General features: G+C 72.6%; 49 protein-coding genes and 2 pseudogenes (1 of these 51 running past the window's edge). 12 read left to right on the top strand and 39 right to left on the bottom strand.

Annotated features, from left to right (window positions below; all coding sequences use genetic code 11):
• Both ABT381_RS03665 and ABT381_RS03660 read left to right on the top strand, forming a co-directional pair.
• Positions 1–393 carry the 3' portion of a MerR family transcriptional regulator gene (locus tag ABT381_RS03665; protein WP_351587202.1) on the top strand. The gene continues 18 nt to the left of window position 1, outside the view, so 393 of the gene's 411 nt are visible here — the last part of the coding sequence; the start codon falls outside the window, past its left edge; the stop codon is at positions 391–393.
• Positions 394–416: 23 nt separating this feature from the next.
• Positions 417–1,727, top strand: coding sequence for a sensor histidine kinase (locus ABT381_RS03660; protein ID WP_351587200.1), 1,311 nt, complete (start codon positions 417–419; stop codon positions 1,725–1,727).
• A gap of 24 nt (positions 1,728–1,751) precedes the next feature.
• On the opposite strand, the gene ABT381_RS03655 is transcribed toward ABT381_RS03660, so the two are convergent.
• A complete protein-coding gene (locus ABT381_RS03655; RefSeq protein ID WP_351587198.1) occupies positions 1,752–2,273 on the bottom strand; it encodes a phenolic acid decarboxylase in 522 nt (173 codons plus the stop codon).
• A gap of 104 nt (positions 2,274–2,377) precedes the next feature.
• Here ABT381_RS03655 and ABT381_RS03650 point away from each other — a divergent pair, with 104 nt between their 5' ends.
• A complete protein-coding gene (locus ABT381_RS03650; protein ID WP_351587197.1) occupies positions 2,378–2,809 on the top strand; it encodes a MarR family winged helix-turn-helix transcriptional regulator in 432 nt (143 codons plus the stop codon).
• A gap of 81 nt (positions 2,810–2,890) precedes the next feature.
• Here the strand turns inward: ABT381_RS03650 and ABT381_RS03645 are convergent, their stop codons facing one another.
• The 18 genes from ABT381_RS03645 to ABT381_RS03560 form a co-directional block, all read right to left on the bottom strand.
• Positions 2,891–3,604: a GH12 family glycosyl hydrolase domain-containing protein gene (locus tag ABT381_RS03645; protein WP_351587196.1), complete on the bottom strand. Its 714-nt coding sequence runs from the start codon at positions 3,602–3,604 to the stop codon at positions 2,891–2,893.
• An 83-nt stretch (positions 3,605–3,687) separates the two neighbouring features.
• Positions 3,688–6,036: an alpha-xylosidase gene (yicI, locus tag ABT381_RS03640; protein WP_351587194.1), complete on the bottom strand. Its 2,349-nt coding sequence runs from the start codon at positions 6,034–6,036 to the stop codon at positions 3,688–3,690.
• Positions 6,037–6,071: 35 nt separating this feature from the next.
• Positions 6,072–6,902 carry a carbohydrate ABC transporter permease gene (locus tag ABT381_RS03635; RefSeq protein ID WP_467753743.1) on the bottom strand — a complete coding sequence of 277 codons (831 nt, stop codon included), beginning with the start codon at positions 6,900–6,902 and terminating at the stop codon, positions 6,072–6,074.
• The gene (locus ABT381_RS03630) at positions 6,899–7,798 is read right to left on the bottom strand and encodes a carbohydrate ABC transporter permease (RefSeq protein WP_351587192.1); all 900 of its coding nucleotides are present in this window, start codon (positions 7,796–7,798) and stop codon (positions 6,899–6,901) included. The genes ABT381_RS03635 and ABT381_RS03630 overlap by 4 nt, the downstream gene beginning before the upstream one ends.
• A gap of 10 nt (positions 7,799–7,808) precedes the next feature.
• Positions 7,809–9,035 carry an ABC transporter substrate-binding protein gene (locus ABT381_RS03625; protein WP_351587190.1) on the bottom strand — a complete coding sequence of 409 codons (1,227 nt, stop codon included), beginning with the start codon at positions 9,033–9,035 and terminating at the stop codon, positions 7,809–7,811.
• Between the two features lie 90 nt (positions 9,036–9,125).
• Positions 9,126–12,080 (bottom strand): glycoside hydrolase family 3 protein, encoded by a 2,955-nt coding sequence (locus ABT381_RS03620; RefSeq protein WP_467753900.1) that lies wholly within the window; start codon positions 12,078–12,080, stop codon positions 9,126–9,128.
• 101 nt (positions 12,081–12,181) lie between these two features.
• Positions 12,182–13,195 (bottom strand): LacI family DNA-binding transcriptional regulator, encoded by a 1,014-nt coding sequence (locus tag ABT381_RS03615; RefSeq protein ID WP_351587188.1) that lies wholly within the window; start codon positions 13,193–13,195, stop codon positions 12,182–12,184.
• Between the two features lie 52 nt (positions 13,196–13,247).
• Positions 13,248–14,684, bottom strand: coding sequence for a purine-cytosine permease family protein (locus ABT381_RS03610; protein ID WP_351587186.1), 1,437 nt, complete (start codon positions 14,682–14,684; stop codon positions 13,248–13,250).
• Between the two features lie 42 nt (positions 14,685–14,726).
• Positions 14,727–15,764: an ROK family protein gene (locus tag ABT381_RS03605; protein WP_351587184.1), complete on the bottom strand. Its 1,038-nt coding sequence runs from the start codon at positions 15,762–15,764 to the stop codon at positions 14,727–14,729.
• Between the two features lie 63 nt (positions 15,765–15,827).
• Positions 15,828–16,859 carry an iron-containing redox enzyme family protein gene (locus ABT381_RS03600; RefSeq protein ID WP_351587182.1) on the bottom strand — a complete coding sequence of 344 codons (1,032 nt, stop codon included), beginning with the start codon at positions 16,857–16,859 and terminating at the stop codon, positions 15,828–15,830.
• 13 nt (positions 16,860–16,872) lie between these two features.
• A complete protein-coding gene (locus ABT381_RS03595) occupies positions 16,873–18,468 on the bottom strand; it encodes an FAD-dependent oxidoreductase (protein ID WP_351587180.1) in 1,596 nt (531 codons plus the stop codon).
• Positions 18,465–19,961, bottom strand: coding sequence for a GMC family oxidoreductase N-terminal domain-containing protein (locus ABT381_RS03590; RefSeq protein ID WP_351587178.1), 1,497 nt, complete (start codon positions 19,959–19,961; stop codon positions 18,465–18,467). Before ABT381_RS03590 ends, ABT381_RS03595 begins: the two co-directional genes overlap by 4 nt.
• Positions 19,958–20,407, bottom strand: coding sequence for a hypothetical protein (locus ABT381_RS03585; protein ID WP_351587176.1), 450 nt, complete (start codon positions 20,405–20,407; stop codon positions 19,958–19,960). Before ABT381_RS03585 ends, ABT381_RS03590 begins: the two co-directional genes overlap by 4 nt.
• Positions 20,404–21,825: an aspartate aminotransferase family protein gene (locus ABT381_RS03580; protein WP_351587174.1), complete on the bottom strand. Its 1,422-nt coding sequence runs from the start codon at positions 21,823–21,825 to the stop codon at positions 20,404–20,406. The genes ABT381_RS03585 and ABT381_RS03580 overlap by 4 nt, the downstream gene beginning before the upstream one ends.
• Positions 21,822–23,216, bottom strand: a complete 1,395-nt coding sequence (locus tag ABT381_RS03575) for an NAD(P)/FAD-dependent oxidoreductase (RefSeq protein WP_351587172.1) — start codon at positions 23,214–23,216, stop codon at positions 21,822–21,824. Before ABT381_RS03575 ends, ABT381_RS03580 begins: the two co-directional genes overlap by 4 nt.
• Positions 23,213–24,199 carry a glycosyltransferase family 2 protein gene (locus ABT381_RS03570; RefSeq protein WP_351587170.1) on the bottom strand — a complete coding sequence of 329 codons (987 nt, stop codon included), beginning with the start codon at positions 24,197–24,199 and terminating at the stop codon, positions 23,213–23,215. The genes ABT381_RS03575 and ABT381_RS03570 overlap by 4 nt, the downstream gene beginning before the upstream one ends.
• A 62-nt stretch (positions 24,200–24,261) precedes the next feature.
• Positions 24,262–25,497: a DegT/DnrJ/EryC1/StrS family aminotransferase gene (locus ABT381_RS03565; protein WP_351587168.1), complete on the bottom strand. Its 1,236-nt coding sequence runs from the start codon at positions 25,495–25,497 to the stop codon at positions 24,262–24,264.
• 52 nt (positions 25,498–25,549) lie between these two features.
• Positions 25,550–26,836: a GNAT family N-acetyltransferase gene (locus tag ABT381_RS03560; protein ID WP_351587166.1), complete on the bottom strand. Its 1,287-nt coding sequence runs from the start codon at positions 26,834–26,836 to the stop codon at positions 25,550–25,552.
• A 458-nt stretch (positions 26,837–27,294) separates the two neighbouring features.
• Between ABT381_RS03560 and ABT381_RS03555 the strand changes: the two genes are divergently transcribed.
• Entirely contained in the window at positions 27,295–27,606 is a 312-nt protein-coding gene (locus tag ABT381_RS03555) for a hypothetical protein (protein WP_351587164.1), read from the top strand.
• A 73-nt stretch (positions 27,607–27,679) separates the two neighbouring features.
• Here the strand turns inward: ABT381_RS03555 and ABT381_RS03550 are convergent, their stop codons facing one another.
• Complete coding sequence (locus tag ABT381_RS03550; protein ID WP_351587162.1) at positions 27,680–28,195, bottom strand: cupin domain-containing protein; 516 nt, start codon at positions 28,193–28,195, stop codon at positions 27,680–27,682.
• A gap of 117 nt (positions 28,196–28,312) precedes the next feature.
• Between ABT381_RS03550 and ABT381_RS03545 the strand changes: the two genes are divergently transcribed.
• From ABT381_RS03545 to ABT381_RS03530, 4 genes are all read left to right on the top strand, one after another.
• Positions 28,313–28,771: an SRPBCC family protein gene (locus ABT381_RS03545; protein ID WP_351587160.1), complete on the top strand. Its 459-nt coding sequence runs from the start codon at positions 28,313–28,315 to the stop codon at positions 28,769–28,771.
• A gap of 139 nt (positions 28,772–28,910) precedes the next feature.
• Complete coding sequence (locus ABT381_RS03540; protein ID WP_030261727.1) at positions 28,911–29,381, top strand: cation:proton antiporter regulatory subunit; 471 nt, start codon at positions 28,911–28,913, stop codon at positions 29,379–29,381.
• A gap of 2 nt (positions 29,382–29,383) precedes the next feature.
• On the top strand, positions 29,384–30,667 hold the full coding sequence (locus ABT381_RS03535) for a cation:proton antiporter (RefSeq protein ID WP_351587157.1): 1,284 nt from the start codon (positions 29,384–29,386) through the stop codon (positions 30,665–30,667).
• A gap of 54 nt (positions 30,668–30,721) precedes the next feature.
• The gene (locus ABT381_RS03530) at positions 30,722–31,282 is read left to right on the top strand and encodes a VanZ family protein (RefSeq protein WP_351587155.1); all 561 of its coding nucleotides are present in this window, start codon (positions 30,722–30,724) and stop codon (positions 31,280–31,282) included.
• 3 nt (positions 31,283–31,285) lie between these two features.
• On the opposite strand, the gene ABT381_RS03525 is transcribed toward ABT381_RS03530, so the two are convergent.
• The 11 genes and pseudogenes from ABT381_RS03525 to ABT381_RS03475 all read right to left on the bottom strand — a co-directional run bounded on the left by ABT381_RS03525 (position 31,286) and on the right by ABT381_RS03475 (position 42,302).
• Complete coding sequence (locus ABT381_RS03525) at positions 31,286–32,035, bottom strand: maleate cis-trans isomerase family protein (RefSeq protein WP_351587153.1); 750 nt, start codon at positions 32,033–32,035, stop codon at positions 31,286–31,288.
• Between the two features lie 17 nt (positions 32,036–32,052).
• Positions 32,053–32,541: a MarR family winged helix-turn-helix transcriptional regulator gene (locus tag ABT381_RS03520; protein ID WP_351587151.1), complete on the bottom strand. Its 489-nt coding sequence runs from the start codon at positions 32,539–32,541 to the stop codon at positions 32,053–32,055.
• A gap of 49 nt (positions 32,542–32,590) precedes the next feature.
• Positions 32,591–33,298: pseudogene (locus ABT381_RS03515) on the bottom strand (alpha/beta fold hydrolase); the annotation flags it as partial.
• Positions 33,299–33,463: 165 nt separating this feature from the next.
• Positions 33,464–34,111 (bottom strand): annotated as a pseudogene (locus tag ABT381_RS03510) (isochorismatase family protein); the annotation flags it as partial.
• The gene (locus ABT381_RS03505; protein WP_351587149.1) at positions 34,108–34,779 is read right to left on the bottom strand and encodes an SRPBCC family protein; all 672 of its coding nucleotides are present in this window, start codon (positions 34,777–34,779) and stop codon (positions 34,108–34,110) included. The pseudogene ABT381_RS03510 and the gene ABT381_RS03505, both read right to left, overlap by 4 nt.
• On the bottom strand, positions 34,779–35,291 hold the full coding sequence (locus ABT381_RS03500) for a (2Fe-2S)-binding protein (protein WP_351587147.1): 513 nt from the start codon (positions 35,289–35,291) through the stop codon (positions 34,779–34,781). The genes ABT381_RS03505 and ABT381_RS03500 overlap by 1 nt, the downstream gene beginning before the upstream one ends.
• Positions 35,288–37,663: a xanthine dehydrogenase family protein molybdopterin-binding subunit gene (locus ABT381_RS03495; RefSeq protein ID WP_351587145.1), complete on the bottom strand. Its 2,376-nt coding sequence runs from the start codon at positions 37,661–37,663 to the stop codon at positions 35,288–35,290. Before ABT381_RS03495 ends, ABT381_RS03500 begins: the two co-directional genes overlap by 4 nt.
• On the bottom strand, positions 37,660–38,508 hold the full coding sequence (locus ABT381_RS03490) for an FAD binding domain-containing protein (protein ID WP_351587143.1): 849 nt from the start codon (positions 38,506–38,508) through the stop codon (positions 37,660–37,662). Before ABT381_RS03490 ends, ABT381_RS03495 begins: the two co-directional genes overlap by 4 nt.
• A gap of 26 nt (positions 38,509–38,534) precedes the next feature.
• Positions 38,535–39,929 (bottom strand): MFS transporter, encoded by a 1,395-nt coding sequence (locus tag ABT381_RS03485; protein WP_351587141.1) that lies wholly within the window; start codon positions 39,927–39,929, stop codon positions 38,535–38,537.
• A 27-nt stretch (positions 39,930–39,956) separates the two neighbouring features.
• On the bottom strand, positions 39,957–41,225 hold the full coding sequence (locus ABT381_RS03480; RefSeq protein ID WP_351587139.1) for an FAD-dependent monooxygenase: 1,269 nt from the start codon (positions 41,223–41,225) through the stop codon (positions 39,957–39,959).
• A gap of 42 nt (positions 41,226–41,267) precedes the next feature.
• Entirely contained in the window at positions 41,268–42,302 is a 1,035-nt protein-coding gene (locus ABT381_RS03475) for a 2,5-dihydroxypyridine 5,6-dioxygenase NicX family protein (protein WP_351587137.1), read from the bottom strand.
• Positions 42,303–42,647: 345 nt separating this feature from the next.
• Here ABT381_RS03475 and ABT381_RS03470 point away from each other — a divergent pair, with 345 nt between their 5' ends.
• Positions 42,648–43,058: an ArsR/SmtB family transcription factor gene (locus tag ABT381_RS03470; protein ID WP_351587135.1), complete on the top strand. Its 411-nt coding sequence runs from the start codon at positions 42,648–42,650 to the stop codon at positions 43,056–43,058.
• On the opposite strand, the gene ABT381_RS03465 is transcribed toward ABT381_RS03470, so the two are convergent.
• Positions 43,009–43,848 (bottom strand): DUF4344 domain-containing metallopeptidase, encoded by an 840-nt coding sequence (locus ABT381_RS03465; protein WP_351587133.1) that lies wholly within the window; start codon positions 43,846–43,848, stop codon positions 43,009–43,011. The genes ABT381_RS03470 and ABT381_RS03465 overlap by 50 nt on opposite strands.
• A gap of 200 nt (positions 43,849–44,048) precedes the next feature.
• On the opposite strand from ABT381_RS03465, the gene ABT381_RS03460 reads away from it, so the two are divergent.
• Complete coding sequence (locus tag ABT381_RS03460) at positions 44,049–44,747, top strand: response regulator (protein WP_351587131.1); 699 nt, start codon at positions 44,049–44,051, stop codon at positions 44,745–44,747.
• Positions 44,744–46,006: a sensor histidine kinase gene (locus ABT381_RS03455; RefSeq protein WP_351587129.1), complete on the top strand. Its 1,263-nt coding sequence runs from the start codon at positions 44,744–44,746 to the stop codon at positions 46,004–46,006. Before ABT381_RS03460 ends, ABT381_RS03455 begins: the two co-directional genes overlap by 4 nt.
• A gap of 48 nt (positions 46,007–46,054) precedes the next feature.
• On the opposite strand, the gene ABT381_RS03450 is transcribed toward ABT381_RS03455, so the two are convergent.
• Positions 46,055–47,419: an FAD-dependent oxidoreductase gene (locus ABT381_RS03450; RefSeq protein ID WP_351587127.1), complete on the bottom strand. Its 1,365-nt coding sequence runs from the start codon at positions 47,417–47,419 to the stop codon at positions 46,055–46,057.
• Positions 47,420–47,579: 160 nt separating this feature from the next.
• The gene (locus ABT381_RS03445) at positions 47,580–48,362 is read right to left on the bottom strand and encodes a DUF305 domain-containing protein (RefSeq protein ID WP_351587125.1); all 783 of its coding nucleotides are present in this window, start codon (positions 48,360–48,362) and stop codon (positions 47,580–47,582) included.
• Positions 48,363–48,675: 313 nt separating this feature from the next.
• Between ABT381_RS03445 and ABT381_RS03440 the strand changes: the two genes are divergently transcribed.
• The gene (locus ABT381_RS03440) at positions 48,676–50,109 is read left to right on the top strand and encodes an LVIVD repeat-containing protein (RefSeq protein ID WP_351587291.1); all 1,434 of its coding nucleotides are present in this window, start codon (positions 48,676–48,678) and stop codon (positions 50,107–50,109) included.
• 51 nt (positions 50,110–50,160) lie between these two features.
• Here ABT381_RS03440 and ABT381_RS03435 read toward each other — a convergent pair whose 3' ends face one another.
• From ABT381_RS03435 to kdgD, 5 genes are all read right to left on the bottom strand, one after another.
• Positions 50,161–50,889 (bottom strand): TetR/AcrR family transcriptional regulator, encoded by a 729-nt coding sequence (locus ABT381_RS03435; protein ID WP_351587123.1) that lies wholly within the window; start codon positions 50,887–50,889, stop codon positions 50,161–50,163.
• A 957-nt stretch (positions 50,890–51,846) separates the two neighbouring features.
• The gene (locus ABT381_RS03430) at positions 51,847–51,987 is read right to left on the bottom strand and encodes a hypothetical protein (protein WP_351587121.1); all 141 of its coding nucleotides are present in this window, start codon (positions 51,985–51,987) and stop codon (positions 51,847–51,849) included.
• A 615-nt stretch (positions 51,988–52,602) separates the two neighbouring features.
• Positions 52,603–52,866: a hypothetical protein gene (locus ABT381_RS03425; protein WP_351587119.1), complete on the bottom strand. Its 264-nt coding sequence runs from the start codon at positions 52,864–52,866 to the stop codon at positions 52,603–52,605.
• Between the two features lie 491 nt (positions 52,867–53,357).
• On the bottom strand, positions 53,358–54,968 hold the full coding sequence (locus ABT381_RS03420) for an aldehyde dehydrogenase (NADP(+)) (protein WP_351587117.1): 1,611 nt from the start codon (positions 54,966–54,968) through the stop codon (positions 53,358–53,360).
• A 57-nt stretch (positions 54,969–55,025) separates the two neighbouring features.
• Positions 55,026–55,955, bottom strand: a complete 930-nt coding sequence (kdgD, locus tag ABT381_RS03415; RefSeq protein ID WP_351587115.1) for a 5-dehydro-4-deoxyglucarate dehydratase — start codon at positions 55,953–55,955, stop codon at positions 55,026–55,028.
• Positions 55,956–56,192 lie beyond the last annotated feature (237 nt).

Below are 56,192 nucleotides of genomic sequence, written 5' to 3'. Positions count from 1 at the left end.
GCCCGGCGTACGGGAGTCAGCGAACGCTCGCTGCGGTACTACGAGAAGCAGGGGCTGCTGGTGGCCGAACGTACCGCAGGCGGGCACCGCGAATTTCCCGGCAGCGCCGTCGACCGCGTCATCCGCATCCAGGAGCTCTTCGCCGCCGGACTGGGCAGCGCGAAGATCCGGCAGCTGCTGCCCTGTATGCGGGACGCCGACGGGGGACCGTCCGAGATCGCCACGCCGCGGCTGGTCGCCGACCTCACGACGGAGCGGGGACGCATCGACCGGATGATCGCCGACCTGGTCCGCTCGCGTGACGTACTGGATGAGGTGATCGATGCGGCGGGGGACGGTGACGAGGGACGCCGGGCCGCCGACCGGCAGGGTGAGCACCGGGAAGAGGGATGACCGGATACGCCTATCCTCGCCGGGTGAGTACCAGCAGCCGCAGTCAGCACTTCCGTAACTTCGTCCGGTCCTGGGTGGTCGTGCCGGAGGGCCACCGGGCGACGGCGCCGGCGCGTTCCGCGCGGCATCCGTTCAGGTCGCCGGTCGTCGCGGACGTGGTGGTGACCGCGGCCGTACTGGCGCTGTCGGTGTGGAACAGCACCAAGAATCCATACCTCGGACCGGCGATGCCGTGGGCGAATCTGCTGCTCGCGGGCGTGAGCGCGGTGCCGCTGCTGGCGCGGCGACGGGTGCCCGAGGTGGTGCTCGCGGTGGCGCTCGTCGCGGAGGCGCTGCACATCTCGATCTTCGCGCTGCCGTGCGCGTACTACGCCGAGGGCGCGTACCGGGGGCCGCGCAGCCGCCGGACGGTGTGGGCGGCGGCGGGGGTGGGCCTGCTGTACGTCATCCCCTGGGGCGACGCCGACGCCTGGTCGCATCCGCGGAGCCTGGCCGGTGGGTTCCTGGTGAACTTCGTCCTCGCCATGCTCGTACCGCTGCTCCTCGGGCTGTACGTGGGTGAACGGCGCGCCGTACTCGCGGGGTTGGTGGAACGGGCCGAGCGCGCAGAGCGGGAGCAGCGGCTCCTGGCCGAGGCCGCGCGTGCCGAGGAGCGGCAGCGGATCGCCGGGGAGATGCACGATGTCGTCTCGCACCAGGTGAGCCTGATCGTGGTGCACGCGAACGCGCTGGCCGCCGTGGCGCACGACCCGAAGGTGACGGCCGAGGCCGCGGCGATCATCCAGACGGCCGGGCGGCAGGCGCTCACGGAACTGCGCGAGATGCTGGGGCTGCTCAGGGGCGAGGCGGCGGCCGGGGACGGGACGGAGCAGGTGAAGCAGGGGCAGCAGGCGGAGGTGGCTGCGGCCGACGGTGCCGCCGTCGACCGGATCGCCGCGCTGGCCGACAGCTCCCGGGCCGCCGGGCTGCCCGTCTCGCTGCGCACCGAGGGCGATCCGCGGCCGCTCGCCGAGCCGGTCGAGCGGGCCGCGTACCGGGTCGTGCAGGAAGCGCTCACGAACGTGCACAAGCACGCGCCCGGTGCGGCGACGGACATCCGTGTCGAGTACGGGCCGCGGGCGTTGTGTGTGAGTGTGACCAACGGTCCGGCGGACCGCGCGGCGGACGCGTCCCCCGACGGCGACGGCCCCCTGCTGCCCAGCGGCGGTCACGGGCTGATCGGGCTGGGCGAGCGGGTGCGGCTGGCCGGCGGCGACATCGAGTCGGGCCCGCTGGACGGCGGCGGTTTCCGGGTCCTCGCGACGCTCCCCGCGCCTTCCCGGACGGCCGGCTGAGCGGCCACCGGGACCAGGGGCGGGTCAGTTCGTGCGGTCGGCGAAGCCGGCGGGCAGGTCGGCCGGGCCTGCGGCGACGACGCTCTCGTCGTCCTCGCCCACGTGCTCGAAGAGTGTGATCTTCGCGAACTCCGGGACGACGTAGACCGGGTAGGCCGGGCCCTCGTCGCGGTACTTGGCCATCTCGTCCAGGTGGTCGTTCTGGAAGCAGACGGTGCGCTCGGGGTGCTGCTCGACCCAGTGCGGGAAGAAGATCACGCCGTGCAGCTGCCGCTTGGCGGGGGAGACGGTCACGGAGACGGAGGTGCCGGTCGGCTCGGTCCAGGACACCTTGTACACGTCCTCGTCCAGCCGGACGAGATCGACCGCTTGGTCCTTGACCCAGCGCCCGCCGACCATGCCGGTGTGGATCCGGTAGTCGATGGTCCGCGCGTTCTTCACGTACATCTCGTACTGCCAGCCGTTGGCGTACGTGTAGATGAACCGCTTGCCGGTGATGCCGGAGAGGTCCTGTGCGGGGACGGGGTTCGCGACGGTGGTGGTCATGGTGGCTCCTTGCTGTGCTGTGGCCGCTTCCGGTGGCCACCCCTTTAGTTTGTCACAAAACAGTTTTGCGACAAAACATCGGGTTGCGCTGCGACAATCGCTCCATGGACACCGCAGCCTCCCTCAGCCACCTCCTCGGCCCCCTGCGCCGGGCCGTCCTCCGCTCCACGCGCACCGCCGAAGGCCTCCCCGACCTGCCCGAGGCCCACATCGAACTGCTGCGGGTCCTCTCCGCCGACGGGCCGCTGGGTACGGGCGCGGTGGCGGCGCGGCTCAGCGTGTCGCCCTCCACGGTCAGCAACCTCGTCCGCGCGATGGCCGCGGCGGGCCTGGTCGAGCGACGGCCCTCCGCGACGGACGCGAGGAGTGTGGGCCTCTCCGCGACCCCGGCCGCGCTGGAACTGCTGGCGCGCTACGACCGGGCCAGCACCAGGGCGCTCCAGGAGGCGCTGCACGGTCTGCCGCCGGGCGACCGCGCCGCCGTCGACAAGGCGATACCCGCGCTGGAGCGCCTGGCGGCGTCCCTGGGGGGATGACCGCGAACCGGTCCGGTCCCTGCGCACGCCGGGCACCGGCCGGAGCGGTCAGCCGCCCCGGCCGGTGCCCGGTCGCACCGCCTAGCGGCTGGAGACGCTGAAGCGGTTGGTGGCGAAGTCGAGGCCGCCCGGCGAAGAGGTGATCTCGTAGCCGAACTGGACGTCGCCGATGGTCTCGTCGCCCCACCAGCCCTTCCCCTGGATCCACTTCAGGACCGGCAGGATGTCCACGGTGCCGGCGGAGGAGTCGGAGGTGCGCAGGAAGGAGTACACCTGATTGGCTCCGTTGTCGCCCTTGTAGACCTTCCAGGTGCTGCCGCCGAGGGTGACGGTGGCCTGTTCGGTGCCGATCGGACCGACGGCGCCGGTGTGATTGACCCAGAGCATGACCTCGTGGTCGTAGTCGCTGTCCCAGATGTCGTACGAGGTGTTGTACGCGCCCGACGCCGGCACGGTCACGTCGTACGTGCTGGTCAGCGAGGAGAGGCCGCTGAGGGGCTTGCCGATGACCTTCTTCGCGTTGGGGTAGGACTTGATTCCCGGGGTGCCCGGGTGATCGGCCGACACGTCCCAGTCCGACGCGGACTCGGCCCGGATCGTCTGGGTGCCGGCGCCCGATCCCCAGATGTTGTTGTAGAGCGTGTAGCCGTCGGGGGTGGTGTACGAGCCGAAGCGCTCGGACGAGGACCAGGCCGCGGCCTGGGCCGGTGCGGCGGCGAATCCGAGCACTGCCGCGAAGGCCGCCGTGACGGTCAGCGGGAGCCGTATGCCGAGTCTCCGGGTGCGCTGTGTCATGAACAGTCCTTTCAGAGGTGGGGGAAGGTCGCACTGTTCATCGGTTGGTTGCCTGGGCCCGGGGAAAGGTTGCCGTTCCCGGCTCAGCTCTCGCGCTCGTCGAGTACCGCCATCAGCCGAGACGTGCCGGGCCCGGCCGACAGCAGCGTGCCCTCTTCGGTGTGGGCCGCCGTGCCCGGTGCATTCTCGGGCAGTGTGAAACGCTCGCCCACGAGAAGCGCGTGCCACGGGCCGGTCGCTCCGGTGGCCTCGATGACGAGGCGCGCGCCGTCCCTGCGGGTGCGGAAGACGGCGTCGGGGGCGCCGTCCGGTGCCGGGACCCTGGTCGTCACGGTGTCGCCGTCGCGCAGCCGGTACACGTTCAGCGTCACGCCGTGCGCCCAGTCGTAGACGGCGCTGTCGGCCACGCTTCCGAAGGGGATCACCGAGCCGGGCCGGGCCAGCAGCGGCAGGCTGTCGAAGCCGTACCGCTCGCGCCGCCAGCCCGGTCCCCGTACCCGCTCGCCGGAGAGCAGATGGGTCCACTCCCCGTCCGGTACGTAGTACTCGACGGTGCCGTCGGCGGTGAAGACGGGCGCCACCAGCAGGTCGTCGCCGAGCATGTACTGCCGGTCCAGGGTGTCGCAGGCCGGGTCGCCGGGGAACTCCAGCAGCATCGCGCGCATCACCGGCGTGCCGTGCGTGGCGGCCTGCCGCGCGGCGTGGAAGAGGTACGGCATCAGGCGGTGCTTGAGCCGGGTGAAGTCGCGGGTGACCGCGACGGCCTCCTCGTCGTAGTCCCACGGCACGCGGTAGGAGGTACTGCCGTGCAGCCGGCTGTGCGAGGACAGCAGCCCGAACTGCACCCAGCGCTTGAAGACTTCGGGGCTCGGCGTGCCTTCGAAGCCGCCGATGTCATGGCTCCAGAAGCCGAAACCGGACAGCCCGAGCGAGAGCCCGCCGCGCAGCGACTCGGCCATCGCACCGAAGGTGGACTCGCAGTCACCGCCCCAGTGGACGGGGAACTGCTGGCCGCCGGCCGTCGCCGAGCGGGCGAAGAGGACCGCCTCGTCCGCGCCGCGTTCGGCGGCGAGCGTCTCGAAGACGGTGCGGTTGTATAGGTGGGTGTAGTAGTTGTGCATGCGTGCGGGGTCGGAGCCGTCGTGCCAGACGACATCGGTGGGGATGCGCTCGCCGAAGTCGGTCTTGAAGCAGTCGACGCCCTGTCCGAGCAGGCCGCGCAGCTTGTCCGCGTACCACTGCCGCGCTTCGGGGTGGGTGAAGTCGACCAGGCCCATGCCCGCCTGCCACATGTCCCACTGCCACACGCTGCCGTCCGCCCGCCGTACGAGGTAGCCGAGCCGGGCGGCCTCGTCGAAGAGGGGGGACTTCTGGGCGATGTACGGGTTGATCCAGACGCAGATCTTCAGGCCGTGCTCCTCCTTGAGGCGCCGCAGCATGCCTTCCGGGTCCGGGAAGACCTCCGGGTCCCAGGTGAAGTCGCACCACTGGTAGGCGCGCATCCAGAAGCAGTCGAAGTGGAAGACGCCGAGCGGTATGTCGCGGTCCGCCATGCCGCGTACGAAGCGGGTGACGGTCTCCTCGTCGTAGGAGGTGGTGAAGGAGGTGGACAGCCACAGCCCGAACGACCAGGCGGGCGGCAGCGCGGGGCGGCCCGTCAGCGCGGTGTAGCGGTCCAGGATCTCCTTGGGGGAGGGGCCGTGCACGATGTAGTACTCCAGCGTCTGGTCCTCGACGCTGAACTGGACCTGGCCGACCGCCTCGGAACCCACCTCGTAGGAGACCTGGCCCGGGTGGTTCACGAAGATGCCATAGCCGCGGTTGGTGAGGTGGAACGGGACGTTCTTGTACGCCTGTTCGCTGGCCGTGCCGCCGTCGGCCTGCCAGATGTCGACGCTCTGGCCATTGCGGGTGAACGGGGTGAAGCGTTCGCCCATGCCGTACACCAGCTCGCCGACGCCGAGGGAGAGCTGCGCGAGGGAGTGGTGGGCACCGTCGGGGGTGCGGGCGAAGCCGGTGCCGCGCGCCTCGGCGGAGGTGAGCGTGCGGCCGTCGGCGGTGAAGTCCAGCCGGTACGGAGCGGTGGTGTCCACGCGCAACGACAGGGCGCCGCTGGACAGTTCGAGGAAAGTGCCCTCGCGGTGGACCTTGCCCGCGGTCGTGTCGTCCTGCCCCGTACCCAGGGCGAAGTGGGGGCCGTGGTCGGCCGTGCCGGCGTGGTGGGTGGCGCGGACGCCGATCACGCCCTCGGCGGGTGAGAAGCAAGTAACGGTCAGCAAAGGGCTGTTGAGGGTGTCGCCCCGGTGCCGGAGGTGGCGTGCGGCGGCGTAGAGGGTGAACCGGTCGTCCTCGACGCGGGTGTCGACGATCTCGGTGGCGTACGACGCGTCGACGCCGTCCCGCATCAGCCAGTAGCCGTCGGTGAACTTCATCGGGTGGTGCCTGCCTTTCGAGCCGCGCGCGGTGGCTACTTGATCGAGCCGCCGGCGATGCCGGCGGCGATGTACTTCTGGGCGACGACCAGCAGGACCGCCGCGGGGACGGCGGACAGCACGGCCGTGGCCATGACCGCGCCCCAGTCGCTGACGTGGGCGCCGACGAACTGGTAGATGCCGAGCGTGACCGGCTTGACGTCGTCGGTGGTGTTGAGGGTCAGCGCGAACATGAAGTCCGACCAGGCGAACAGGAACGTGAACAGCCCGGCCGTGATGAGCGCGTTGCGGCTCATCGGGAGCACGATGCGGACGAAGGCGGTGAACCGGTTCGCGCCGTCGACCAACGCCGCCTCGATGACCTCCCCGGGAATGGACACCATGAAGGCGCGCAGCAGCACGATGGAGAACGGCAGCCCGAGCGAGGCGTCGGCCAGGATCAGCCCGAGGTAGGAATTGACCAGGCCCAGTTCCGCGTACGCGCTGTAGAGGGCGTTGGCGATGACGATGCCCGGCACCATCTGGGTGATGAGGGTGGTGAAGACGACGCTGCGGCCACCGCGCAGCGCGGACTGCGCCAGGCCGTACGCGGCGGGCGCGGCGAGCGCCAGGCAGACGACGACGGCGCCGAGCGCGACGACGAGGCTGGTGAGCATCGAGCGGCCCTGGCTCCCCAGCGCCAGCCGGAAGCTGTCCAGGCTGGGACGGGTCGGGAACCAGGAAACGGCGATGCCCGACGCGGGCTGGAGCGCGGTGTCCAGCATCCAGTAGACGGGGAAGAGCAGCACGGCGAGGATCAGCAGCGCGGTGGCCGTGTTCCAGGCGCTGCGCAGCCTGCGGGTACGCGAAGGGGCCACGACGATCACTTCCCCTGGCCGAAGTCGGCGCGGTTGGCGCGGAGGTACAGCACGGCGAAGACCGCGCTGACCAGGATGAGGACGTTGCCGACGACGGCGCCCTGGCCGAAGTCGAGACGCAGGAAGGACAGTTGGTAGGTGACGGTGCCCAGGGTCTGGGTCGCGTCGGCGGGGCCGCCCGCGGTGAGGGCCAGGATCAGATCGAGGATCTTGACCGTCGACATGAAGCCGAGGACGAGCACCACGGTGATCACCGGCCGCAGCATCGGCAGGGTGACACTGCGGAACGCCCGCCAGGCGCTCGCGCCGTCCAGGGAGGCCGCCTCGTACAGCTCGCGCGGTATTTCCTGCAGACCGCCGTAGAGGATGACCATGTTGAACGGGATGCCGATCCAGATGTTGACCAGGACGGCGGACAGCAGTGCCACGCTCGGGCTGCTCAGCCACGGCACCCCGCCGTCGGCCAGGCCGAGCGCCTGCAGGGCGGTGTTGAGGACACCGTGCTCCTGGTCGAGGATGCGCCGCCACACGACGGCGGACACCACCATGGGCACGAGCCAGGGCAGCAGCAGGACCGCCCGTACGACACCGGAGAGGCGGAAGCGCCGGGAGAAGAAGACGGCCAGGGCCAGACCGATGGTGAACTGGCCGAGCAGCGAGCCGGCGGTGAAGAGCGCCGTGTGCCACAGGGCGTCGGTGAAGAGCGGATCGGCGAGGACGGCCCGCCAGTTGGCGAGGCCGTTGAAGGGCGCTTCTCCGGTGAAGTACGTGGTGGGCGTGAAGTGCTGAAAGCTCATCAGCACGTTGCGGACGAGCGGATAGCCGAAGAATGCGGCCATGTAGACGAGCGCGGGGGCGACGAAGAGCCAGCGGAGGAGTTCGGTGTGCCGTGGGAGGGTTCTCATGACCGGTGTCTCACTTCCCCGTCGTCGCTTGCTGCTGCGCCCGTTGCAGCGCCGCTCCGGGGCTGCTCCGGCCGGTCAGTACGGACTGGAACGCGCCCGAGAGGGCATCGCCCACGGGGGGCCAGCGGGTGCCGACCCGGGCGGTGCGGGAGCGGGCGGTGGAGACCAGCTCGGCGAACGGGGCGAGCTCGGGGTTCTTCGCCGCGTAGGTGCGGGCCGCGGCGGTTCGAGTGGGTACGTTGTTGGTCGCCTGGCCCCAAGCGAGCTGGTTCGCTGGCGAGTTGAGGCAGTCGAGGATCCTTGCGGCGTTGCGCTCGCGGCCGGGGTCGTCGCTCTTCGGCACGGTCATGACGGTGCCGCCGATGGGCGAGACGGCCCTGCCGCCCGCCTCGGGCACGGGGATCTTGGCGACGGCCCAGTCCACCTTCTTCTGGGCGGCGAGCACCGGCACCTGCCACGGGCCGTTGACCATCATGGCGGCGCGCCCCGCGACGAACTGGTCGTTGACGTCCTGCTGGTTCCAGTTGACGACGGCCCTGGAGACCGACCGGTCCCCGACCAGCCGCTTCCACAGCCCGAGTGCGGCCTCGCCCTTGCCGTCGTCGAGGCGCGCCTCGTCGCCGCCCGCCGACCAGAAGAAGGGCAGGAACTGGTAGACGCCGTCGGCGTCCGGACTGGCGCTGAAGGCCAGGCCGTAGGTGCCGCCCCCGGTCAGTTTCCGCGCCGCCGCCCGCAGCTCCTCCCAGGTGCGGGGCGGGGCCACGCCGGCCTTCTCCAGCAGGTCGCGGTTGTAGTACAGCGCGAGGGAGTTGGCGGCGCGGGCCACACCGTAACGGGCACCACGGTACGAGCCGAGGGAGACGGCGCTGCGGGAGAAACCGGAGGCGCCGACGCCGAGGTCGCTCAGCCGCCGCAGGCCGCCGGTCCGGGCGAACTGCGGCAGCTCGGACCCGTCCAGCTCCAGGATGTCGGTGAGCGAGTGGGACGAGGCCATCCGCAGCGCCTTGGAGGACACCTGGTCGGCGGGCACGCTGATCTGCTCGACGCGCAGGCCCAGCGGCCGGGCGCAGCGGTCGAAGAACCGCTGGTTCTTGGTGTGTTCGGCGGTGTCGGTGGCCGAGTTGAGCACGGTGACCGTGCCGGGGTCCGGGGCGGCGGCGCAGCCGGTGAGGCCGAGTGCGACCGTGGCCGCCGCGGTGATCGCGGCGAGCACCGGTCTGGCTGCACGGGAGTGCATGGGCGGTTCTCCGTTCGGAGGCGGCTCAGGGAGATGCGGTGCGGTGGGTAAGGCGCCGGGACGTCCGGTGCGGCGCCGGAAGAGGCCGCGTCAGCGCAGCGAGAAGGTGCTCAGACGCATCGCGTCCGAGAAGACGAGGTGGACGTCGTGCCGGCCGCGGGCGCCACGCAGCCGGGCGGTGACGGTGTGGTAGGCGTACCGGTCGCCGGTGCTGCAGACCTCGGCCGTCCCGGCGAGCGGCCCGTCCGGCGAGCCGAGCCGGATCTGTACGGTCCCGCTGCCGCCGCTCTCCTTCGCGACGCGCGCGGTGAACATCCTTACGCCCGCGCCGAGTTCGGCGTCGCGGAAGACGATCCAGTCACCCTTCCCGGTGGCGCCGACCGCGTCCCCGCGCACCTTGCTCTCGTCGACGATCCGCACGCCCCGGTAGTCGTCGAAGTCGGCGGCGCGCGTGGTCCTGGCCAGGTCCCGGGCGGGGATCTCCGCGCCGTTCACGCGCAGTGTCACCCGCCCCCGTACGTCCCCCGACGACGCGCCCACCCAGACGTCGTGGACGCTGCTCTCCACGACCCAACGGCCGCGGGTGACGTCCCAGTGGGCGAGGTCGGCGGCGCGCAGCGGCAGCCGTACGGTCGTGCTCCGGCCCGCCTTGAGAGGCACGCGGGCGAAGCCGCGGAGCTGCTTCAGCGGCTGCTTGTCCCGCGAGGCGCGCTGGTGGGTGTAGAGCTGCACGACCTCGTCGCCGTCCCGCTCACCGGTGTTGGTCACCTGAACGGAGACGGTCACCGTGCCGTCGCCGTCCACCGTGCGTGCGGACAGCTCGGGCCGGCCGTAGCGGAACGTGGTGTAGGACAGGCCGTGCCCGAAGGGGTAGAGCGGGTCGCCACGGAAGTAGAGGTAGGTGCGGTCCGCCGCGATGATGTCGTAGTCGAGCAGGTCCGGCAGGTCGTCCTCGGAGCGGTACCAGGTCTGGGTGAGCCGCCCTGCCGGGTTGTGGTCGCCGAACAGGACGCCGGCGACGGCGTGTCCGGTCTCCTGGCCCGCGTGGGTGGTCCACACGATCGCCGGCACGTGCTCCTGCTCCCAGGTGGTGGTGACGGGGTAGCTGGTCTCCAGGACGACGACCGTGCGCGGATTGGCCGCCCGGACGGCCTTGACCAGGGCGGTCTGCCCCGCGGCCAGCGCCCTGTCCGCACGGTCGTGGTCCTCGCGGCCGTTGATGCACGGCATGCTGCCGACCACCACGACCGCCGCGTCGGCGCCCCGTACGGCCTCGACCGCGTGCTCGACGCCGCCGCGCACCACCTCCGCCTCGTAGCGGGCGGCATCGTCCTGGGTGGTCAGCCGCAGCGTGCCGGCGGCGTCCGCCGTGAGGTACGTCTTGTCGCCGAACCAGTCGGCGGCGGTCTCGTACCCGGCGTAGCGGATCAGCCGACTGCCGTCGTCCTGCCGCTCCAGGACGAACTGCTGCTGTACGTACCAGCCGTTCGGCTGTTCCTGGTCGTTGCGGAACGCCTTCCCGTCGTAGCCCACGTACTTGCCGTTGGCCACGTTGCGCAGTGTCACCACGCCCTGGCCCCAGTCGAAGACGTCGAACTGCCCGGTGGCGCCCGCGTCGCCGCCCTGCTCCGTGAGGACCGCACCGCTCGCGCCGCCGCCCCCGGTGAGGTACCCGCCGGTGGCCTTGTTCCGGAAGGCGACCCGGTCCACGCCCTCGCTCGTGGTGACGGTCCCGCCGGGCCCGAGCCGCTCCGTGACGCCCTTGAGCGGGGTGACGGCGTACGGCAGGGAGCCGGAGTACCAGTCGGTGTAGAGGGTGTCGGCCAGCGGGCCGACGACGGCGACCTTCTTGAGGGCCTTCGCGTCCAGCGGCAGGGCCGCGTGCTCGTTCTTCAGCAGGACGACCGCCTCGGCGGCGGTCTCGCGGGCCAGGGCGCGGTGCGCCGGGCTGTCGATGACCGACTTGTCGATCTTCGCGTACGGGCCGCCGTCCGGGTCGAACTCGCCGAGCCGGAACCGGATGCCGAGAGCGTGTCGGACCGCGGTGTCGAGGTCGGCCTCGTCGATCAGCCCCTTCGCCAGTGCGGTGGTGAGCGCCTGGACGGTCTTGCCGGGCTCGGCGCTGTCGGTGGTGAAGCTGTCGATGCCGGCTCGCAGGGCGGCGGCGTCCCCCTCGGCGCGGGTGGGGTAGTAGTCCTGGTTGCCGGGGAGCAGGTTGTTGGGGGCGTCCGCGTCCGTGACGTTGAACAGGTCCTTCTTCGCCCATGTGCGGACGGTGTCGGTCAGGCCCGGATGGACGGTGGCGGGGCGGCCGTTGACGAGGTTGTAGGACGACATCACGCCGGTGACGGCGTCCGCGCTGAGGGCCGGCCGGAAGGCCGCCTCGTCGTACTCCTTGAGGACGCGGGGGCGCAGGACCGAGTCGGAGGTGGTCCGGCGGGTCTCGTTGTTGTTGGCCAGGTAGTGCTTGATGGTGGGCGCCGTCTTCAGATGGACGGGATCGTCGCCCTGCAGGCCCGTGCCGTACGCCGTGGAGATCGCGCCGGTCAGGTAGGGGTCTTCGGAGTACCCTTCCTCGTTACGGCCCCAGCGCGGGTCACGCAGCAGGTTCACCACCGGCGCCCACAGGTTCAGGCCCCAGCCCTCGGGCCGCTCGTGCTGGAAGCCGCGCGCCTCGTCGCCGACGGCCGCGCCGACGCGTCTGATCAGGGCGGGATTCCAGGTACTCGCCAGACCGACGGCCTGCGGGAAGACGGTGGCCGGACCGAGCCAGGCGACGCCGTGCAGGGCCTCGGTCCCGGTGCGGAACGGGCGTATGCCGAGCCGGGGGACGGCCGCCTGGTACTGGTGCAGCAGGCCGATCTTCTCGTCCTTCGTCAGCCGGCGCAGCAGGTCGTCCACACGGTCCTTCAGCGGCAGGCCGGGATCGCGGAAGGGGTGCGCGGTACGCGTGCGCGCGGCGGCGGGAGAGGCTCCTGCCAGGTCCAGGCCGGCGGTCAGCGGAGCGGCCGCCAGGCCGAGGGCGAGCACGGCACGTCGGGAAATGCCCTGTGGCTTCACGGGACTCCTTCGAGTCGAAGCGCTTCGATAACGGGGTACGTGGTGCCGGTGATGCCGGTGGTGCGGAGGGCGGTTGCCCGGGCTCGTCAGTTCAGGTGTGCGCGCGCTGCCGTACTGGCCCGCTCGGTCAGCTGCGGGGGCAGCAGCGTGGCCTCGGGGACCTCGCGGCCGGCCAGCTTCGCCATCAGCAGCTCCACCGACCGCTCGCCCACCTCGGCGGCGGGGAGGGCGACGGAGGTGAGGGGCACGGTGGCCCCCTCGGCCAGCTCGTCCGGACACAACGCGACGACGGACAGGTCCTCCGGGATGCGCAGCCCGGCCCGTTGGAACGCCTCCAGCAGCGGGCCGACGGCGGGCTCGTTGTGAATGACGACGCCCGTCAGGTCCGGATGCTCGCGCAGCAGCCGGTCGACCGTCTCCCGTGCGGCCTGCGCGCCGGGTGCGCACGGGAGCACGGTCGAGGTCATGCCGTACCGGTGGGCCGCGGCCGTGAAGCCCGCCGCCGTCCGCCGGGCGAAGCCGGTGTCGCGCGCGTACACCTCCGGCGGCGACCCCAGCAGCGCCACACAGCGGTGCCCGAGCCGTGCCAGGTGGCCGACGCACTCCGCGCCGGTCGCCGTGAAGTCGAGGTCGATGCAGGTCAGTCCCGCGGCTTCGGCGGGGAAACCGATGAGCACGGAGGGCAGGCCGAGGGAGCGCAGCAGCGGGATGCGGGCGTCGTGCAGCTGTACGTCCATCACCACGAGCGCGTCCACCAGCGCGCTGTCCGCCACCCGCCGCAGCCCGTCCTCGCCCTCCTCCTGGGTCAGCAGCAGCACGTCGTGGTCGTGCGTGCGGGCGGTGGTGACCACGGACGCCGCGAACTGCATCTGTACGGGCACGTGGATGCCGGTGCGCAGCGGCATCACGAGCGCCACCACATTGGACCGGCTGCTCGCCAGGGCCCGCGCCCCGGCGTGCGGGCGGTAGCCGAGCTCGCGGATGCTCGCCTCGACGCGCTGCCGGGTCGCGGCGGAGATGGAGCGCTTGCCACTGAGGACGTACGACACCGTGCTCGGCGAGACGCCGGCGCGCTGCGCCACATCAGTGATCTTGACCATTGCACTCTCCTCGAAACCGCGTCCCCCGGACCGGGGCGTCGAACCGTTTCGACTACGGCCGTCGAAGCGATTCGCCGGAACAGTAGGGAGGGCCTTGGGGAGTGTCAATGGAATGCACACCACGTAACCGCGCCACCGCCCCGTACGCGGTGGCCGCCGCGGTCAGGCCGACGGCCCAGGCCAGGTCCGTACCGCCCAGGGCACGGGCGACGGGGCCGGTGTAGGCCGAGGTGTGCATGAAGGGGATCTGGAGCGCGAAGCTCGCGGCGTAGAGCAGCAGCGCGGGGGTGCGGAAGCGGCCGTAGATCCCGCCCGCGGGAGCGAAGAAGGACGCCACGTCGTACGTGCCGCGCCGGATCAGATAGAAGTCGACGAGGTTGATGGCGGTCCACGGGATCAGGACGTACTGGAGGACGGAGAGGAAGTCGGTGTAGGCGGCCAGGAAGGAGTTCTGGAAGGCCAGCGCCATGGTCAGGCTCGCGGCCAGCGGCGCGGCGATCAGCGCGGTGCGGGCGGCGCGGCCGGGCAGCCAGCGGTGCCGGAACGTCTGGCCCGCGGTGACCAGACACAGTGCTGTGCCGTAGAGGTTCATCGAGTTGATGTGCACGACGACGACGGCGAAGCCGAAGAGCACGACGGCGGACAGGGTGGTGCCGAGGACCGCGGCGAGCCCGCCGATCGCGTCGTCGGACACGGCCAGGCCCATGACCACGCCGAGCAGCATCGGCAGCGCGCTGCCCAGCACGCAGCCCCAGTAGGTGAACCACAGCGTGGAGCGGCGCCCGGCGGCGTCGGCGGGCATGTAGCGGGTGTAGTCCGAGACGTACGGTGCGTAGGCGATCTGCAGCAGGACGCCGGTCGCGGCCATGCCGACGAAGCCGGCGAGGGTGAAGTCCTCGTTGCCCGCCGCCCGTTGGAGTACGTCGGGAGTGGCCAGGACGCGTACGGCGCAGAGCGCGAGCAGGGCCAGGGCGAGGAGCGTCGCCCAGCGGCCGACCCGGTGGATGAGGTCGTAGCCGACCGTGGCGACGACCAGACCCGCGAGAGCGCAGACCACCAGCCAGGCCGGGACGGACAGCGCGGGCACGACCTGGTGGAGCGCCTGCCCGGCGATGACGAGGTTGGAGGCGAACCAGCCCGCGTACATGAACACGACCAGCACGGTGACGAGCAGCGCGCCGTGGCTGCCGAACTGGCCGCGGCTCTGGATCAGTTGGGGCACGCCCAGTTTCGGCCCCTGGGCCGCGTGCAGGGCCATGAGGAACCCGCCGGCGAGGTTGCCCAGGAGGACCGCGGCGATGCCGGGCCACAGGCCGAGGCCGTAGACGACCGGCGCGAGGGTGCCGGAGACGAGGGTGAGGGGGCTGATGTTCGCGGCGAACCAGAGGGCGAACAGGTCGCGCGGCCGGCCGTGCCGCTCATCCGCCGGTACGGCGTCGATGGTGCGGCCCTCGACGAACCGGGCGGGCGTGGGGGGACGTGGGCGCATCGTGGACCTCTCGAAGAGGGCGCCGAGCCCGCGGGGCCCGGCTCAGGGAAGGGAGGCCGCGGAGGCGGAGGCCGTGGTGCCGACCGCGCCGGCTCGTCCGGCGTGCAGCAGGTCCCACGCCAGCAGGCCGGCACCGACGCGGCCCGCGCGTTCGCCGAGGGACGCGCGGACGAGGTCGGGCAGCACCTGGAAGGCGACCCGGCGCTCCAAGTGCCGCCGCAGCGGGACGAGGAGCTGGTCGCCCGCCTGGCTGAGGCCGCCGCCCAGGACAAGCACGTCGGGGTCGAAGAGCGTCACCGCGGTCAGCAGCGCCTGCGCCATCGCGTCGGCCGCCTCGTCCCACACCCGGCCGGCGGCCGGATCGCCCGCCGCCGCCCGCCGGGCCACCTCGGCCGCGTCCACCATGGGCCCCGCGCCGCCCATGGTCGCGCCGCCCGTCGTCGCACCGCACGCCGCCGTGTACCGCCGGGCGACCGCGGCGCCGCCCGCGATCGTGTCCAGGCAGCCCCGCTGCCCGCAGCCGCACGGCTCGCCCTCGGGCCGCAGCACCACATGGCCGATCTCCGCCGAGCGCCAGTGGCTGCCGGGGAACGGCCGGCCGTCCAGCAGCAGCGCGCCGCCGACGCCGGTGCCGACGGGGACGAAGAGGACGACGGGGTGGCCGCGGCCCGCGCCGAGCCGGGCCTCGGCGACGCCGCCGGAGCGCACGTCGTGGCCGAGAACGACCGGCAGGCCGAGCCGCTCGGCCGCCAGCCGCCGCAGCGGGACGTCCCGCCACTTGACGACAGAGGAGAACACGACCGTGCCGGCGGCCTCGTCCACCAGCCCACAGGAGGCGATGCCCGCCGCCCGCACCGTGACGTCGTGGGCGCGGGCCTCGGCCACGGCCCGCTCGGCGTGGTCCAGTACGGCCGTCAGCACGGCGTCCGGACCGTCCTCGGGGCGGGTGGGGGAGCGGCGCTCGGCGACGGCAGTGCCGTCCGGGGCGATCAGCGCGGACTTGATGACCGTGCCGCCGATGTCCAGGCCGAGCACCCACGCACCGTCCCTCGCCGGTGCGCCCTCTGCGGTACGGCTCACGACGCCTCCTGATCAAGTGACAGTACGTCACAACTTAGCGGGATGTGTGTGCCTCCCGATCCCTTACCCGGTCTCCGGGCCCCGCCACCCTTCGAGGTGCCGGAGCAGGCGGTCGTACTGGCGGGTCCCCGCGTCGACCGCCAGATGGGCGCCGCGCAGTACCTGGCAGAGCTCGGCGGGGGACAGGCGGGGGCGCTGGGCGCGCAGCCCGTCGGAGAGCTCCTGGCTGTGCCGGGGATCGATCCGGGTGTGCGCGGTGAAGTAGAGGCGGGTGTCCTCGTCGTGCAGGCCCACCCGGTCCATGCCCTCCAGGAGCAGCCGGAAGTGCGGCTCGACCCAGCTCTCGAAGACGAAGAAGCAGCCGTAGGCGGCCTGGGTGCGGGACGGGCGGGTGAGCAGCGCCGTGAAGAGATTGGAGGTGATCTTGGCGTACCAGGGATGGGCGCTGCGGTAGCGGGCCAGCTCCTCCCAGCCGGCGGCCGAGCCGAGCTGGCGGCGCAGCCAGTAGGTGTGGAAGTTCTCCAGCCGGCCGCGGCCGCACTCGTCCCAGAGGTTGGCCGCCGCGACCGCCTTCTGCTTGCCCTGGAGCCCGACCACGAGGAGCGCGACCTCGTCGTCCACGACCTCGTTGCGGATCAGCTCGCAGCGCACGAAGTACTCGATCCGGTCGCGGGTCGCGTCCCGCGCCAGGTAGCGGAAGAGCGGGTGGCCGACGCCGGTGTTGTCGGCGGCCAGCGCGTCCAGGTGGTCGGCCGCCGCCTCCTGCCCGTCCGGTTCGGGGACCGGCGCGGGCGTGGCCCAGACGTCGAAGAGTTCGCGTTCCAGCCGGGTCCGCGCGGCGAACAGGGCGATCTCCAGGTCGTCGTCGCGGGTGAGGGTGGCCGGTCCGTCGCGGTAGCCCAGGGACCGGGAGCAGAGCGTGGCCAGGTGTTCGTGCAGGAACCTGCCGTGCGCCTCCGGGTCGTGGCGGAGCCGGGCCAGCAGCTCCGTCTGGGCGTCGGCCGGCGCACTCAGGAACCGGGCCAGCTCGGGGGCAAGCCCTCCGAAGGGCCGTACGGGCGGCCAGTACAGGTCCTGCAGCGGTGGGGCGGTCATCAGGATTCTCCCTTCACGGAGCCGGGCGGGCCGTCCGCGCGCTCCCGGCACCGGGCGGCGTGCGGGGGAGCAGCCCGTCCGCGACGCGGAGCGCGTTGGCGGCGATGGTCAGGCCGGGGTTGACGGCCGCCGACGACGGGAACCACGAACTGTCGGCGATCCACAGGTTGGCCAGGTCGTGTGCCTTGCATCCGGGGTCGACGACGCTGGTGGCCGGGTCGGTGCCGGCGACCGCCGTACCGCACTGGTGCGAGGTGACGTCGATGCCCATGCGCCGCGCCGACACCAGCGGATAGCCGGCCCGGCGCATCATCCGGGCGGTCCTGCGCACCAGTTCGCGGTGCGGCGCGAGGTTGACCGGCCGCCACCCCACCCGGATCGCGCCGCTCGGGCCGACCGTGACGCGGTTGTCCGGGGCCGGCAGATCCTCACTGGTGAGGTAGAGGTCGACGCTGTGCCGGGTGAGGAAGTCCAGTACCGCGGTGGGGAGATGGGGGCGGAGGCCACGGGCGGTGACCGGCCCGAGCTTGCCGAGGGTCTGGACGTTGCCCAGCGGGCCGTGCGCGCCGTTGGCCAGGTACCAGTCGTTCAGGCCCAGGGTCTTCTGGAAGACCGTCCCGCTCGGGCGGCGGGGATCGACGGCGACGAGGAAGGTGCTGTTGTGCACCATGTAGTTCCGGCCGACCTGCCCGGAGGAGTTCGCCAGGCCCTCGGGCCGCCCGGTGCGGGAATGCAGCAGCAGCGCGGCGGTGTTGACCGCGCCGCAGGCCAGTACGTACCGGTCGGCGCGGATGCGCAGCTCCGTACCGTCGTGCCGGGCAGCGGCGAGGGTCACCCGCCGCCCCGGCGGATCGGTCCGCAGCCCGGTCACGGTGGTGCGGGTCAGCAGGGACACGTTCCCCGAGGCCAGCGCGGGCCGCAGCGCGCACACGTCGGCGTCGCTCTTGGCGTCCAGCAGGCACGGGAAGCCGTCGCAGGTGGCGCAGCGCACGCAGGCCCCGCCCGGGCGCAGGTCGATCCCGGTGGGCAGGTCGAAGGGGGCCAGGCCCTGCGCCCGCAGCGCGTCGGCCAGCGTGGCGACCGCCGGTTCGTGCGGCACGGCCGGGTACGGGAAGCCGGCAGAGCGCCAGGGCTCGGTGGGGTCCTGCCCGGCGGTGCCGTGCACTCGGTAGATCCGCTCGGCCTCGGCGTAGTACGGCTCCAGCTCCGCGTAGGAGAACGGCCAGGCCCGCGAGACGCCCTCGGGGTGCCGCACCGGGCCGAAGTCCGCCTCCCGGAACCGCGGCAGGGTCGCTCCGAAGACCTTGGTGTTGCCGCCGACGTAGTAGTGCACGCCCGGTTGGAAGCGCCGCCCGGTACCGGCGTCGTACCAGTGCTCGGCGTTGCGGTACCGCCGCTGGCTGAAGACCGCGTGCGGCGACCAGTTCGCCGCTTCCCGGGGAAGGAAGTCGCCGCGCTCGACGACGAGGACCCGGGCGCCGGAGTCGCGCAGCGCGTACGCCAGGGTGGCGCCGCCCATACCGGCCCCGATGACCGCGATGTCGCAGTCCACCTCGGGGCCGGAGGGCCGCAACAGCCCGGGCAGGTCCGGGTGGTGGCCGGTCGTCATCGGTGCCTCCTTAGCGGGCCCGCTGCCGGGGCCGTGAGGTGCCGGGTGGCGATCTCGTGCGCGAACGCCATGATCGTTCCCTGTGGGCTGATGCCGGTCGGGCCCGGCAGCACCGCCGCGTCGCAGACGTACAGATTGCGGAAGCCGTACGGGCGGCCGTCCGTGTCGCACACCCCGCCCCGCCCGGGCGGCCCCATCGGGCAGGACGCCATGGCGTGCACGGAGACCAGGTCCCAACTGCGCGGGTCGGACCAGCGGGCGAACTCCTCGGCGGCGCGCGGCGAGCCCAGCACCCCCGGCGCCGGCGGGTACAGCTCGACGGCACCGGCCCGGAACAGCAGCCGCGCGGCGCGCACCAGCGCGAACCGCAGCAGGTCCACGTCGTACGGGGTGAGGCGGTGGCGCAGCACCGTGCCCGCGCCGGGGAACCGGCCGACGCGTATCCGCCCCGTCATCCGGACCTGCACGGTGAAGACCGCCATCCGCGGCAGGTCGGACAGCGCCGCGTCGACCACCCCGGGGCCCTGGCGCGCGAGCGCCGCCGCCAGCGACCCGGGCGTGAGGTTGGCGGCCATGACATGGATGCCCAGCCCGCCGAACTCGCTCAGCTGGGCGGTGAAGATGGTGCCCCGCCCGGCGTGCACCGCGGAGCCGAAGCGCACCGGAAGCCGCAGATTGACGTGGAAGGCCATGGCGCGCCCGGCTGTCCTGCGGTGGATGCCGCTGCGCTGGAGGAGCACGGCGCTGCCGACGGCCCCGGCGGCGAGGAAGACCGTACGTGGGCGATACCGCACCGGCTCACCGTCGGGCCCCACGGCCCGTACAGCGCGCACCGTACCGCCGTCGTGGTCCAGCCGTACGGCCCGTACGCCCGGTTCGATCCGCGCGCCGTACCGCTCGGCCTCCGGGAGGTACGTCGTCGCCATCGTCTGCTTGGCGCCCGACGGGCAGCCGGTGGGGCAGCGGTTGCGGTGCGCGCAGCCCGGTGCGGCGCGCCGGGCGAGCGTCCAGCCCCAGCCCAGCGCGTCGGCCGCGGCGGCCAGCAGCCGGGAGTCCTCGTTGCCCGCGCCGTGCCGCTGGACGTCCACCGCCAGCCGCCGGGAGATCTCGTTCAGGTGCCCGGCCAGGTGGCGCAGGCGGTAGCCGTCGGTGCCGAGGCCGTCCGCCCAGCGGTCCAGCAGTCCGGCCGGCGGCTCCCACAGCAGGCCGCCGTTGACCACGGTGGTGCCGCCCACGCAGCGGCCCTCGCCGTACGGGATGACGGGGCTGCCGAAGACCGGGGTGAGCCCCGCGTTGCGGTACAGGCGGCGCAGGCTGTCGGCCGGTGCGGCGGCGGCGAGTTCGGCGGGGGACACCCGCGGGCCCTCTTCCAGTACGCGGGGGTGGCGGCCCGCCCTGGCCAGCTCCAGGGCCGCGACGGCCCCGCCCGCTCCGGAGCCGATCACCAGCGCTTCGCAGTCGACGGCACGTGGCGGCGTGCGGCGGCCGCTCATGACGGCGCTCCCGTCGGCACGGAGGGCGGTACGGGCGGTACGGAGGGTGGCACGGACGGAGGCACGGGCGACGGCGGTGCCGCGCCCGCCACGAGCCGGTCCGGCCGGCCGTCCAGCCCGCCGTACAGCGCCAGCGTCTCGACCGACCGCAGCAGCAGCGCGCACCCCGGCAACCGCGCCAGCCGCTCGCTCCCGCACACCAGCGCATCCGGCCCGGCCATGGTCACCCACCGGCCGGTGACCAGCAGGAACGCGAGCGGCAGAAGGCGCAGGGCGAGCCCGGCCGCGATCCGGTAGGCGCGGGGCTGGACCCGCAGGCTGCCGGTGACATGGGCGGCGGCGCGCTCCAGCGCCTCGGCCTCCCGCAGTACCGGATGACGCGCGGCCCACACCGCGGGCAGCCCGCTCGCCGACAGCGCCCGCTCCACAGTGCCCGGGGCCCTCATCGCCGGACCGCCTTGTCCTTGGCGAACGCCGCCAGCAGCCGGGGCGTGCCCTGGTCCAGCACGGCGTCCAGCGCTTCCAGGAACACCTCGACCTCCTTGTCCCCGGCCACCAGCGGCGGCGCGACGATCAGCGGCAGGCCGTGGTTGGAGCCGTAGAACGCCAGCACGTCGTGGTCCCGGTACAGCGCGGCGATCACGGCAGCGGTGATCAGCTTGAGCCGCAGCCGCGGGTCCCGCGCGAAGGAGCCGGGCAGCAGCCGCAGCACGCGGTCCAGCGCCGGATGACCGGCCCGCAGGAACACGCCGTGCAGCGCGCCCCGCCCGGCCGTGCCCGCGACCGGCCCCGGGTGCCGGGCGGCGATCCGGGCCAGGCCGGCGGCGAGCTGCTCGCCGATCCGCACGGCCCGACCCGGATAGTCGTCCTCGACCGCGATGGCCACCGCCTCCAGCGCCGTGACGGTCTCCTCCCCGAAGCCGTAGTACGTGGTGCTGTGCAGCGTCGCGTCGGCGAGGTTGTCGTACGCGGCCCGGAACAGCGCCTCGCGGGCGATGTAGCCGGAGATCGACGCCTTGCCGCCGCCGAAGGACTTGGAGGTGGTGAGCACGTCCGGGACCAGCCCCGGGTACCGCATGAAGTGGAACAGCGTCCCCGTCCGGCCCCAGCCGGTGTACACCTCGTCGAAGACGAGCACGATGTCCCGCTCGGTGCACAGCCGCCGCACCCCGCGCAGGAAATCCTCGGAGCACTCGCGCAGCGCCGAGGCGCTGAACGGCTCCAGCACCACCGCGTACACGTCGCTGCCGCCGTCGCCGGCGGTGTGCCGCTCCAGCGCGAGGACGAAGGAGTGCAGGTCGTCGTAGGCGAACGCGTCGGTGCCCGGCAGCCCGGGGAACGGGAAGTCCACCTCCGGTGACGCGGTGAGGCTGCCCGCGCCGAGCAGCTTGCCGTGGAAGGCGATGTCGGAGTGCAGCACCGTGCCGCGGCGGCCGCGGTGGTACTTGTACGCCAGCTTGACCGCGCCCTCGACCGCCTCGGCGCCGGAGTTCGGGAAGTAGCTGATGTTCAGGTCGCCGGGGAGCAGTTGCGCGAGGTTGTGGCCGAGCGCGGCGACGTAGGGGGAGAGGAAGTTCTTGTGCACCTCCATCGCCTGGCGTTCGGCGAAGCGGCGGCGCGCGGCGAGGATGCGCGGGTGGTTGTGCCCGTGGTTCAGCACGCCGATGCCGCCGGTGAAGTCCAGGATGCGCCGCCCGTCGCGCAGGGTGATCCAGCAGCCCTCGGCGCGTTCGGCCAGGTCGTGCCCGAAGCCGAAGGAGCCGATCAGTGACACCTGGCTGCGGCTGACGTAACGGCGGTACAAGCCGTGCACCTGACGCGGCGTCATGTGCAGGCAGTCCTCGGCGGTGAAGAGGTCGGTCATTCTGCCGCTCCCGTGGTGAGCGGGGCGGGGTGCGCGGGCCGGGCCCCGGCCCGGATGCGGTCGGCGATCAGCCGGCCGGCCCGCTGCCCGCCCCGGAGGGCGTAGTTGGTGCCCCGGTCCTCGGGGAAGACCTGGGCCATGCCGGCCAGATAGAGGCCCGGCAGGGGGCTCTCGGTGGCGGGGACGGTCCGCGAGTAGTACCGGGTGATCACCGGCTGGGCGTGTTCCGCGCGCCACACGTGCCACCCGCGCACCCACTCCTCCCGGAACGCGGGGAACATCCGGCGCAGGTGGAGCAGGCTGTAGCGGTAGACCTGGTCGTCCGGCATCCGGTACAGCCCGGTGCCGGCCGGCAGATACTTCGAGAGGTAGACCACGTGCCGTCCCCCGTAGTGCCACGCGGGGTCCAGGTTGGTGTGCTCGATGACGCCGACGTAGGGGAAACCGGGGTCGGTGACGTTGAGCCAGTAGGTGTCCGACAGCGGGCGGTCGTTCTCCAGTACCAGGCAGATGTTGGCCAGGTACGGGATCGCGGTGAGCTGTCGTCGGAGGCCGGGGACGGCGGGGTGGGCGCGCTCCTGGCCGGCGAGCAGGGCGGCGGCGGGCCCTGGCGCGGTCGTCACCAGCACCCGCCGGGCGGCGTACCGGACACCGCCCGCCTGTACGCCGATGACGCCCCGCGCGTCGGCCAGGACGTCCGTGACCGGGCAGGAGGTACGGACGCGCACGCCGAGCCGGGTCAGCTCCGGCAGCCAGGCGGCCAGCAGCGCGCCGCAGCCGCCGCGCAGGTAGTACAGCACCTCGTGGCCCGCGCGGCTGCGGCTGCCGCCGCGCAGATGCAACTTGGTCCACATCCAGGTCGCGCCGACCTGGGGCGCGTACTCCCCGAACTTGCCCTCCAGGAGCGGCCGCCAGACCCGGTCGTACACCCGGCGGCCCGCCAGCCGCACCAGCCACTCCTCGGCCGTCAGCGCCTCCAGCTCCCGCCAGTGCCGCACCCGCCCGGCCCGCAGCACCGACCGGCCGAGCCGGAGCCGGTCGGCGGGCGGCAGCGGCGCGAAGCGCAGCACGTCCAGCGGCGTGGACAGCCGGTGGATGCCGCCCGCGTGGTAGAAGCCGGTGCGGCCCTGGTGCCGCTCGACGAGGTGGCCGCAGCCCAGCTCCGCGCAGAGCCGGAAGATGTCCGTGTCGGAGGCGAACCAGTGGTGGTAGAAGCGCTCCAGCTGCCGCCCGCCGACCGGGAAGGTGCCCGCGAGGCCGCCCACCCGGTCCCCGGCCTCCAGGACCAGGCAGCGCAGCCCCGCCCGGCCCAGCTCGTGCGCCGCCCCGAGCCCGGTGAAGCCGGCGCCCACGACGATGACGTCCCAGTCGCCGCCGGGTGCCGTGCTCATTGCGCCGCCCGGTCCTGTGCGCTGCGGGCCACGGCCAGCGGTCGCACGGTGCCGTCCGGTACGCCGCCGGCCGCCTGGCCGGCGGGCTGCGGCGGGTGCCGCTCCAGCAGCACGTACGGCGGCCGGCCGCGCAGCTCGCGGTGGACCAGCCGCAGATACTCGCCGAGCAGCCCCAGGAGTACCGCCTCGCAGCCGAACGTCCAGGCGGCCAGCGGCAGTCGGTGACGGCGCACTGCCGCGGTCATGGCCGCGCCGCCCAGCCAGGTGAGGCCGATGACGGCCGGTACCCGGGCGGGCGCGGGGGAGCAGGACACCAGGCCGCGCCGCGAGAGGTCGGCCATCTTCCGCAGCGAGTACTTCGAGCGTCCCGCCGGGCGCGGCAGCCGGTCGTACGCCACGCTCGTCTCCGGGAACCCCGCCCAGCACACCGAGCCGCGCAAGTACGGCTCCCCTTCGGGGAGTCCGGTGAGCAGGTGGACCACGGCCCGGTCCAGCAGCCGGAAGTCGCCGGTGTCCAGGGCCACCGGCTGGTCGGCGAGCGCGGCCAGCAGCCGGTAGTAGACATGCGCGGTGATCACCTTGAAGCGGCTCTCCCCGGCCCGCGAGGTGCGCCGTGCCGACACCACCGACCAGCCCGCCCGCCACCGTTCGACCAGCTCCGGGATCAGCTCGGGCGGGTCCTGGAGGTCGGCGTCCATGGTGACCACCGCGTCCCCGGCAGCGGCCCGCAGCCCGGCCAGTATCGCCTGCTGGTGGCCGAAATTCCGGGTCAGCCGGACGAGCCGGACCGCCGGGTCGCCGCCGGTGAGGGAGGCCAGCGTGCGCCAGGTGCCGTCCCGGCTGCCGTCGTCGACGTAGACCACCTCGTGCGCGCAGTCCGGGAGGCGGCGCAGCACGGCGGTGAGCCGCCGGTGCGTCCGCTCCAGCACCGCCTCCTCGTCGTAGCACGGCACCACCACGCTGATCAGCGGGATCGAGGGCATGTCGTCTCCTCACGTCGGGCGGGGCCCCGGCCGGTTCGAGGGCGGCTGCGGCCCGTACTGCGTCAGCCCAGCACCTCGTCGGCCGTGGCCCGGAAGCGCTCGGCGGCCGCGGCGATCTCGTCGGGGCCGCTGAACACGGTGACGCCCGCGTCGGCGCCCAGGTAGGTGTCCGACAGGCCCACGGTGAGGGCCACCGCGCGGCTCAGGACGTCGTCGGTGCGGGGGAGGGCGCCGGGGCGGAAGTCCTGGCGGCGCCAGGCCGGTTCCGGGCGCCGGGACGGGCAGGGCCCGGTGTCGCCGGCGGCCAGGGCGCGCAGCTCCGGCAGCCCGCCGTAGTAGTGCTTGGGCGAGTGCAGCAGCGTCTTCGTGCCCAGCCGCTTCGCCACGGCCTCGGCCGCAGCCCGCTCCTCGAAGACGTGGACCAGGACGGTCGCGCAGTCCCCGGCGGCGTCGTGCGACGGACGGCGGACGAAGCCGTCCCGTACGGGGATGAGGTCGGCCAGCGCGTCCCGCTGCGCCCGGGTGCGGGCGAGGACGCCGTCCAGCCGGGCCAGCTGGGCGCGGGCGACCGCCGCCGTCAGCTCGGTCATCCGCAGGTTCAGCCCCAGCATCCGGTCGCCGGGCCCCTCCTCCGCGCGGTACGGGAACCAGCCGTGGTCGTGGTAGCCGTAGGCCCGCTGGAAGGTGCGCTCGTCGGCGGCCAGCAGGAACCCACCGTCGCAGGCCGTGACCACCTTGAACATATTGAGCGAGAACGCCCCGGCCCGGCCGAAGCTGCCCAGCGGCCTGCCGCGGTAGGTACCGCCGCACGCCTGCGCCGCGTCCTCCAGCACCACCAGCCCGTGCTCCTCGGCGATCTCCATCAGCGCGGCCATGTCGCAGGGGGCGCCCAGCATGTGAAGGGGCATCAGTGCCTTCGTGTGCGGCGTGATGCGGGCCCGGACGTCGGCCGGGTCCAGGGTCAGCGTCTCGTCGATCTCCGCCACGACGGGCGTGGCCCCGCAGTGCACGATGGCGGCGACCGAGGCGACGTACAGGTACCCGGGGACGATGACCTCGTCGCCCGGGCCGATGCCCAGCGCCGCCAGCGCCGTCATGAGGGCCGACGTGCCGCTGTTGACGGACAGGCAGTACGGGCTCGCCAGGCGGCGCGCGGCCTCCTCCTCGAACAGCCGGGTCTGGGTGAGGTCGCCGAGGGGGTAGGAGTGCGCCGCGGTCGTGCGGGACCACGTGTTCAGCACCTGCTGGACGTTCGCGCGTTCCTCGTCCCCGAAGAAGGCGTAGCCGGGACCGGGCATGGGCGGGCTCCTCAGGTCGGCGGGTGACAACCGCTGGTCGCGGGCGGGGAGTTCAGAAGACGACGGGGCAGTACGGTGCCGGGTCGTGCCGGAAGGCGGCAGCGGCGGCGCGCACCGCGCCGGGGCGCAGCTCCGCCACCCGGCCGGCCCGCGCGAGCTGCACGAGGGAGCCGCCGCCCAGCAGGACGGCGCCCAACTCCCGTGCGGTGAGCGCCAGATCGGCGTTCGCGCGGGTCCGGACGCAGTCGGCCCCCGTGGTGCCCGTGATGAGCCGCCACCGGCCCTCGTTCCACGGGCAGAGCGGGTCCGTCACCTCCAGGACGACCTCCGTCTCGTTGGCGTAGCCGCGCCCGGACAGCGCGCGGTCGACGTCGACGGCCCTGGCGTAGAGCTGGTCGCGCACGGTCGGTGCCGCGCTGCGGGGGTCCGCGAGCAGGGCCAGTACCGGGTCGTCGACCGGGCGGGCGTCGGCGACGACCGTGCCGCCGAGGTCCACGTCCAGCAGCGCACGCCACAGGAAGGCGTAGGCGGCCGGGTCGCACGCGCTCAACTCCTGTACGGAGACGGTGTACCGGGGGTAGGAGTGGGTCCAGCCGGCGGTGAGCCGGTAGAGGGCGTAGCCGCGTACGCCCGCGCCGTCCACCGCGAGCATGCACAGCAGGCGTCCGGCGCCGCCGCGGTCGGCGGGCGGGTCGGCGAGGGCGCGGCGCAGCCAGGCGCCCTCGCGGCGCAGCGTTCCGGGGCGCTCGGCCAGGCAGGCGCGGCAGACCGCGGCGATGGCGGCCTCGGCCTCGGCGGGCGAGGTGACCTCCAGGGTGAGCGGCGGGCCGTCGTCGGCCGGGCCCTCGGCCAGCGCACGGGCCTCCAGCGGAATGGTGAGGCCGACGGCCTGGCTGGCGGCCCCGAAGCCGAAGCGGCCGTAGAGCGCCGGCTCGGTGGAGTTGAGGACCGCGACCGGCTCGGCCCGCGTGGTGTGCAGGTCGGCGAGGACCCGCAGGATCATGTCGCGCATCAGGCCGCGCCGGCGGTGCGCGGGGGAGACGGCCACGTAGCCGATGCCGAACACGGGGCGCGGGCCGGTGCCCGGCAGCGTCATGTCCAAGGAGTAGCCGGCCAGCGTGGCGCAGGGCCGGCCCGCGGCGCACGCGAGCAGCGAGCGCTTGGGCTCCAGCAACTCGGCGACGGCCGCGCGGTGTTCCGGTGAATGGTCGTATCCGCCGTAGGCGAGTCCCACCACCTCGGTGAAATCGGACCAGTCGTCGGGAGCGCGGAAGTCGTAATCCGGTGACAGCGGTTCCGGTGACTGCGGTTCCGGAAGGAATGGTGAGGAAGAATGCACGGGACACCTCCGACCGATTCCGGCTGATGCCCGAGTGGGCAGCACATCAGGAAAAGGATTCAGTCGGCGCGTATGACGGACAGGCCGCACTGCCCGCAGTCGAGGTCATTTCCGCCGGGGCGGACGCCGCCTTGCGGAAAGGACCGTCGCGAGGCCCGGATCGCGATCTCCTCATGCGCCGATGAATCGAGTCGGGGCCGCCAGAGGCTGTTCTCCACAGTCTTGATACGGCCCTGAACTGTCAACCCCCGCAGCCGCCCGGGATTCAGCGGGCCGGTCACCCGTAGCTGCCGGTCAACGCCCTTTCCGGCCATCCCGCGCAAGCCCGGTACGCCGCGTTTCGTATCCGGCCATTCTCACCGGAATCTCCGCGACCGGCCGGGAAATCCGCGCAGACTCGGTGCGGCGGCCGATACGGATCGGCTGTTATGGACATGACGTGAGTGACGGGAGCCGATATGACCAACGGCAAGCTCGTTTCCGGCAAAACGGTGCCCGGCAAGGGGTGGGAGCCCTACCCCGACCGCAACGGAAACGGCGTGTACCTCGACGTCGACACCTCGGAGGGGAAATTCTCCGGCACCCCCGCGTACATCGCGGCCCTCACCGGTGACGACCGGATGTGGATGACCACCGGCGGCAACACGGTCTACAAGGCCACCCCCACCGGCTTCCGCATTTATGTGCGCCGCGTGGACCGGCAGCCGATCGACCCCGAGTACGCCGCCAAGAACGGCTGGCACATCGCCTGGATCGCGGCCGAGATCTGAGCCGCCGCGGCGGTGCGCAGCGCCCTCTTCCGTGCGCGCCGGCCCCCGCGGCACCCGCCGCGGGGGCCGGTCCTCACGAGCGGCCGGTGTCGCCGCCGAGGACGTACAGCTCGGGGAGGTTGACCACGATCGCCTCCTGTGTGGAGCGGGCGATGACGACGACCGCCTCGTCGTCCGGGCTCGGGTTCTCCTCGCGGTGCGGGACGTAGGGCGGTACGAAGATGTAGTCGCCAGGGGACGTGCGGATGCGGACCTCCTCGGGCGTGCCGCCGGAGTCGTCGAGGAAGACGAACTCCGGGTGGCCCTTCACCACATGGATGGCCGTCTCCGAGGCGCCGTGGTGGTGGTTGGCGGAGGCGGTGCCCGGCGCCACGTGCGTCTGGCCCATCCAGATCCGCTCGGAGCCGACCGTGCCGCCGCTGATCGCCGCGAACCGCCGCATCCCGCCGCTCTGCGCGGTGTCGCCGTCCAGCGCGTCGGCCCGTACGTGATGCAGCCGCGCCCGCAGCGGGGTCACCCCCTCGCCGCCGTCGTCCTCGCGGGGCGGAAGGTCGGGGTGGAAGGGGTCGGGCGGGGTGGGCGCGGACATGAATCTCCTCTGCTCGGCGGGCGTCTCCGTACTCCGTTCGGCGCTGCCCTGACCTGCCGCACGGGCAGAGCGGGCAGACGCTGGAAGAGGGTAGCGAAACGACGAGCCGAGGACGCCATGACCGACAGACCGACCTTTGCCTACGTCACCTACATCGAGAGCACGCCGGAGAAGGTCTGGCACGCGCTGACCGACCCCGAGCTGACGGCCGCGTACTGGGGCCACAGCAACGTCTCCGACTGGGAGACCGGCTCCCCCTGGGAGCACCAGCGGACGGACGGCTCCGGCATCGCCGACGTCGTCGGGCTGGTCGTCGAGAGCGCCCCGCCGCGGCGGCTGGTCACCACGTGGGCCGAGCCGGGCGAGGAACCGGCCGGCGGACCGTCGAAGGTCACCTTCGGCATCGAGCCGTACGGCGGGATCGTCCGGCTCACCGTGACCCACGAGAACCTGGCCGACGAGGCCGAGCGCGCGGCCGCGGCCGGCGGCTGGGCGGCGGTCCTGTCCAACCTCAAGACCCTGCTGGAGACCGGCAGCCCACTGCCCGAAGAGCCCTGGCACATGCCCGTTTCCTGACCACCGGCCCCCTGGCGCGGCACCCCGGTGTACCCACCAGTCACCTGTAATGATTGGGTAAAGGGCAAAGACCAGGTAAAGGAGATCGCGTGGGGGCCGCGCCGCGGCGCGCGCCGGCGCGGCATCCGGGGAGGACACGATGGGGACGCGACGCACTTCGCTGCCGGGCGTCGGCACGCGGTACGACTTCACCACGCACGCCGGACAGCACCTGTCCGTGGTGGTGCACCACGACGGACGCCGCTTCATCGGCTTCTACGCCGCCGACGACCCCGATACCTGCCAGTCCTCGGTCCCCTTGGAACGGGAGGAGGCGACGGCCCTCGCGCACCTCATCGACCCGGCGCCACTGGACGCCGTCCGCACCGACGGCATCGACCTGGTCACCGAGCACATCCAGATAGGCAGCCGCTCCCCGTACGGCGGCCGGCTGCTCGGCGACACCGGGGCCCGCACCCGCACCGGCGCGTCCATCGTCGCGGTGCTGCGCCGCACGAGCGCCCACCCGTCGCCGGGCCCCGACTTCCGTTTCGCCATCGGCGACACCCTCGTCGCGGTCGGCACCCGTGAGGGCGTCGACGCCCTCGCCGCGATCATCGCCGGAGGCTGACCATGCACGAGACCACCGCACTGCTCGTGGAGTTCGGCGCCGTCATCCTCGCGCTCGGCCTCCTCGGCCGGCTGGCCGGGAGAGTCGGCCTCTCGCCCATACCCCTGTACCTCCTCGCCGGGCTCGCCTTCGGGCACGGCGGGCTGCTGCCGCTCAACGCCAGCGAGGAGTTCGTCGGCGTCGGCGCCGAGATCGGCGTCATCCTGCTGCTGCTCCTGCTCGGCCTCGAATACAGCGCCTCCGAGCTGGTCACCAGCCTCAAGACCCAATACCCCTCCGGGGCCGTCGACTTCCTGCTGAACGCGATACCCGGCGCGGTCGCCGCGCTGCTGCTGGGCTGGGGCCCGGTCGCCGCCGTCGCGCTCGCCGGCGTCACCTGGATCTCCTCCTCCGGCGTCATCGCCAAGGTCCTCACCGACCTCGGCCGGCTCGGCAACCGCGAGACCCCCGTCATCCTCGGCGTCCTCGTCCTCGAAGACCTCTCCATGGCGGTCTACCTGCCGCTGCTGACCGCCCTGCTGGCCGGCGTCGGACTCGCCGGTGGCAGCGTCACGCTGCTCATCGCCCTCGGCGCCGTCGGCCTCGTCCTCTACCTCGCGCTCCGGCACGGCCGGCTGATCAGCCGCTGGGTCTCCTCGGACAACCCCGAGATGCTGCTCCTGGTCGTCCTCGGGCTGACCGTGCTCGTCGCGGGCATCGCGCAGGAGCTCCAGGTCTCCGCCGCCGTCGGCGCGTTCCTCGTCGGCATCGCGCTGTCCGGCGAGGTCGCCGAGGGCGCGCGCAAGCTCCTCACGCCGCTGCGCGACCTCTTCGCCGCGATCTTCTTCGTCTTCTTCGGCCTGTCCACCGACCCGACCGCCATCCCGCCGGTACTGCTCCCGGCGCTGCTGCTCGCCGTCGTCACCGCCGTGACCAAGATCCTGACGGGCTGGTACGCGGCCCGACGCGCCGGCATCGGACCGAACGGGCGGCTGCGCGCGGGCGGCGCGCTCGTGGCGCGCGGCGAGTTCTCCATCGTCATCGCCGGGCTCACCACGGCCGTCGAGCCGCGCATCGGCCCGATCGCCACCGCGTACGTCCTGATCATGGTCATCCTCGGCCCGCTGACCGCACGCTGGGCGGCACCGGCGGTCAACCGCGCCCGGACCGGCCTGCTGCCGCTCTTCGGGATCACCTCCAGAAAGCCCGCGCCGCCCGCCCCGTCCGAAGCGCCCGCCGCCACGGAAGAGGCCCCGGCGGCCCCCGCGCCCCGCGAGGACGCGCATGCCCTGCCGCCACACGGGTAACCGAAGCGTCGTACAGACCAACTCCCACAGGTCCACCTGAAGCGAGGGGTCTTCATGGCGCGGTCACCGCGACCACTTCGGCGCAGCAATGCCAGGAAGAAGAAGCGCGGCCGACCGGCGCCGGGCGGCGGGGCACCACTCCCGCCGCCCGTGCGGGCGTTGGTGATGCTGCTGGCGTTCGCCGTCATGGTGGCCTTCGGCGCCGTACTGGCCCGGCTCACCCTCCAGCCGTCGGCGGCCTCCGAGGCGCTCACGCACACCAATCTGCGGCCCGGCGACTCCCTCCGCGACTACCTCGCGCAGCCCGCGTTCGTCGACACCGTCAAGCAGCTCGGCGGGAACATCCTGCTCGGTGTGCCCTTCGGGCTGCTGCTGCCGGTCGTGGCGCCCAGGGCGCGCGGACTGCTGCGGGTGGTCGTGGTGACCGCGCTGGTGATGCTGCTGGTCGAGCTGGTGCAAGGAGCCCTGGTCACCGGGCGCGCCTTCGACATCGACGATGTCATCCTGAACACCACGGGCGCGCTGCTCGGCTACGTCCTGCTGGGCCGCCGCCTCGGCCGCGCCGTCCACCCCAGGCGCCGCCACTGGTGGCAGCGGCCGGCCCGCACCACGTAACGCTCAGCCCCCGGCGAGCAGCCGTCCCGCGTCCGGTACGACGGGATCCAGGCCCAGTTCGGTGAGGATGCGGTACGTGGTGGCGGTGGCAGCCGAGAGCACCGGCAGCCCCGCCTCGTCCTCGACCGGCTGGATCGCCGGCAGCGACGGCATCTGCACGCACGCCGAGAGGACCAGCGCGTCGGCCCGGCCGAGGTCCAGCTTCCGCCAGTGGTCGCGCAGGTCGTCCGGGTCGAGCCGGGCGACTGCGAGGTTGTCCGGGACCTCCAGGCTGAGGGCGTCGACCACCTCCACGCCCGCGTCCTCGATGTAGTCGACGACCAGCCGGGTCAGGTCCTTCATGTACGGGGTGAGGATCGCGACCCGGCGGGCGCCCAGCGCCGCGATGCCGTCGAGCAGCGCACCGGCGCTGGAGACCACCGGAGCCTGCGCGCCCTGGCCGCGCAGCGCCTTCGTGATCTCGGCCTCGGCCGTGCAGTGGTGGCCCGGACCCTGCGCCATGATCGCGACCAGACAGGCCGTGGCGACGACGTCGGGGCGGGCGTCGGCGAGTTCGAGCGCGGCCCGCTCGGTCTGCGCGTTCATGCCGCGCAGCTGCTCGGGCGTGACGTGCTGCATCCGCATCCGGCTGCTGTGGAAGACGAAGCGGTCGCCCGGCCGCTCCTGTTCCCGGGCCCGCAGCATGCGCGGCAGCTCGGTCTCCATCGTCAGGTTCGAGCTCGGCACGATCATGCCGATGTGGTGGTCCGTCACGGGTCTCTCCAGTGGGGTCAGGACTCCCTGGCCAGGCCCTCCCAGTGGTCGGCCATGGATGTCAGCAGGTGCATGAGGTCCGCGCGCCGCTCGGCGTCGTACGGCCCGAGGAGCCGTTCGTCCAGGGCGCGCGCCCGGTCGTTGGCGTCGTGGAGGGTCCGCTCGCCCTCCTCGGTCAGGTAGAGCAGCTTGCGGCGGCCGTCATCGGCGGCGGTGCGGCGGACGATCAGGCCGCGGTTCTCCAGCCGCCGGGCCACGTCCGCCATCGTGGAGGTGTCCAGGGCCACGGCCGAGGCCATCGATCTCTGGTCGCGGCCCGGTGCCGCGTCCACGGCGGTCAGCACCGCGAACTGCGGTCCGGTGAGCGTGGGGTCCACGGCCCGCACCCAGACCGCGAGATACGCCTGGTAGAGACGGCGTACTTGGTAGCCGGGCGCTGCGGTGAGGGCCGTGGGGACCTTGGGAATTTCGGACGAAGGTGCTACAGAAGCGGTGTCGTCAGCCATGGGCCAACTCAATCACGGTGGATTGCCGGGGCGGCGGCGGACCAGCAGGTCACGGCAGCACGGCGGTGAGTGCCGAGCGCAGGGCCGCGAGCGCCGCCGGCGGGTTGTCCCAGAAGATCATGTGGCCGGCGTCCGGGATCGCGGTGAAGGCCGCGGAGGGCAGTGCGGCGGCGGCCTCGGCGGCCCCCGCGGCCGTGACCACCGGGCTGTCCGCGCCGTACAGCAGCGCCGTCGGCCCCGGCACGGAAGGCCACCAGTCGAAGAAGTCCTCCGTCTCGAAGCCGCGGTGCGTGGCCACGATCGCCGCCCGCTCGCAGCTGCTCAGCCAGCGGGCCCGCAGCTCCTGCTCCCGGCGCGGCCAGCGCGGCCAGGAGGCCGCGACTTCGTCGGCGTCGGTGCCGCGCACGGCCTGCGCGAGCTGCCCGAGGAACGCGTCCAGCGTGGTCGGGTACGGGCCCCGCCCCGGACCGCTCATCGGCGGGTCGGCGAGCACTGTACCGCCGAGGGGCACCTTGCCGCGCACCGCGGCGACCGCGGCGATCCGCGCGCCCATCGAGTGCCCGAAGAGCACCGGGCGCTCCAGCCCGAGCCCGGTCACCACGGCCTCGGTGTCCTCGGCGTACTCCTCCAGGGTGTACGTGCCGCCGCCGTCCGACAGCCCGCGCCCTCGCACGTCCACCACCAACGGCCGTGCCAGATCGGTGAGTTCGCGTGCGACGAAGTCCATGGTGACGGCCGGGCTGGTGATGCCGGGCAGGATCACCACGGGGACGCCGGGACCGCCGTAGTCGAGTACGTGCAGCCGGGCGGCGCCGGAGCGTACCCAGCGGCTGGTGGCGGGAATGTCGGCGAGGTCCGCCGACGCGGCCTGGCTGATCGACCGCCGGTCCTGTGCGTGCTGCGGCATGTCGTGCTGCGGCATGGGGAGTTCCTTGAGATAGTCGACCGCTTCGGCGAGTCCGATGACGTCGCCGTACTTCGCCTGGATGTCGAAGAGGTTCGCTTCGTGCGGTCCGGGCGCGCGGTCGCCCACGCACTCGCGCGGTACGAGGACGGGGAAGCCGGACTGCACGGCGTCCACCGCGGTGGCGCGTACGCAGCCACTCGTTGTCGCGCCGCAGATCAGGACCGTGTCGCAGCCCAGGCCGGTCAGCGTGGCGGCGAGCGAGGTGCCGAAGAACGCCGACGCGCCCTTCTTCACGACGAGATGGTCCTCGGGGCGGCGCGGCAGCCGGGGATCGATCGCGACGGCCTCGCTGCCTTCGTGCAGGGCGCGCATCCCCTGTGCCTTCTGCAGCCAGGTGATGCCGTCACCGGCCGCCTCTGCGGGGGTGTACGCGATGGCGGTGAACACGACCGGGACCCCGGCGGCCCGGCCGGCCTCGATCAATTCCCTTGTCGCGCCCACGACTTCGGTCAGATCGGCGCCGGAGGGGAAGGAGTCCTCGGTGAAGCCGCGGGTGAGGTCGACGACCACGATCGCGGGGCGGCTGCCGCGGCGCACGGGGGCGCCGAAGCCGGCCCGGTCGTAGGTGCGGTCGGTGGCCGTTCCGTACTGGCTCGCGCTCATGCCCGCCTCGCCGCCTTCAGCTCGCGGCGCAGCCCGGCCATCCGGCCGAGCAGCCAGCCCTCGAACAGCCCGAAGGCGAAGGCGGCGGCCACCGGGCCGTACTTGGCGAGCGCGGGCCCGCCGAGCATCGCCAGGCCGTCCAGCTCGGGGGCCGGGGCGGCGGCCGCGGTGACCGGAGTGCCGGCGGCAGCAGGCATCGCCGACGGACCCGCCGCCGGCACCCGCTCCTGATCCAGCAGACTCCCCAGATTCTGCGCGAACTGCTGCAGGATCCGGTCCGAGACCGCGCCGATCGCGCCCTTCCCGAACTGCGCGATCTTCCCGCGGATGACCAGGTCCGTGTCCAGCCGCAGCAGCGCGCCCTCCGGCGCCTCCGCCACCACCAGCGTGACCTCGGCCTCGGCGTCACCGCTGCCGTGCGTGTCGGCGCCGCGCGCCTGCACCCGCAGCCGCCGCTCCCCGGCATCGGCCTCCAGGAACCGTACGGTCCCCGCGTACGCCGCCGTGACCGGGCCGACCCGGACCGTCACCCTGCCCTGCCAGGCGTCCCCGTCCTGCCCCGTGAGCGTGCCGCCCGGCATGCAGGACGCGACCCGCTCGACATCGTTGAGCAGCGCGAACACCTGGTCCGGCGGGGCCTTCACGGGGACCGTGTTGGTCAGCTGCATCAGTTCTCCTTCCCGGCGCGCCGACGGGCCGCCGCACAGCCGTCGATGGCCTCGACGATGGTCTGGTAGCCGGTGCACCGGCACAGGTTGGCCGCGACCACCTCGCGGATCTCCTCCTTGCTCGCGTCCGGCCGCTCGGCGAGGAACCCCTCGGCGAGCATCAGGAACCCGGGCGTGCAGAAGCCGCACTGGAGCCCGTGGTGTGCGCTGAACGCTTGCTGCAGATCGCTGAGTTCACACTCGTCGGTGCCCTGTGAAAGGGACTCGACGGTACGGATTCGCGCCCCCTCCGCCTGTGCCGCGAACATCAGGCAGGCCCGTACGGGACGGTCGTCGACCAGCACCGTGCAGGCGCCGCAGATCCCGTGTTCGCATCCGACATGCGTGCCTGTCAGCCGCAGATCGTGCCGGAGTACGTCCACGAGGGTGCGCCGGGACTCGGCGAGCACCTCGTGCTCCTCACCGTTGACATCAAGTGTCATCAACTGCAGATCAGTCGCTGCATCGGTCATCGGGCGCGCTCCAGGGTCCGCTGCCGCCGCAGTGCGTCGTGCACCGCCTCCGGCGTGATCGGGGTGTGGTCCAGCTCGACGCCGGTGGTGCGCAGGGCGTCGTTGACGGCGTTCAGCACGGCGGCCGGGGCGCCGATCGTGCCGCCCTCGCCGGCGCCCTTCGCGCCGGTCTCGGTGAACGCGCACGGCGTCTCCAGATGGTGGATCGCCACCTCGGGGATCTCGTGCGCGGTGGGCACCTTGTAGTCCATGAAGCCGGTCGCGGACGGCTCGCCCTGCGCGTCGTACGTCACCTGCTCGAACAGCGCGCCCGCGATGCCCTGCGCGATGCCGCCCCGGCACTGGCCCTCCACCACCTGCGGGTTGATGGCCACGCCGCAGTCCTCGACGCAGACGTACCGCAGGATCTCCACCTGCCCGGTGCCTTCGTGCAGCTCCACCACGCAGGCGTGGGTGGCGTTGGAGAACGTGCCGTCGTTGAAGACATCGAACGCGGCGGTGCCGGTCAGCCCCGGTGCGATGTCCTTCGGCAGCAGATGCGCCTTGAGGTACGCGATCTCGGCCAGCTGCTCGTACGTGAGCGTCACGGAAGGCGCGTCGCGGCGGCGGACCAGCCCCTCGCCGCACTCCGTCTCCTCCGGGGCGACGCCCCAGCGGGCCGCGGCGATCCGGCGCAGCTTGGCCCCCAGCTCGGCGGCGGCGAGCCGGACCGCGCTGCCGCCGACGGCGATCGAGCGGCTGGCGAAGGTGCCCCAGCCGTAGGTGATCCGGTCGGTGTCGCCCTGGTGCAGCTTCACCTTCGCGAGCGGCAGCCCCAGCTCGTCGGCGACGATCTGCGCCATGGTCGTCTCATGGCTCTGGCCGTGGCTCATCGTGCCGGTGGTGACCGTGACCGCGCCGCTGGTGTCCATCCGGACCTCGGAGAGATCGAAGCCGGGGACCACCTCCATCTTGCGCTGCGCGAAGGCGGTGGAGCCGTAGCCGGTGCGCTCGCTGAAGCAGGAGTACCCGATGCCCAGGTGGCGCCCCTCGGCGGCGGCCGTCGCCCGCTTCTCGTACCAGCCCTCCGCCCGCACCGCCCGCTCGCACAGGTCCAGCGACTCGCGGTAGGAGCCCGGGTCGTAGGTGATGCCGTTGACGCCCGTGTACGGGAAGTCGGTGATGACGTTGCGGCGGCGGATCTCGACCGGGTCCAGGCCCAGTTCGCGCGCGGCCCGCTCGAAGAGCCGCTCGATCACCATCACGTACTGCGGCCGGCTCACGCCCCGGTACGGCGCGGTCGGCGCCTTGTTGGTGGTGACCGCCCGGCCGCGCACCCGGTACGCGGGCACCTTGTACACGCCCGGCATCTCGGCCGACGCCATCAGCGGCTCGATGCCCGCGGTGAACGGGTAGCAGGAGTACGCGCCCATGTCGCACACCACCTCCGCGTCCAGCCCCAGGATGCGGCCCTCGGCGTCGAACGCGGCCCGCACGTCGTAGTGCTGCTCGCGGGCGAGGAACGACGCGGTCAGCGCGTCCTTGCGGTCCTCGATCCACTTGACCGGCCGGCGCAGCCGCAGCGCGGCAGCGGCGGCGGCGATCTCCTCGCGGCCGACGACGCACTTCAGGCCGAAGCCGCCGCCCATGTCCGGCACCCGCACCCGTACGGCCCGCTCGTCCAGCCCCAGGCAGCGCGCGGCGACGGTGCGCACCTGGTGCGGTACCTGCGTACAGGTCTCCAGTACGAGCTGTTCCTCGCGGTCGTCCCAGTGCGCCACCGTGCCGCGGGTCTCCAGCGGCAGTGCGTTCTGGCGTCCCGTCCGGGAGTCGACGTGCACCACGCACGGCGCGGCCGCGAAGACCGCGTCGATGCCTTCCGAGGCGAAGAGGGAGACGTCGACGAGGGTGTTGCGCGGCGCGTCGTCGTGGAGGAGCGGCGCACCGGGCGCGAGCGCATCGTCCTCGCAGGTCACCGGGGGCAGCGGCGCATAGCTCACCTTGGCCGCCTCCAGGCCGTCCTCGGCGGCGTACGCGTCCCGGGCGACGACGATGGCGAGGGGCTCGCCGACGTACCGGACCCGGTCCCGGGCGAGCACCGGCATGGCCGTGGGGACGAATTCGGTGAGCGGGCGGTCCAGCCGGGCCGTGATGTCGGCCAGCTCCAGGTCCTCGGCGGTGAACGCCGCGACCACGCCCGGTACGTGGCGCACCGCGCTCAGGTCGACGGCGGTGACCTCGGCGTGCGCGACGGTGCTGCGGACGAACTGCGCGTGCAGCATCCCCGGCAGCGCGATGTCGTCGACGAACCGGCCGCGGCCGGAGAGCAGCCGTGGGTCCTCGCGGCGGGCGACCGATTGGCCGACCAGCCGGTCCTCCGTACGGGGTGTCACGGTGACATCGCCTCCTCGCAGGCGCGCTCGACAAGGGTGCGGATGAGGTGCCGGCGGTATGCCGGGCTGCCGTTGGCGTCGCCGGGCGGATCGCTCGCGTCGGCCGCGGCGGCCGCGCACTCGGCGAAGGTGCCGCCACCGGCCAGCACGGCTTCCGCCGCCGGAATCCGTACCGGCGCGGGGGCCACGCCGCCCAGCGCCACCCGCCCACCGCGTACCGCCCCGTCCTCGACGTCGAGGTCCACGGCGGCCGCCACGATCGCGAAGTCCCCTTGGCGCTCGGCGAATTCGGTGAGCGCGGCGTGCGGCGCGGGCCGCGGGAAGACGACCTCGACGAGGAGTTCGCCGGGGTCCAGCGCGGTGGTGTAGTACCCGAAGAAGAAGTCCTCGGCGCGGATACGGCGTTGCCCGTGCGGGCCCTCGGCCACCAGCTCGGCGCCGAGCGCGACGGCCAGCAGGCACCACTCGGCGGTGGCGTCGGCGTGCGCGAGGCTGCCGCCGACCGTGCCGCGGGTCCGGATCGGCAGATGCCCGATCCAGCGCATGGCCCGGCGCAGCACGCCGAACCCCGGCTCCAGGACGCCCGGCGGGGCGGTCTCCACGGTGTGGTGCGTGGTCAGCGCCCCGATGCGCAGGCCGCCGTCGGCGTCCGTGTGCAGGTGGTCGAGGGCGCGCAGACCGCCGATGTCGACCAGGTGGGCGGGCCGGGCCAGCCGGTAGTTCATCATCGCGACCAGGCTCTGGCCGCCGGCGATGACCTTCGCCTCGTCGCCGAGCTCGGCCAGCAGCCGGGTGGCGTCCTCGGCACTGCGCGCCCGGTGGTAGCGGAAGGGGGCGGGTTTCATGGTCCTCCTCTCGGTACGGTGAGCGGTCAGGGAGTGTGCTCGGGTGCGGGCTGCGGCGCGTCCGCCGGGGCGTCCGGGTCCGTGCCGTCCAGCGCCCGGCCCTTCGTCTCGGGCGCCGCGACCGCCATCCAGCCGACGGCGAGCAGTACCGCCAGGCCGAGTACCGCGAACGTCAGCGGCAGCCCGAGCACCGGCCACAGCACCGAGCCGAACAGCAGCGGCGCGAATCCCGTGAGCACCCGGCTGACGGACGAGGCCCAGCCGAAGCCGCTCGCCCGCAGCCGCGTCGGGTAGAGCTCGGCGACGTAGGCGTACATCGCGGGGATGGTCAGCTGCATCAGGAAGCCGAAGGCGCCGATGGCCACGACCGACCCGGTCGGCATCTTCAGCACCAGCGCGAAGACCACCAGCGCCAGGGAAGCGATCGGCGCCGAGACGCCGATCAGCCACTTGCGGCCGACCAGGTCCACCAGCGCGGTGGAGACCAGCACGCCGACGATGCCGACGCCGCTCATCAGTGTGGTGTTCATGAACGCCGCCGTGTCGCCGAGGCCCTCCTCCTTGAGGATGGAGGGCAGCCAGCTCAGCGCCGCGTAGTAGACGAGCATGACGGTCGCGAAGAGCAGCCAGGCGGCGGAGGTGATCCGCGGGCTGAACTTCCAGAGTCCGACGAGCTGTTCGACCGCGGCCCGCGGGCCCCGCGTCCGCTCCTCGACCACCGGATCCGGGATCACGTACGGCTCGACGGGCGCCCCGGTGCGCGCCACCAGGTCGTCGATGACGGCTCGCGCCTCCGCCTCGCGGCCCTTCCGCGTGAGGTAGACCGGCGACTCGGGCACGCCGCGGCGCACCCAGAAGAGCAGCAGCGCGGGCAGGCTCATCGTGGCGAGCATCCACCGCCAGTTGTCGTCCAGCGTCAGCATCGCCGTCGACACCAGGCCGCACAGTGTCACGCCCACCGGCCACCACGCGTCCAGCGCGGTGAGCACCCGCCCCCGGTACTTCCGCGGCGAGAACTCGCCCACCAGCGCGTAGTCGACCGGGATGCAGCCGCCGAGCCCGACGCCTGCCAGGAAGCGCAGGGCCAGGAAGACCGGGTAGGCCGGGGCGAGCGCGCCGAGCACCGAGAACACCGCGAAGATCAGCAGAGTGACACTGAACGCCTTCTTGCGGCCGATGCGGTCCGCGACCGCGCCCCACGCCACCGCACCGACGGCCATGCCGACCAGGTTGGCGGTGGCGACCAGGCCGCGGGCGCCGAGCGAGAGGTCGAAGTGCGCGCCGACCAGCGGCATCAGGAAGCCGTTGAGCGCGATGTCGTACGCGTCGAAGAGGTAGCCGAGGCCGCCGATGAGGAAGATCCGGCCCTGGACTCCCCATCTCCAGGGGAGGTCCTGGACGATCTGATCGCCTGTCTTCATGGTCGCTCCAAGGGACAGCCGGGTGGGTCAGCGGGCGAACTGGTAGGAGAAGGCGACGGCGTCGGGGTCGTGGAGCGGGGTGCCGCCCCACAGCCACTCGTAGGACAGGTCGGACTCGCCCTCGAAGCGCCGGAGCTTCTCGTCCCGGGCGCGCTGCTCGGGCCCGTCGGGGAAGTGGTAGAAGGTCTTGTTCTGCAGCGAGGCGTCCTGCACCATCCCCGCGTGCTTGGCCCGCCGGGAGACATAGCGCCGCAGCGCCGCCTCGACGTCACCGGTGTGCACACCGCCCAGCTCCTCCGCGAGCACCGCCGCGTCCTCCATCGCCTGCGAGGCGCCCTGCGCCTGGTACGGGAGCATGGCGTGGCAGGAGTCGCCCAGCAGCGCGACGCGGCCGTCCATCCAGACCGGGTCCCGGCGCCGGTGGTAGAGCGCGAAGCAGCTGACGTCCTCCTTGGCCTTGGAGAGCATCGCGGGCACCCGGTCGTCCCACCCGGGGAAGGCATCCACCAGGTCCTGCGTGGTCGCGGCGACGGTCCACTTCTCGGCGACCTCGTCCGTGCAAGGCACACACGCGACGATGTTGAGGAACTCCCCGCGCCGGATCATGTAGTGGACCAGATGCCGGTCCGGGCCGTACCAGATGGTGCTCTGGTACCGGTCGACCAGCCAGCGGGTGGCGGGGTCGGCCGCGATCAGGTCGCCGGGGATCAGCGCCCGGAAGGCCATCTCGCCGGAGAACTCCAGCGTGTCGGCCGCGCCCATCAGGTCGCGCACCCGGCTGCGGATGCCGTCGGCGCCGATCAGCACGTCCCCGGCGTACCGGCGGCCGTCGTCGGTCACGGCCACCGGCCGGGCGGGGTCGGACCGGTCCAGCTCCGCGACCCGGCTGGAGGTGTGCACCTCCACGGCCGGCCCGGGACCCGCCGGGTCGAGGCACGCCTCCATGATCACGCGGTGCAGGTCGGCCCGGTGGTAGTGCCAGTAGGGGGCGTTGTACCGGTCCTTGCAGTGCTGCCCCAGCGACGTGAGGCCGATGATGCTGCCGTCCTGCCAGCGCCGCCTGACCTGGTCCAGCGGCTCGGTGTGGATGGCCGCCAGCTGCCGGCGCAGGCCGAGCCCGAGCAGGACCCGGCTGGCGTTGGGCGCGGTCTGGATACCCGCGCCGACCTCGCCCAGCTGCGCCGCCTGCTCCAGGACGGTGACCCGCAGGCCCTGATGACGCAGGGCCAGCGCGGCGGTCATGCCGCCGAGACCGCCGCCGACGATGGTGACTTGGTACGACTGGCTGGGCGCCACTGTTCCTCCAAGGCGTTGTCGGGATACGAAGGGCGGGGCCGGTCAGCCGTCCTCGGCGAGCCGGCCGGCCACGACGACCTCGGTGCCGTCGACCGAGACGGTGCAGCCGCGCATCGCGATGTCGAGGTGCGCGTAGGACTCGCGGCCGAGCACCGGGTGCGGGCCCGTGGACCACAGGAAGTTGCCGGCGAAGGCGCGGGCGTCCATGCCCATCAGCTCGTCCTTGCCGTACATCGCGGTGGCGAACCAGTCCGCCGTACGCATCAGACCCCACCCCATGTGGGAGAGGCTGCGGCCCCACTTGTCGTCCGCGTCCTCGAAGAAGGTGTTCAGCAGCGCGGCCTCGGCCCCGCCGGTCACCTTCTCGATGTGGCCCGCGGCGATCTCCAGGGTGACCGGCTCCCGTACGTACTCCTTGAACGGCAGCAGGATGTCGCCCTCGGCGAGCACGATCCGCCCGTCGGAGATCTCCGGCCAGCACAGCACCATCGTGCTGGGCCAGTGGTCCCAGCGCCCCGGGTCGTCCGCGAAGCCGCACTGGAACTCCGGCTTCGAGCCGCTGAGCCGCACCGTCAGATCGGTGCCCGCCGCGGACGTGACCCGCATGACGGACGACCGCTTCAGCAGCTCGACGCCTTCCAGCACCGCCGCCTTGTCCGCCTCCTTCGGCAGATTCCGTACGAGGACGTCGGGGGCGTCGCAGACGAAGATGATGCGCGTGCCGGCCTTGAGGATCTCCTGCTGGACGGGCGCGTGGATGAATCCCTCGCGGGTCAGGTCGACGACCAGGTCGGCGGATTTCAGCAGGTCCTGGGCGGTGGTGTCGTGGAGTACGGAGGTGAGGCCGGGGCCCGCGCCGGTGTGCGTGCTGGGCATCGGGGCCGGGGTGCCGCCGGGCACGGTGGCGGCGATGACGTGGGCGCCGCACGCCTTGGCGGCGCCGAAGGCGGCCGCCACGTAGTCGCCGCGGCTGCCCGGCTCGGCGAGCACGACGACGTGCTCGTCGCTGCGGAGCTTGCACAGGCGCAGTTCGCGGGTGAAGGCGTCGAGCAGGTCGACGGAGGAAAGATCGAACACGGGTCCTCCAAGGACGTACGGGGAACGTACGGGCAACGTGGGCTCGTGAGCCCGTGGAGTGCGTCGTGCGGGGCGGGCGCAAGCGTGCGCAGACATGCGTGATGAGCCCGCCGAACATGCTCTGATCATGCTCTGATCTGCGGTGACGCGCCGGTCGGCGCGTCCCGATGGAGATAATCCGAACACGTACGATCTCGCCTTGGCAAGGGGTGTGGCGCGAGTTCACCCCGTTCTTTCGTGCCGGAACGCGCCGGAAACATGGCGGGCCGGGCGGCCGGGAAGTACGATAGGTCTCGTACATTCACCGTCCGCCCGGCCCTCGTGCGCCGACCGACAGGAGCCGTCATGCCGCCCGCCGTCACCCCAACGCCGACCGGGAACGCCCCGCGCGTGCTGGGGCACCCGAGCCGCGACGACATCCGGCTGGAGGACGTGCTGCACGCGCTCGCCGACCCCGTCCGCCTCGGGATCGTGCTGGTGCTGGACGAGGCCGAAGGGGAATGCTCCTGCTCGGTCTTCGACGCGCCCGTCAGCAAGTCGACGCTCACCCACCACTTCCGGGTGCTGCGCGAACACGGCGTGATCACCCAGGCGTACCGCGGCACGGCCAAGATGAACGCGCTGCGCAGGGACGACCTGGAAGGGCTCTTCCCGGGCCTGCTGGACACCGTCCTCGCCGCGGCCCGGCGGCAGGCGGCGGCCGGCCTCAGCGCCGGCGCAGGTGCGGCCGCAACAGGTGCGACCAGCCGGCCCTGAGGTCCTGGTAGTCCTCCCGGGAGTACTCCGAGCGGGCGCGCGTCAGGTGCGTGCCGTCGACGAGTGAGCGCCAGCGCTTCGGGTCGGCGCCGTAGAGGTAGGAGCGGTAGTTCGCGGCGCGCGCGGCGCTGGGGGAGTGCTCGTCGGAGTGGTCGATGTGGCCCGCCTCCTCCCGCGCGTACAGGTCGTAGTTCTCCGCTGCGGCGAGCAGCGACTCCTGGCCCCCGCGGCCCTGCGGGATCAGGTTGTACGCGGCGAACTGGTCGGCGGCGTCCTCCTCGTGGCCGGTGAACGGCAGGTGCAGCTTGTCGATCAGCGCGTGCGCCGACTCGTGGTACAGCGTCTCCGACACCACGCCCGCCGTCCGCTCGCCGACCCTGCCGTACCCGGCGTCCTTGAACATGTCGCGGACCTCGGCGACGAACTCGTAGCAGACGTCGATCCGGCCCCTGCCCGGGTCGTACGCGATGTCGCTGTTCCCGCACGAGCGGCCGGTCATCCGGATCTTCGCCGGGATGCGCAGCCGGGTGTTGAGCTTGCCCGAGACCCGCTCCAGCAGGTGGTTCCGCTGGAGGAACGCCCGCTCGTCCGCCCCGCCGCTGCCGGGCTTCGCGTACTCCGGCACCAGGCCGCGGACGGGAGCGGCGGTGTACCCGGAGGCGGCGTGACCGGGCGCGGCGGCGACCAGCGTGGCCGAGAGGCCGGTCAGCGCTGTGGTGGTCAGTACGGTCCTGCGGAGCGCCGCGCCGCGCCGGGACCGCGCCTTGGGCGCTGCGTGCTTTCCTGTCATGCCCGCAACCCTCGCCGCCCCGGCCCGCCGGCGGATCCCCCGCCGGTCCGCGGCACGCCCCGCCGACCGGCGGGGGCGGACACCCGCGATCTCCTCTTCAGGTCCCGTTCCGGCGCCCCTTACCTGCCGTAACCTCGACCGCGGGAAGCACCGCGCGGACCTCCGGGACCGGCGGCCGGCAGCGGGAACGAGGAGCTCGGGTGATTCGGGTCGTGGTCGTCGACGACGAGGAACTGGTGCGTTCCGGGCTGCGGCTGATCCTCGGCTCCGCGCCCGACATCGAGGTGGTCGCCGACTGCGGCGGCGCCGAGGCGCGGGCCACGCTGCTGGCCCACCGCCCGGACGTGCTGCTGCTGGACATCCGGATGCCGGACGTGGACGGCCTGACCATCCTGCGCGGGCTGCGCGACCTGCCGCAGCCCCCGAAGACCGCCATGCTGACCACCTTCGACGGCGAGGAGTACCTCGGCGCCGCGCTGCACGACGGGGCCGCCGGCTTCCTCCTGAAGGACACCGCGCCCGAACAACTCGTGCACGCCGTACGCGTACTGGCCGACGGCGGCCGGGTGCTCGCGCCCGGCGTCACCCCGGCCGTGATCGGCGGTTACCTCGGCGGCAAGCCGGACGCGGCCGCGGCCCGCAGCGTCGGCGGCCTCACCGACCGCGAGCGCCAGGTGCTCGCGCTGGTCGGCGAGGGCCTGCCGAACGGCGAGATCGCGCTGCGCCTGCACTTGGCGCACGGCACGGTCAAGGACCACGTCAGCGCGCTGCTCGGAAAGCTGGGCGGACTCAACCGCGTACAGGCCGCGGTGATCGCCGACCGGGCGGGACTGGTGCGGCTGGGCGAGGCGGACCGGGCGTACGGGGTGAACGGGGCGTACGGGGACGCGCGGCGGTGAACGACGGCACGGCCGCCAAGCCGGCCGGCGCCCCGGCCGTGCACGACGGTACGGACGTCGGTCCGGCCGGCGCGACCGCCGTCGCCCGGCTGCCCCGCCGTCCGCTACCGGTACGCGGCGTCCTCGCACCGACGCTCCCCGTGGCCCTCGGGCTGGTGGACGCCTTCCTGGTCCACGGCGTGCGGCCGGGCCTCGGCCTGTGGACCTCGCTCGCGTCCGCCCTCGTCCTGCCGCTCCGGCGCCGCTGCCCCGAAGTGGCCCTCGTGGTCACGCTGCTGGGCATGTACATCGGGTACATCTGGTTCGCCCCGATGATCGCCCTCTGCACGCTCGCGGCCCGGCGCGCCGGCACCGCCCTCGTCGTGGCGGGGGCCGCGGCCCTGGCCCTCGTGCACTACCTCCCGTACCCCCTCGGCGACTACACCCCCACCGCGGACCGCCAGAGCCTCCTGGACCTGCTCGACTCCTGCGTCCTCGGCGCCGGCGCCGCCGTGTTCGGGCGCTGGGCGCGGGCGCGGACCCAGCTGCGGGAGCGCGTCCGGGACCTCACCGAGAGCCGCCACCGGGAGGCGGAGCTGCGGGCCGAGCGGGCGGTGACCACCGAGCGGGCCCGGCTCGCGCGCGAGATGCACGACGTCGTCGCGCACCAGGTGAGCCTGATCAGCCTGCAGGCCGGGGCGCTGCAGATGACCTGCGGGGACGACGCCTCCCGGGAGCGCGCCGGCACCGTGCGCGACCTCGCCGCGAAGACCCTGGAGGAGCTGCGGCACATGGTCGGGGCGCTGCGCTCCGGCGGCGGTACGGGCGCCGGGCTCGCCCCGCAGCCCCGCCTGGCCGACCTGCCCCGGCTGGCGGCGGAGAGCGGCCTGCGGGTGGCCCTGGACCTCGACGGCGCGCTCGGCGGGGACGCCACGTTCGGTGGAGACAACGCGGCAGCGCGCGGCTGGCCCGAAGCGGTCGAACGCGCCGCCTACCGGACCGTCCAGGAAGCGCTGACGAACGTACGCAAGCACGCGCCCGGCGCGGATGTCCGGGTCACCGTGGACGTGACGGACAACCGTACGGCGGGGGAGTGGCTGACCGTGGACGTGCGCAACGGCCCGGCCGCGGCACCCGGGGAGTCGGCGCTGCCAGAGGGCGGCCACGGCCTGCTGGGCCTGCGGGAGCGCGCGCTGCTGCTCGGCGGCACGTTCGCCGCGCATCCGACGGGCGACGGCGGGTTTGCGGTCAGCGCGGGGTTCCCGACGGGGAGAGGGTGACGGGGCCCGGCGGGCAGGCTGTAGCGGGGCAGCCGCTGGGGGCCGTCCTCACTTCCCCGCCCGCGCCGCCTCCAGCAAGCCCTCCCAGTCCGGGATCTTGACCGTCGAACGCCCCAGCTCCTGGCCCAGCGCCGCCTCCGCCGCCTCGATGCCCAGCCAGCCCGGCCACGGCACCGGCCGCTGCCCGGCCAGCCGCAGCGCCGCCACCGGGTTCGCCGGCAGCTCCTGCCCGGCCAGCCCCGGCGCGTCGGCGAGCAGCGAGCCCACCGTCTGCTTCGCGCACGGCCGGTTCGTGCCGATCACGCCGGTCGGCCCGCGCTTGATCCACCCGGCGACGTACTCGCCCGCGCACGGTGTGCCGTCCCGCAGCACCCGCCCCTCCGCGTTCGGTACCGTCCCCGTCGCCGCGTCGAACGGCAGCCCCGGCTGCGCCACTCCGCGGTACCCCACCGAGCGCAGCACCAGCCCCGCCTCGATGTCCTCGTACTCCCCGGTGCCGCGCACCCCGCCCTGCCCGTCCGGCGCGGTCCGCTCGAACCGCACGGCCCGCACACCGTCCCGCGCATCGCCGACCAGCTCGGTGGGGCGCAGGTAGAACCGCAGGTGAATGCGGCGCCGTGGGCCGTCCGGCGGCGATGCGGGCCGCTGCGCCCACTCCCGCAGCACGTCGACGTTGCGCCGCACCACGGCCGGCAGCGCGCCCGGGTCCGCGCCGCACGCCGGATCCATCGCCAGCTCATCGGGGCGTACGACCACGTCGGCGCCGGGCAGCGCACCCAGCTCCCGCAGCTCCTTCGTGGTGAACTTCGCCTGCGTGGGGCCGCGCCGCCCCACCATCCAGACGTCGCGCACACCACTGCCGGCGAGCGCCTCCAGGGCGGGCTGCGGCACGTCCGTCGGCACCAGGTCGCCGGCCGCGCGGGCGAGAATGCGCGCCACGTCGACGGCGACGTTGCCCATGCCGATGACCACGGCGGACGACCTGCCGAGCGCGAAGCCGCCGGCCGCCGCCGCGTCCGGGTGCGCGCTGTACCAGGACACGAACTCCGTGGCGGAGCGGCTGCCCGGCAGCTCCTCGCCCGGGATGCCGAGCCGCCGGTCGGTGGCGGCGCCCACGCAGTACACCACCGCGTGGAAGATGCGGCGCAGCTCGGCGTGGTCGAGCCCGCCCGTGCCGACGTCCACGTGGCCCAGGAAATGGACCCGTGGGTGTTCGAGCACGGTCCGGAGCGTGCGCTGCAGGGTCTTGATCTTCTCGTGGTCGGGCGCCACGCCGTACCGCACGAGTCCGTACGGGCATGGCAGCCGGTCCAGGACGTACACCTCGACGTCCGGGACGGCCTCTTGCTGAACGAGAGCCTGAGCGGTGTAGACCCCGCTCGGTCCCGAACCGATCACTGCGACACGAAGCACTGGGAGGCCCCTTTCGCGGGATGTCTCCAGGATCGCACCGCCGTGCGGGTGAGGGGAGTGTGCCGCGCGGATGTGCCCCCTGGTGTGGCGCAAAACGCCACGGGAATGATCCGAAACACGCGCCCTGCGCCGCCCCGCCCGCCGCACGGGACGACAGGCCCTACGGCGCCGCCTTCCGCATCCGCTCGATCTCGGCCGTCTGCTGGGCGATGACGTCGGTCGCCATCTCCTCCACGCGGACGTTGTTGCCTTCGGACAGCACATCCGTGGCCATGGTCACCGCGCCCTGGTGGTGGGTGATCATCAGCTTCAGGAAGAGCGCGTCGAAGCGCTCGCCACGGGCCGCGCGCAGCCGCCCGAGCTGGGCGTCGGTCGCCATACCGGGCATGGCGGCGTGCTCCGCGCCGTGTTCGCCATGACTGCTCTGCTCACCCTGGCTGCCGTGCTCGCCCTGGCTGCTGTGTTCGCCATGGCTGCCGTGCTGGCCATGACCGTCCTGCCCCTTGTCGCCGCCGTGGGTCGTCAACCAGCCCTTCATCGCGTCGATCTCGGGCCGCTGGGCGGCGTCGATCCGGTCGGCGATCCGCCGCACCGTCGTCGACTCGGCGTGTTTACCGGCGAGTTCGGTCATCACCAGGGCCTGCGCGTGGTGCTCGATCATCATCCGGACGTATCCGAAGTCGGCGGAGTTCGGCGAGTCGTCGCCGATTTCCTTGCGCGCCTCGTCGGCGGAGAGCGTGCGGGCCGGTTCGCCGGGCTTCCCGGGCGCGATGACCTGCTGCCCGGCGTCACCGGCGGCCGCGTCCGCCCGGCCGCCACCCGCCGAACACCCGCTCAGTCCGAGGACCGCGGCGGCGACGGCCGCGACGATCCCGGCGGCGGGTCTCCTGGAACGCTTCACGGGAACTCCTGTCCTCGACCGGCCGGTTCGTTGCCCACGCATGACATCTTCATTGCCCTCTATTGAGATGTACATGAGCAGCGCGATACTACCCAGGGTCAAACCCAGACCCAGAACAACCGTTCCCATCCCGGACGGACTCACTCGGACGGACTCAAGGGAGGACGCTGTGACGTCATCGACGCACAGACCCACCGACAGCTCCACCGTCAAGCTCACCGACATCCCCACCGACAGACCCACCGACAGACCCACCGACAGCTCCGCCGTACGAAGACCACTCGCACGTCGGCCCCTCGCACGCCGGCCCCTCGCACGCCGGGTCCTCGGGCGCCGCGGGCACCTCCGCGCGGCCGTGGCCGCGTGCGGCCTGGTCGCCTCGCTGTTCGCGGCCGGACCGGCCGCCGCCACCCCGGACCCGGGCGACACCCCGTCCGTACACAAGGAAGTGAGCAGCGGTCAGCGGGCCGACACCAAGGCGGCCATGGCGAACGGCGAGATCCCCGGCGTGGACGAGATCGTCCACAGCGACAACGTCCGGCACCTCGCCAACCTCCCCAAGACGGCGCTGAAGAGCACCAATTCGGACCTCGCCTTCCAGGGGAAGTACGCGTTCGCCGGCAACTACGACGGCTTCGCGATCTACGACATATCCCGGCCCAGCGCACCCCGTACCGTGAGCCAGGTCCTCTGTCCCGGCTCGCAGAACGACGTGTCGGTCTCCGGCGACCTGCTCTTCCTGTCCACGGACTCCTCGCGCAGCGACGACTCCTGCAGCAGCACCACGCAGCCAGCGACCGAGAAGTCCTCCTGGGAGGGCATGAAGGTCTTCGACATCAGCGACAAGGAAAACCCCGAGTACGTCGCCGCCGTCGAGACCGCGTGCGGCTCGCACACCCACACCCTGGCGCCCGACGGCAAGAACGTCTACATCTACGTGTCGTCGTACTCGCCCAGCGAGACGTTCCCCGACTGCAAACCCCCGCACGACGGGATCTCCGTCATCAAGGTGCCGCGCTCGGCCCCCGAGAAGGCCGCGGTCGTCGACTTCCCGGTGCTCTTCCCCGACGGCGGCAACCCGGGCGGCCCCGACAACCCCGGCGTCTCGAAGACCACGGGCTGCCACGACCTCACCACCTTCCCGAAGCTGAAGCTGGCGGCCGGCGCGTGCATGGGTGACGGCATCCTGCTCGACATCAAGAACCCCGCGGCGCCCAAGGTCATCGACCGGGTCCAGGACAACGTGAACTTCGCGTTCTGGCACTCCGCCACGTTCAACGAGAGCGGCAAGAAGGTCGTCTTCACCGACGAACTGGGCGGCGGCGGAGCGGCCACCTGCAACGAGAAGACCGGCCCGACCCGCGGTGCCGACGGCATCTACGACATCACCGGCAAGGGCGACGACCGCAAGCTGGTCTTCCGCGGCTACTACAAGATCCCGCGCCACCAGGCCGACACCGAGAACTGCGTCGCGCACAACGGCTCACTGATCCCGGTCAAGGGCCGCGACATCATGGTGCAGGCGTGGTACCAGGGCGGCGTGTCCATCTGGGACTTCACCGACTCCACCGCGCCCAAGGAGATCGGCTACTTCGAGCGCGGCCCGCTCTCCGCCGACACCCTCGTCGGCGGTGGCTCCTGGTCCGCGTACTACTACAACGGCCACATCTACTCCAACGACATGGCCAAGGGCTTCGACGTCCTGAAGATCGACGACCGCCGCACCGACAGCGCGCGCTCGGTCCACCTCCCCGAACTGAACGTCCAAACCCAGCCCGACTACCGCTGACGGGGCCCGACTACCGCTGACGGGGCCCGGCCACCGCTGGGCGGGGCCTGGTTACTGCTGACCCGGCGTCGCCAACGCCGGCTGCTGCTCTACCTGCCCCGTCTGACCCATCTGTCGTGTCTGTTCCGTCTGCTCCGTCTGTTCCATCGGCAACATCCCGCCGGACGGTTCTCGCTCACCGTCCGGCGGGGCGCCGAACTCCCAGTCCAGCCCGTACCGCTGGAACAGCTCGCCGCGCAGCCGGGTGACCGGCATCGGCGCGCCCGGCAGCAGTACGGCGACCACCGCACCCATGAGCAGTGCGCGCAGCAGCGGATAGTCGGTGTCGGGGTCGGCCGAGCCGTACGCCACGACCGTGTCCCGCAGCAGCTGCGCGAGCCGCTGCTGCTCGGGGCACTGGATGAACCCCTCGGCGGTCAGGATGCCCGCCATGTGCGTCCGCATCAGCTTGGGCCGGTCCCGGGCCAGCCCCAGGATCGCGTCGATCGCCCGGGCCAGCAACTCCCGCCCGGCGTCCGGCCCGTCCGGATACGGCTCCCGACGCAGCCCGGCCTCCAGCGACAGATGCATCAGCCGGTGCACGGCGGACTGCAGGAGCTGCCGCTTACTCGGGAAGTAGTACGAGATCAGGCCACGCGCCGACCCGGCCCGCTCCGCGATGTCCCCCAGCGTCGTCGCTTCGTACCCCCGCTCGTCCACCAGCTCGACCGTCGCCTGCAGCAGCCGTTCCCGGGAACGCCGCCGCAATTCTTCGTTGACCGATGCGCTGCGGGGGGACATGCTGTAACTCCTGCGTTGACTGGCTCTCAGCCAATATACTCAGCGAGTCGCCGGACACCCGCCCCGACCCGAGGCGGTATCCGGTCAAGCCGCCTGCTTCGGGCGACGCGGGGGATCGCCCGAAGCAGGTCGCAGCATCTCTGGGCGGACCAATGCTGACCCAATGCTGACTCAACGCTGACTTTCCTGACTGGGGGTCAGGACCGTCGACGCGCTGAGTCAGCCCCGCTGGAAGGTACGGCGGCCCAGAGAGTGGCGATGACGACGGTGATGTCGCGCAGGAAGCCAAGTCTCTTGGGATCGTCAGGTCCTCTGTGGACTACGACGAGTCGCCGAAAAGACGGCCCATCAGTCCACTGGGAGCGATGCCGAAGTTGCCGGTGTGACCGAGCGCGGCACTGTCGCTTTGGTGGCTTTGCGCATCCAGGGCTTGCGTCATGGCCGCGATGCACCGCCGAGGCGGCCGGAGACTGTCGCCCTGCCGACGAAGCCGTGGTCGGTGACCGGCGATTGTCAGTGGGGGCGGGTACAGTGCCCCCGCGCGCTGCCGTGCGGTCGGTTCTGTCCGTTTGCGTGCAGTCTTCACCAGCAAATCCCCCCTAAATTCGGCCGCGCGGGTGTGCTTCCAGTCACCCTTGGGGGTTGTGAAGTGTGTCACTCAGGGGTGATCAAAGGGCTGCCAACCTGGGGTGTTGCCGTATAAGCCGGGCCGAAGGGGGCAGATCAACATGTGGCCAGACGGTGCACAACCGAAGCAGTGCAAGGCAAGATGGGGGCATCGTCGCAGCCGAGTGTGATCGTCGCCACAATGGCGGTCTTTTTCTTGCATACGCGGCGGTAACCGCATTCGGAATATGCGGAAGGCCCCACCTGACGCCCGCGAAGCATCCTGGTGAGGCCCTCCCTCAGCACTCCGTCTGCAGCGCGGCCCCGACCGTTAGGTCGGGGCTCTTCGCGTTACAGCGACCAGTGGTCCCACGTGATCTTGTAGATCACGTAGAGCACCGGCCCCAGCCAGCGGGCCGCCCTTCGGTGCGGCGGCATCCGCTTGCTGCAGCAGCGGCAGTGCCCCTCCGGCTCATCAACTTCCTCGGCCATCGGGATCCATCACCCCTATCCGTGCGACCTGCGGATTTCGCAGGTCGGCGGGTGGGCCCACAACCTTCGTGGACTCCCCGGGGAGGCACGAGTGTTCGCGAGCCCCTGGGGTGACTGATTGCAGAGCAGAGTACCCCCACGCTGCGTAATCCGTGGTGCCCCCAACTCCCCCTTGCGGCACGGGGAGCGCGGCACTGCGTGCCCCGTTGAGCGACTGCCCCATACATGGATCGTCAACTGTGCTGCGCGATGGGTCTCTTAGCTGCAGCAACTCTCTCCGGTACGTGCGGAACGGAGTGCCAGTTCCCCTTGGGGGAGTCGCCAATGTCACACAGGAGGGTCGGATTCCAGATGAACCGCCAACCCTGAACGCCCGTACTTGTGCGACTAATTGAGAAACTCTTTGCCCAGAAGCCCGTGCAGCGGCCCTGGTCCTGATCAGGGCTGCTGCGATGCGCGAGTTGTTGCCCACGCTCCGGCGTCGGACAGCATGCTCCCCGACGCCACCCTCGCCGTGCTCGACACCTCTGGCGACGCGACGGTCGTCTCGACACTGTGGGTAGCTGTTGCAATTTGCGCCCACTGTGTCGCACGAGATCTGCGTGACGACTGGGGCTATTGCAGGGTCCGCATGTGCGCGCGCCGAGCGGTGACCAGCGCAAACCACCGCTCGCGGGTGAGCTCGCGCAGCCGGCCGATGCCGGCGGCGGTCCCCTCCTGGTCGTCGCGGACCGCGTGATGGAAGGCGAGCGCCAGCTCGAGCTTGGCCTGGGCGAAGGCGAGTCCGGAGGTACTGATCTCGGCCCGCAGAACCTGGTACCGGTCGGCGAGGTCGGCGAGGTCGGTGCCGGCGTCGCGCAGGAGCTCGGCGATGCGCACGTCCAGGGGGGCGGCACGCAGGCGTCCGTGCGCGCCGGGACGGTCGCGCCGGTCTCGTCACCGAGCTTCCGGACCGCACCCAGCTGCGTCAGCGTGCCGGTTTCCGGCGGGGTGGTCGGCAGTACCCGCAACACGGCACGCTCGGCGGCGTGTTCCACGAGCTGGTCGAGCAGGTTGTCGGTGGGAGCGCTGGTCAGCCGGCGGCACACGTCGGCGGACTTGGTCAGCGCGTCCCGCAGGCCCCAGCGGGGTCTCCTGCTGCTGCGGTTCGACGGCCATGGTTCCCCCGGTGGCGCGATCGCTGTCGTGGCTCGCGCGGCACGGCCCGCGCGCCCCGGTAGAGCTCCCCCCCCGAGCGTGCAGCAGCGCAACGGCGGCGTTCAGCAGGCAATCACGCCGTACCGACGGGCCTGCGCAGCCCGCGTGCCCGCCCCCGACCGGTCGCGGGGGCGGGCGGTGCCCGGATCGACTGCCGTTAGTGGGACCGGGCGTCAGCCGAGGTCGAGCCGGCCGTCGATGCGGCGGGGGATGCCGTACGGGTTGGCGTCCTGGAGGGGCGGCGGGAGGAGACCGTCGGGGACGTTCTGGTAGGCGACGGGGCGCAGGAAGCGCTCGATGGCCAGGGAGCCGACGGAGGTGGTGCGGGCGTCGGAGGTGGCCGGGTACGGTCCGCCGTGGACCATGGCGTGACCGACCTCCACGCCGGTGGGCCAGCCGTTGAACAACACGCGCCCGGCCCGGCGTTCGAGGACCGGCAGCAGTGCGCGCGCCTCGTCGAGATCGGCGTCGGCGGTGTGCACGGTGGCCGTGAGCTGGCCCTCCAGCGCTTCGAGGACATCGGTGACGTGCTTCAGGTCGCGGCAGCGGATGAGCAGCGAGGCCGCGCCGAACATCTCGCGCTGCAACTCGGGGTCGGCGCGGAAGTCGTCACCGTCCACGGCCATGAGCAGGGAGCGGCCGCCGCTCGCGGTGGGCGGCTGCGCGCCGCGGGCCAGGACCTGGACGCCCGGCCGGGCGCCCACCGCCGCCGTCTCCCGCCGGTAGGACTCCGCGATGCCGGGCGTGAGCATGGTGCCGCCGGCGTTGCCGTCGATGGTGCCGGCCGCCCGTGCCGCGAAGGCGTCGAGACCGTCGCCCTCGACGGCGATCACGAGGCCGGGGTTGGTGCAGAACTGGCCCGCGCCCAGCACGAGCGATTCGGTGAAGGCGTCGGCGAGTTCCTCCGGGCGTTCGGCGAGCGCGCCGGGCAGGAGGACGACCGGGTTGACGCTGCTCATCTCGGCGTACACCGGGATGGGAACGGGGCGCTCGGCGGCGGCCCGCACCAGTGCATGGCCCGCCGTACGGGAGCCGGTGAAGCCGACGGCTTGGATGCGGGGGTCGGTCACGAGCCGGGTCCCGGTGTCGTGTCCCGCGCCGATGAGCAGCGAGAAGACCCCCTCGGGCAGGCCGGTGTCGGCGACGGCGGCACGGATGGCGCGGGCGGCCAGCTCGGAGGTGCCGAGGTGCGCCTCGTGCGCCTTGACGACGACGGGGCAGCCGGCGGCCAGGGCCGACGCGGTGTCGCCGCCGAGGACGGAGAAGGCGAGCGGGAAGTTGCCGGCGCCGAACACGGCTACGGGGCCCAGCGGGATGCGGCGCTGCCGGATGTCGACGCGGGGCTGCGGGCTGCGGTCGGGCTGCGCGGGATCGATACGGGCGCCGTGCCAGCTGCCCTCGCCGAGCACCTCGGCGAACATCCGCAGCTGGCCGGTGGTGCGGACCACCTCTCCGGCGAGCCGGGCGGCGGACAGGCCGGTTTCGCGCCGGGCGCGCTCGACGAGCGCGTCACCGGCCAGGGTGAGGTGATGGGCGATGCGCTCCAGGAACCGGGCGCGGTCCCGGGGGTGGACGGCGCGGTAGGCGTCGAAGGCTTCCTCGGCGAGCCGGCAGGCCCGCTCGATGTCGGCGGGGGAGGCCGTGGGGTAGGCGGGGTCGAGTTCCTCGCCGGTCTCCGGGTTGCGGGACCGGATGCCCGTACCGGTGCCGGCGACGGCGTCGGCGCCGATGAACATCGTGCCCCGGGGCTGGAGTTCGTGCGGAGGGGGAGGTGTTGCGGTCACCTGGGATCGTCCTTCTGTACGGGTGCGCGTACGGGTGCGGTGCGATGTGATGCAGCGTCAGGCGGCGGTGGCCGGCAGCTTCCCGATCAGCTCGGTCAGCTCCGCGAGTTCGGCCTCCGCCAGGTCGGTCAGCGGGGGCCGTACGGGACCGGCGCCGTTCCCCGTGGCGGTCATGCCGGCCTTGACGATGCTCACCGCGTACCCCGCCCTGCGGTTGCGGATCTCGGTGTACGGCAGGACGAAGTCCCTGAGCAGGGTGCGCACGGTGTCGTGGTCGCGGCCGCGGACGGCGGCGTAGAACTCCAGGGCGAAGTCGGGGAGGAAGTTGAAGATGGCCGAGGAGTAGGTGGTGACGCCGAGTTCGAGGTACGGCAGGGCGTAGGTCTCCGCGGTGGGCAGGCCGCCCACGTAGGTGAGGCGGTCGCCGAGCCGGGTGTAGATGCGGGTCATGGCGTCGATGTCGCCGGTGCCGTCCTTGTAGCCGATGAGGTTGGGGCACTCGTCGGCGAGGCGGGCGAGGGTTTCATCGGTGTACGTGGCGTTGGCGCGGCCGTAGACGATGACGCCGAGGGAGGTCTCGCGGCAGACGGCGGCCACATGCCGGGCGAGGCCCTCCTGCCCGGCCTCGGTGAGGTAGGGCGGGAAGAGCAGGATGCCGTCGGCTCCGGTGCGCTCGGCGGCCCTGGCGTACTCCACGGCGGTGCGCGTGCCGTAGCCGGCCGGGGCGAGGATGGGCGTCCCTTCGGGGGCCGCCTGGACGGCCGCGGTCACCACCTGCTCGGTCTCGGCGGCGGTCAACGAGAAGAACTCGCCGGTGCCGCCTGCCGCGAACAACCCGCCGACCTCGTACTTCGCCAGCCGCTCGATGTTGTCGCGGTAGGCGCCATCGGCGAAGGAGAGGTCGTCGGCGTCGAAGTGGGTGACGGGGAAGGAGAGCAGGCCCGAGCCGATGCGCTGGGCGAGCTCCGACGGGCTGAAGGACGTCATCCGTGGTCTCCGCTGTCTGGTCGTGGGGTGGGGTGCCGATCGGTGGATACGACGCTACGAGCCGCGAGTCATGCAGGTCCAACACCCTTTTCGCATCCATCAATACTCAACGGGCATCACTGCTTCCCTGTTGACCGCTCGGCGGACGCCGGCGTCCGAAGCGAACAGGGAGCACCACGCGCCGAACGCAACGCGCCCGGCGCGGGCCCCGCGCTGTCCAGGTCAGCGGGGCCCGCG

The organism is Streptomyces sp. NPDC000151 (assembly GCF_040301705.1).
Classification (GTDB): Bacteria; Actinomycetota; Actinomycetes; order Streptomycetales; family Streptomycetaceae; genus Streptomyces.
This window is presented reverse-complemented; position numbering and strand designations above follow the sequence as displayed.

What these genes read in the sequence shown, in the direction of transcription:
- ABT381_RS03590 (WP_351587178.1), bottom strand. Translation starts at nt 19,961, where the DNA reads ATGAGCGGCCGCCGCACGCCGCCACGTGCCGTCGACTGCGAAGCGCTG.
- ABT381_RS03445 (WP_351587125.1), bottom strand. Translation starts at nt 48,362, where the DNA reads ATGCGTGGGCAACGAACCGGCCGGTCGAGGACAGGAGTTCCCGTGAAG.
- ABT381_RS03570 (WP_351587170.1), bottom strand. Translation starts at nt 24,199, where the DNA reads ATGCCCTCGATCCCGCTGATCAGCGTGGTGGTGCCGTGCTACGACGAG.
- ABT381_RS03470 (WP_351587135.1), top strand. Translation starts at nt 42,648, where the DNA reads ATGCCGCCCGCCGTCACCCCAACGCCGACCGGGAACGCCCCGCGCGTG.
- ABT381_RS03575 (WP_351587172.1), bottom strand. Translation starts at nt 23,216, where the DNA reads ATGAGCACGGCACCCGGCGGCGACTGGGACGTCATCGTCGTGGGCGCC.
- ABT381_RS03600 (WP_351587182.1), bottom strand. Translation starts at nt 16,859, where the DNA reads ATGACCGCCCCACCGCTGCAGGACCTGTACTGGCCGCCCGTACGGCCC.
- ABT381_RS03435 (WP_351587123.1), bottom strand. Translation starts at nt 50,889, where the DNA reads ATGTCCCCCCGCAGCGCATCGGTCAACGAAGAATTGCGGCGGCGTTCC.
- ABT381_RS03655 (WP_351587198.1), bottom strand. Translation starts at nt 2,273, where the DNA reads ATGACCACCACCGTCGCGAACCCCGTCCCCGCACAGGACCTCTCCGGC.
- ABT381_RS03535 (WP_351587157.1), top strand. Translation starts at nt 29,384, where the DNA reads ATGCACGAGACCACCGCACTGCTCGTGGAGTTCGGCGCCGTCATCCTC.
- yicI (WP_351587194.1), bottom strand. Translation starts at nt 6,036, where the DNA reads ATGAAGTTCACCGACGGCTACTGGCTGATGCGGGACGGCGTCGACGCG.
- ABT381_RS03500 (WP_351587147.1), bottom strand. Translation starts at nt 35,291, where the DNA reads ATGACCGATGCAGCGACTGATCTGCAGTTGATGACACTTGATGTCAAC.
- ABT381_RS03565 (WP_351587168.1), bottom strand. Translation starts at nt 25,497, where the DNA reads ATGCCCGGTCCCGGCTACGCCTTCTTCGGGGACGAGGAACGCGCGAAC.
- ABT381_RS03595 (WP_351587180.1), bottom strand. Translation starts at nt 18,468, where the DNA reads ATGACGACCGGCCACCACCCGGACCTGCCCGGGCTGTTGCGGCCCTCC.
- ABT381_RS03550 (WP_351587162.1), bottom strand. Translation starts at nt 28,195, where the DNA reads ATGTCCGCGCCCACCCCGCCCGACCCCTTCCACCCCGACCTTCCGCCC.
- ABT381_RS03650 (WP_351587197.1), top strand. Translation starts at nt 2,378, where the DNA reads ATGGACACCGCAGCCTCCCTCAGCCACCTCCTCGGCCCCCTGCGCCGG.
- ABT381_RS03485 (WP_351587141.1), bottom strand. Translation starts at nt 39,929, where the DNA reads ATGAAGACAGGCGATCAGATCGTCCAGGACCTCCCCTGGAGATGGGGA.
- ABT381_RS03555 (WP_351587164.1), top strand. Translation starts at nt 27,295, where the DNA reads ATGACCAACGGCAAGCTCGTTTCCGGCAAAACGGTGCCCGGCAAGGGG.
- ABT381_RS03585 (WP_351587176.1), bottom strand. Translation starts at nt 20,407, where the DNA reads ATGAGGGCCCCGGGCACTGTGGAGCGGGCGCTGTCGGCGAGCGGGCTG.
- ABT381_RS03645 (WP_351587196.1), bottom strand. Translation starts at nt 3,604, where the DNA reads ATGACACAGCGCACCCGGAGACTCGGCATACGGCTCCCGCTGACCGTC.
- ABT381_RS03520 (WP_351587151.1), bottom strand. Translation starts at nt 32,541, where the DNA reads ATGGCTGACGACACCGCTTCTGTAGCACCTTCGTCCGAAATTCCCAAG.
- ABT381_RS03540 (WP_030261727.1), top strand. Translation starts at nt 28,911, where the DNA reads ATGGGGACGCGACGCACTTCGCTGCCGGGCGTCGGCACGCGGTACGAC.
- ABT381_RS03630 (WP_351587192.1), bottom strand. Translation starts at nt 7,798, where the DNA reads ATGAGAACCCTCCCACGGCACACCGAACTCCTCCGCTGGCTCTTCGTC.
- ABT381_RS03430 (WP_351587121.1), bottom strand. Translation starts at nt 51,987, where the DNA reads ATGGCCGAGGAAGTTGATGAGCCGGAGGGGCACTGCCGCTGCTGCAGC.
- kdgD (WP_351587115.1), bottom strand. Translation starts at nt 55,955, where the DNA reads ATGACGTCCTTCAGCCCGTCGGAGCTCGCCCAGCGCATCGGCTCGGGC.
- ABT381_RS03490 (WP_351587143.1), bottom strand. Translation starts at nt 38,508, where the DNA reads ATGAAACCCGCCCCCTTCCGCTACCACCGGGCGCGCAGTGCCGAGGAC.
- ABT381_RS03505 (WP_351587149.1), bottom strand. Translation starts at nt 34,779, where the DNA reads ATGCAGCTGACCAACACGGTCCCCGTGAAGGCCCCGCCGGACCAGGTG.
- ABT381_RS03545 (WP_351587160.1), top strand. Translation starts at nt 28,313, where the DNA reads ATGACCGACAGACCGACCTTTGCCTACGTCACCTACATCGAGAGCACG.
- ABT381_RS03615 (WP_351587188.1), bottom strand. Translation starts at nt 13,195, where the DNA reads ATGGTCAAGATCACTGATGTGGCGCAGCGCGCCGGCGTCTCGCCGAGC.
- ABT381_RS03625 (WP_351587190.1), bottom strand. Translation starts at nt 9,035, where the DNA reads ATGCACTCCCGTGCAGCCAGACCGGTGCTCGCCGCGATCACCGCGGCG.
- ABT381_RS03465 (WP_351587133.1), bottom strand. Translation starts at nt 43,848, where the DNA reads ATGACAGGAAAGCACGCAGCGCCCAAGGCGCGGTCCCGGCGCGGCGCG.
- ABT381_RS03530 (WP_351587155.1), top strand. Translation starts at nt 30,722, where the DNA reads ATGGCGCGGTCACCGCGACCACTTCGGCGCAGCAATGCCAGGAAGAAG.
- ABT381_RS03580 (WP_351587174.1), bottom strand. Translation starts at nt 21,825, where the DNA reads ATGACCGACCTCTTCACCGCCGAGGACTGCCTGCACATGACGCCGCGT.
- ABT381_RS03610 (WP_351587186.1), bottom strand. Translation starts at nt 14,684, where the DNA reads ATGCGCCCACGTCCCCCCACGCCCGCCCGGTTCGTCGAGGGCCGCACC.